This is a genomic window from Yersinia vastinensis (assembly GCF_044905075.1).
GTDB classification, from domain to species: domain Bacteria; phylum Pseudomonadota; class Gammaproteobacteria; order Enterobacterales; family Enterobacteriaceae; genus Yersinia; species Yersinia vastinensis.
On sequence record NZ_CP173260.1, the window covers coordinates 3,107,757 to 3,165,427 of the forward strand.

A 57,671-nucleotide genomic window follows, 5' to 3' on the forward strand; every position below is an offset into this window, starting at 1 on the left:
TAATGTTGTTTTTGGTTCCCAACCAAGCACATCTTTTGCTTTTTGTGGGTTCCCAATCAATAATTCAACCTCAGCAGGGCGGTAGAACTTAGGATTCACTTTAACCAAAGTTTTTCCTGTTACTGTATCGACCCCGATTTCATTTTCATCTTTCCCTTCAAAGCGTAAATTAAAGCCAGCAGCTTTGAATGCCATAGAAACAAAATCACGCACAGTTTCAGTACGGTTGGTTGCTAGAACAAAGGTATCAGGCACATCAGCTTGCAGCATTCGCCACATACCCTCTACATACTCTTTAGCAAAACCCCAATCGCGTTTAGCATCCATATTCCCTAATTCAAGAATATCCAATTTGCCTAATTTAATTTTTGCTACTGAGTCAGTAATTTTACGCGTAACAAATTCACGACCACGCAGTGGTGATTCGTGATTAAAGAGAATACCGCTGCAGCCAAAAATACCGTAACTCTCACGATAGTTAATAGTCATCCAGTGCGCGTACAATTTAGCTACACCATAAGGGCTGCGTGGGTAAAATGGTGTTTCTTCAACCTGTGGTATAGCTTGAACTTTACCGAACATTTCAGAGGTTGAAGCCTGATAAAAACGAATTTTCGTGTTAACAATACGAATAGCTTCTAATAAATTCAGTGGACCGATACCAGTAATTTCTGCGGTTGTTGCAGGTTGGTCAAAAGAAACACCAACAAAACTTTGAGCAGCCAAGTTATACACTTCAGTTGCTTGTGTAGTTTGTAATAAACGAATACTGGCAGAAAGATCGGTAAGATCATATTCGACTAAGTGTAGGTTAGGATGTTTATCAATACCTAACTCTTCAATACGCCAGAAATTAACCGAACTAGTGCGGCGATAAGTGCCATAAACTTTATAGCCTTTCTCAAGTAATAGTTCTGCGAGATATGCGCCATCTTGGCCTGTAATACCAGTTATTACTGCAGTCTTCATATTTTAATTAACCTTTAAGTTACAAAATTTAATCATTACTTTAATAGAAACCTAACTAGATGAGAAGCACTATCAGACCATGTTAGCCAAGATAAATTCTCTGATGTTGGATGAGTGTCATCTTTGTATTGCATAATCCATTCAATAATTGCATCAGAAAGCACGTTGGGGTCTTGAGAGTCAAAATAAAATGCATTTTCACCTACTATTTCTCTAAAAACAGAGATATCTCTGATAATTAAAGGTAGTGACTTCCTTGCTGCCTCTATTAGTGGGAGACCAAAACCTTCTGCTTCTGAAGCGAATATCAAGGCACTAGAAGATGAATATATAGAATTCAGTTCATTATCATCTACATGATCAAACCAAAAAAGATGATGATTTAACTCACTATGTTTTTTCAATTTTGAAACAATATTAGGGATAGTACGTCGGAGTTCATTTGGTAGTTGTAGCCACCCCTCTTTCCCTACAATAATCAAATTAACATCAATACCTTTATTCCATAATATGTCAAATGCTTCTAAAACTTGTAAATGACCTTTTCTAGGTTCTAGAGTACCTACCATTAAGAATGTTATTTTTTTATCTACTAGAGAAGCTGTTTGATTCTTTTTACTATTATCACTTGGTTTTACTGGAACAGCATCTATATCAGCTCCTAGGTGTGACCACCCAAGAATAACTTTATCTATATTAATATTATTTTTATCACACCAATTTTCATATGAATTAAGCACACTTTTTGATATGAAAACGATCTTCTCTGAAATAGATGTAATAACCTTTAACCACTCTTTAAAATTATCACTACTGCCTGGGGGGAAGAATTCAGGATTAGTGACAGGAAGAATATCATTGACCATAAAGCAAATCTTCATGCCTTTTTGTTTTAATTTTAAATAAAATCCATGTATATTTGCATCAACAACATCATCACAATTTAGATCTGAGGAAAATAATATATCACCCTCATAAAAGTCTACAGGCTCATCGTTAAAACAATCTGGCACTTTATTAAACAATTCTCTTACAAAACCATGAGCATGTTTTAATATATAATCATCATTAACTTTTTCCATATAAACAGGAAGGATAATCACATCATCAATGTTACGCTTAATTAATTCAGCTACAAGTGTTCTTGTGACTCGCTCAATTCCCGTCCGTAATGAAGTACGAGCAGTTGCAGTAACATCATAAAAAATTCTTTTTTTAGGTTTCAATATTGGAAACGTTTCAGCTAATGAACCAGCTAATTTATTAAGTTCGCTCTTATGACTAACAGATAGTTTTGCTAAAAGGGGTACTAAACTTTCTGGTGTACTATTATATATTTGGGTAATCTTCTTATAAAACATCTCTGCGCAATAATCTGGGGAATGGTTTTTATTGATATAACCCCTGGCTAAAGTAGATAATAACTCCCGTTGTTGTTGATTAGAGAATAGATTATTTAACGCTATGGTTAAGTCATCAATTTCAAAATCATCATTCAATCTATAGGCTATTTCACTACTAATTTCAGCCATAGAGCCGTTAGCATTGTATATTGTCGGTAACCCATAATTCAAACAATCTAGTAAAGCTGCAGATGTTTCACCACGTGAATGAGATCTTAATTGAATACCTATATCAGCAGAGATTAAATAATCATAATATTTTTCATCATCAACCCAGCCAGTAATTATAACTTTATCGCCAAGCTCAAAATTAGAAATTAATTCATCAATTAATTTTTTATAAGGACCACTGCTCTCACCGACAAATATTATTTTTACATTACTATGTTTAAGGCAAGAGTCATTAAATGATTTAATAATAACATCATTTAATTTTGAACTATCAAGCATTCCAAATGAGCAAATAATAAAATCATTTTCTGCTATATCTAGTCTTTTCCTGGCATCATACTTGGTTCTTTCAATTGGTTTTCTACGTAATAAAGGAATGACTTCCCAATTTTTAGTAACTTTTTTATCATACCAATGGCAAGCCAAACTATAAGAATAAGAAGAGTGCGTTATGATCCCTTTTGCAGCTGCTAATAAACTAAAGTTTGAAGGATATTTGTACATGATATATTCATCATCATCTTTCTCTGCTCGTTCAATAATCGCTGAATATCCATGTGAGAAGAATAACTCTCTTTCCCAAATACCTAAGCCTCCATCTCTAGATTCAATATATCTTAAATAATTACTCATGTAAAAATCATGCAGACAAACTACACCCGGAACGAGGGTAATTAATTTATGCATATATTCATGATATGGTGAATTTCCAAAATGATATAATATATGATCATAATTTTGAGAATTTTTTAGGAAATCATTTGAGTTAATAACCTTGATTCTATCATCTATAAATTTGCTTGTTATAACAGATTGCTCACAAACAACATCAATATCATAAAAACTCGCAAGATATGGTATCAAATCTTCGCTGTATTTAGCTATTCCAGTTCTTTCCGGAGAGAGTGGTGATATATAAGCCAATTTTAAACGACTTACAGATCTCTCGATATTAATAGCCTTGGTACTTTTATTTATTGATTCGAAAACTTGTAGTGCTTTTAAAGCGGTCTGATCCCATGAAAAATATTTTTTTCTTTCATTTTCTACTTTTTTCAATTTTTCATAAAGACTTTTATCAGTCATTACTCTTTCAATTTTACTAGCAATATCCGCAACTGAGAAAGGATCAAATAATGCATCTTCATCACCAATAACTTCAGGTAAACTCGAATTATTAGCACCAATTACTACAGCACCACAAGCCATTGCTTCAAGAGCAGGTAAACCAAATCCTTCATGCCATGAAGGAAAAATAAATAACGAACACAAATTATAGAGTTTAACTAGGTCATCATCAGAAATATAGCCCGTTATACGAATTTGATCTTCTATATCAAACTTCTTGGCTTCTGCAAGAATATTGTATCGCGAAATATCAGATAATTTTCCGGAAATAACAAGTAAATATTTATTTTTTATATGAACAGGAAGTAAACTATAAGCCTCGAGCAGGCGAGGTAAATTTTTTCTCTCATCGGCTCCCCCAGCATACAGGAAGGAATCTTTCGTTAAAAAATATTTAGTGGAGATATCTTCAATTACAATTTGTGAATATTCATTTTTTTTAAAAAGATCATCACAACCTGTTGAAACGTTGAAAATATTACCTTTTCTATCTTCTAAATATTTGTTACCTTCATTTTCTGTGAACTCTGATATTGCTAATAAAGCATCACATCTATTAATATAATTTATTTTTTCTAGATAAAAATTTTTATATTCTGGATTATGGTCGAGATAATTTTCTGGATTCTGTAAGGGGATTAGATCATATAATGTCGCTACTGTCGGTATTCTGGTGCTAAATTCATTCACACTTAAAATACTATTATCTAAGAAACCTTCGAACATAGTAGGAATATAGATAAGGTCAGGTTTAAGACTATAAATAAAAGCTTCTCTAATAAGCTTTGCATTTTCTATTCGCGTATGATCTTGATTGGCTTGATAACTTAGTGGGCCTGGAGAATACCAAAACTTAATATTCTCTCGGGAAATAATCCCATCAAAATTATCAAGCACAGAAGATATCGAATCAGTCATCGTACCATTAGCAACTAGAATAACATCATGATTTCCTTTGTTTTTAATAATTGCCTTGGTTATTAATAGGGTATATCTACCAATTCCACGAAAACGGCTAGCTGATTGAATTCCTTGCAGGTCAATGACTAATCGCATGCTATTTCCTTTTGGATCTAATATGGAAGTCCAATTTTATTCTCATATTTTTCGTATCATTTGATATATTTAATTCTTCATTGAGTCCCTTATATTTATAAATAACCCTCATAAGACTCGCTTTAAATTTAACATATATATTCCTATATAAATATCTTAATAAATCATAGCAGCCTATTTTTTTTGATAGGAGGACAATATAAATTTTCAAAATATATTCACCTAATTAACGCATTCTATTGGCGATGGCTAATATTCAGTAAGCAACTGATGCTTATGATTTAAAGATGTATTTAATAAAAATACCAATTACAAATAATAGCTATTTTCATTATAAAATTATTTTTCGCTTAATAACTCTAAAATTTCTTTAGTTTTACTATCCATTAAAGTGACATTTCCTATTGATTCAACATTTAGACGCACTACAGGCTCAGTATTTGAAGTTCTTAAATTAAACCGCCAATCACTGTACTCAATACTGATACCGTCGGTTAAATCAACATTGACAGCATCGGGTTCATAGATAGCCCTAATTTTGGCAATGCAACTTTTAGCATCTATCAACTTACGATTAATCTCGCCAGAGGCAGGGAATGCCTTCATACGATCACCAACTAATTGGCTTAAGGACATATTCTTAACGCAAAGTAATTCTGCGACTAATAGCCATGGGATCATTCCACTATCGCAATATGCAAAATCGCGAAAATAATGATGAGCACTCATCTCTCCGCCATATATTGCATCTTCTTTGCGCATTCTTTCCTTTATAAAAGCATGGCCCGTCTTAGACATGACTGGAATCCCGCCAGCTTTAGAAATAATATCAACTGTATTCCAAGTTAAACGTGGGTCATGAATTATTTTAGCGCCCTTTTCTTTCTGTAAAAAAGCTTCACCTAACAAACCTACAATATAATAACCCTCAATAAATTGTCCGTTCTCATCAAATAGGAAACAGCGGTCAAAATCACCATCAAATGCAATCCCCATATCCGCACCAGAATCAATAACAGATTTTTCTGTATCCGCTCGGCACTCTGGAAGTAAAGGATTGGGAATTCCATTAGGGAAATGACCATCAGGGTGATGGTGAACTTTGACAAATTCTATTGGGAGGTGTGCAGCAACAAAGCGTTTTTCAATTTCATCAATCACATGCCCGGCAGCACCATTGCCAGAGTTTATTGCAAGTTTCAAAGGTCTGGTGAAGTTTTTAAAGTCGATGTAACCCATCAAATGATCTACATACTCACTGAGTATTGAGATCTTCTTATAACGACCTCTTTTACTTTGGTCCGGTGCTGTGAAATTATTCTCTTCTGCCAGCCTTTGGATATCACGTAGACCAGTATCACCGCTAATAGGTTTAGCGTTTTCCCGGACCAGCTTCATTCCGTTGTAATTCATTGGATTATGGCTAGCAGTCACTTCTATTCCGCCATCCACGCCTAAGTGAAATGTGGCAAAATAGACCTCTTCAGTACCGCTTAATCCAATATCCAAGACATCACTACCAGCATCCATCAATCCGTCTGCCAAAGCCATCTTTAGGGATTCACTGGTTAACCGAACATCACCACCAACAACAATAGTTTTAGGTTTTAAATACTCACCAAAAGCTCGACCAATACGATAAGCAATATCTTCATTCAACTCTAAACCCAATTGACCACGGATATCATAAGCTTTAAAACAAGTTAGGGTATTCATTGTTTCCTCTAAATCAGCAGCGGCCATAATGGTCTTTAATTCTGATAATGTCGTCATCGCCCAAGTAAGAACCTGACTGAACTTCAATAAGCTCAAGTGGAATTTTCCCTGGATTCTCTAACATATGGAGTGAACCAATAGGAATAAAAGTTGACTGGTTTTCAGTAATTAAGAATGTCTTGTCTGCAATCGTCACTTTTGCAGTACCGGATAACACAATCCAATGTTCTGCACGATGATGATGCATCTGCATAGAGAATGCGCCGCCCGGCTTAACCGTAATGCGATTTACATTAAAGCGTTGTTCATTAACAACAATGTCGCAACGTCCCCAAGGGCGATATGTTTCTCTGTGACGACGATATTCACTGCGCTTTGTTAATTTAAGATGTTCAACAATCTTTTTAACATCTTGTACTTTAGATTTATCAACAACTAATACGGCATCTTTAGTGCTAACAATAACTAAATTGTCCACCCCAACAGCTGCGACTAATTTTTCATCTGTGTTGATATAGCAATTCTGTGTGTCATGTAAGTAAGTATCGCCAGTAACAGCATTACCTAATTCATCTTTGCTGCTCACATCCCAGAGTGCAGACCAAGAACCAACATCGCTCCAGCCGGCGTCAAGCGGTACGACCACAGCATTACTGGTTTTTTCCATCACGGCATAATCAATAGACTCATCCGGACAAGTACTAAATTTATCTTTATCAATAGTGATAAAATCTTTGTCTGAGTCTGAATCTTTCATCGCAGCTTTACAGGCGTCAAGAATATCGGGTCTGAATTTTTCTAATTCTTGGATATATCGCTTGGCGCGGAACATAAACATGCCACTATTCCAATAATATTCACCAGAATGAATATATTGCTCTGCCGTTTTTAAATCCGGTTTTTCAACAAAACGCTCAACTTTGAAAGCTTCAGAGATATCATTAACGGTGGTTTCGCCACGCTGTATATAACCGTAGCCAGTTTCTGGGCCCGTTGGAACGATGCCAAAAGTAACTAGGCTGTCTTTCTTAGCAAATGGAATTGCCTTGGTGACGGCTTGTTGGAATGCTTGGCAATCATTGATTATGTGGTCGGCAGCCAACACTAACATTATTGGGTCGTCGCCTTGGGAGACAGCGTTTAGCGCGGCTAATGCAATGGCAGGGGCAGTATTACGCCCAACAGGTTCTAATATTATATTATGTGATAGTTTATTTATTTGCCGCAACTGTTCAGCGACTAAGAACCGATGTTCTTCATTACAAATGACGACTGGCTCTCTAACAGAAATTCCTTCTAAACGATTCACAGTCTCCTGTAACATCGAATTTACCCCATGCAAGCGTAAAAACTGCTTGGGATAAAGCTCTCTTGACATCGGCCACAGACGACTACCCGTTCCACCCGCCATAATCACCGGAAGTAACATCATATATCCTTATCACTATAAAGTTGCATACGACTAGAAGTACCACACCTCAAATGAGAATAATAACTATTCCATAAGAAATAATAATCAGCATAATTAATTGGTTTAACAACGCTACCGCCCTTGGCTTTACAGCTACCAATAGCTACTTGCTCATATTTACAGCATTTCATCGTCACTGTTAAATTATAGACGTATGATTTTATTGAGTGAATTATACTCACATAATTATTTCTACTGATTATCTATTATATAGCATTAAATTTAACTAGGAAATATCTGTTAGTTTCCTTCATTTATCTGACGTGTTTTTTTAAGGATTACACAATAGTTTCAGTGAGTTACAATTTTCCTTTTTATTCTTCACATTCGTATTTTTTGTTAGTAATATCGTCCTTTTCTTATATTTGAATTTGAAAACCTCGTGTTACAGGGCCATTATTCTCATCTACGGCGCAAGCCATAGAAATAAAAGGTGAAGCTAGAAATATGGAATGGATCGCAGATCCTACTATTTGGGCAGGGCTGGCGACGCTAGTTGTGCTTGAAATTGTGTTAGGTATAGACAACCTAATATTTATTGCTATTTTGGCGGAGAAACTGCCCCGGCACTTGCGGGATAAGGCCAGAGTCACAGGGCTACTATGTGCATTATTGATGCGACTGGTGCTGTTGGCCAGTATCTCTTGGTTAGCGACCTTAACTGCCCCCTTGGTCACCCTTTCCGGGCACCCATTCAGTGCCCGCGATTTGATTATGTTGGTTGGGGGGATATTTTTGCTCTTTAAAGCCACCATGGAGCTCAATGAGCGACTTGAAGGCAAAGACCATCAGCAGAGCCAGCAACGTAAAGGTGCTCGTTTCTGGCCGGTAGTGGCGCAGATTGTCGTGTTGGATGCCATTTTCTCCCTCGACTCAGTTATTACCGCTGTTGGTATGGTCGACCACCTTGCAGTCATGATGGCGGCTGTCTGTATCGCCATTGGGTTGATGCTATTGGCCAGTAAATCACTGACTCGCTTTGTGAATGCACATCCAACCATTGTCATTCTTTGCTTGAGTTTCCTGCTGATGATTGGCTTCAGTCTAGTGGCCGAGGGTTTTGGTTACCATATTCCGAAAGGCTATCTGTACGCAGCGATTGGCTTCTCTGTAATTATTGAGTCATTGAACCAGTTTGCACAATTCAACCGCCGTCGCTTTCTGTCTACTGTTCGGCCGTTACGTGAAAGGACAGCAGAAGCTGTGTTGCGTATGCTCAGTGGCAAGCATGAAGAAGCGGAGTTGGATAATCACACGGCCAATCTGATTGCGGATAATACCAGTGAAGGTCAAGAGGTGTTCAACGAGCAAGAACGTAGGATGATTGAGCGGGTATTGGGACTAGCTCAACGGACCGTCAGCAGCATCATGACATCCCGCCATGATGTTGAATATCTGGACCTTAATGACCCTCCTGAGAAGTTGGCTCAATTACTGACGAAAAATCTGCACACTCGAATTGTTGTCACTGAGGATAGCTCGACTGATGAACCCCTGGGGGTTATCCATATCATTGATTTACTGAAACAACAGTTGGCTGGAGAAAAACTTGATTTACGTGCGTTGATTCGCCAACCGCTGATTTTCCCTGAGCAAGTTTCTCTATTGATGGCACTTGAGCAATTTCGCCAAGCACAGACACATTTTGCTTTCGTGGTCGATGAGTTTGGTTCCATCGAAGGTGTTGTTACTCTGACGGATGTGATGGAGACCATTGCGGGTAATCTACCGGTGGCAGGTGAAGAGCTGGATGCACGCCACGATATTCAGCAAACAGAGGATGGTTGTTGGATTGCGAATGGTTATATGCCGTTGGAAGACTTAGTCCTTTATCTGCCTTTACCCATTGATGATAAACGTGAATATCACACATTAGCCGGGTTATTGATGGAGTACACCCAGCGAATACCAAAGGTTGGCGAGCAGCTGAAGATTGGCGACTATCTGTTTGAGCCTCTGGAAGTGAGTAGTCACCGTATATTGAAGGTGAAAATAACGCCACTGGCTGTGCCTGATCCTGATTATGAAGTGTAGTTGACCTATGGGGTATAGTTGACCTGCGATATATTAGGCCGGGTGTCTATTGTCACCCGGCTTTTTTATGGCTTCATGTCGAAATTATAAGTGCACTGGTACCAAAATCTCAGTGGCGACAATCACGACAACCAAACCGACCAATACTGGCACAGAGGTGCGTTTTACCACTTCGAAAGGCGATATTTTTGCCATCCCGGCTACCGCAACAACAACCCCCGAAACTGGGGATAACGTGCGACCTAAATTTGACGCCTGTAGCATGGGAATAACCAGATAAGCCGGGTTTATCCCCATTTGAGCCGCAAGTTTCGGAATCAATTCAACAAAGGCATAAAACGGTGCGTTACCTGAACCTGTTGTCATTGCCGCCAGCATAGTTATCACGACCAAAACCAGCATCATAATAATGCCACCGGTGCCAAAAGATTGAGCCAATCCAATCAAACCGCTGATAAAACCAACTGTGCTCAAACCTTGCGCGAACACCCCAGCAGCAACTAACAACATCACCACAGTCGCAAAAGCATCAGCCATACCGCGATAAGCCACTTCAAGACCGCTGAATACGGTTTTCGCATCGAAACTACGCAAGAATTCAATCACAGCAGCCATCAGCATGCAGATAACCAATACTGTGATGATGTGTAATTCTGGCCCCCATTTACCATCAAATATCAGCACGCCAATAATTGGTGTGAATGGCAAGATGGCATAAAAACCCGGTGCATTTGTTTTGATGTCGTTTACATCCATCATTTCATGCTTTTCCTGGCTTTTATTGTCGAGATAGCGCTGCCAGAAAAAGTGAGCTATGGCCATGCAAACGATAGCGGCAATAGAGATGGGCAATGTTGTTTTAAAGGCAAAATCAACCAGCGGCATTTCAGAGGCTTGTGCAGCCAGCACAACGTCACCGGAGGTGGGAGCCAGAATAATCGCCGCAGGAGATGCGCAAATAGCCGCCGCTGCTCCACGGCTAATACCAACGTTAACCATCACTGGGAATAATGTGGCCATCAACAGCACACCTAACCCGGTTGCCGATGATACCGCCAACGACATCAAGCAGGCCACGATGTATGCCGCGACCATCAGTAAATAGGGGGAATTGATCATTTGCAGCGGTTTAGATGCTATCTTGACTACCACATCATTTGCACCGATATGTGTCATATAAGCCGCAAAGCCACATAACACCATGATCATCATACCCAGATCACCGCCACGGCTCATCAACAGGATTTTGACATATTCGACAATATCCGTTGCTCGCCAACCTGTTGGCGTCGCACTGGCTGGCAACACGCTTTTGCCCATCAGGGCACTGATCGCCAATAGCAGTAGACCACCGACCATCAACACACCTGTGGCCGAATAACCTTTAATAATATAACGGCCTACGCCGACCGCCACGACAATCCCAATCAAAAGATCTAACATATACCCTCTCTCACCGAATATCCCCTTGGTATTTGGGTATACTCATTTGTTGCTGAATGCTGCATTAAGATTCTTCTTGTAAAAATGCAGAAATAGCCCTGCACTCTGCCCAAAGTCCATCGGCGAGTTTATGACATCTATCAATGATTCGCAGGGATTTTAGAAACAAATATTAGTTTGTGAGTAAGCCAAAGTATTTTGTATTTAGAAATACGAGATTGGGGATCAATGCAACAACAGAAAAATAACAAAGAATAGCTATCATCCAATATTGATAAGCCACCCGACATATCAATATTGGCGATGTAGATTAAAGCTTATCAATCAGCTTCTTAAGGTCCTGACGGGCGCGGTTCTCTGGGTTACGTTCAGCCCAGTCACTGAGGGCTCTTTTCGCACGCTGCTGCAACTCATTACGCAGGAGTTGCTCAACATTCAGTTGGTAACTCAATTGAGTCCACGGGCCATAAATACGTAGTGGAATATCCGTGTTTTGTAAAAACTTAACCAACCGATCTTCGCCACTCCAGCCTTGCATCACCCGTACAGACAGATTCATGTCGCACTGCCGTTGAGGTAAATTAAGCTCACCATTGCCTGTAATCGCAATTAATGCAGAATCAGCACTGAGGCTACTTACATTCACTCGCCCTTTGTTTAGAGCCAGATTGGCTTGTAGCTGTTTAACCTCTGTGTAGCGCTCATGGCGCTCTTCGGCTTTAACATCATTGGAACTGCGGGTCACGGCTTGTTGGATAAGCTGCTGGATATTCAGCCCTTGCAACTGCGCACCATTCATGCTGAGTTGCGCATCCCCTTTCCAGCGACGGTTGAATGCCTCGACATTGAGGCCGTCCCCAGACAGTTGCGCTTTCATGGAGAATTTACCGGTCATCATCTGCGGTAAACCTGCCGCCAATAATACAGGCCCCAATTCCATATTATTAATTATAGGGCTAACCGTTGTGAGCACTTTCTTTCCGGTCACATCCAGCGAGCCTGGTAGTGAGAAATCTCCTCCCAGTGCCTTGCCCGTTAAATGACTTATCTGCACATTCCCTCGTTGGTTTGATGCCTGCAGATTCAGTTGATTGACGTTGATAGCGCGATAAACCAAGTTACTCGCTGTGAGTGTTATTTGTGCAGTAAAATCGCGCAATGCTTGTAAGTCTTGACCGACATCATCATCAGCCTGAATCGCAATAACCGGTGCAGTCGCAATCGGCTGTTTAGCCAACGCTTTGCTATCCGCCGTGTTTTTAGCCTCCCAACCAAAAATCGCGTCTAAGTTTAGATTATCAGCAGCTAGATTGATGGCATAATCAGGGATATCACCCAGCGTCGCTTTGGCGCTCCCGGTCAACTGGTTGTTATTTGCTGAGAAACTCAGTTGGTTCAGCAATAACTGCTGGATGTCACTTTGATAGCTGGCTTGTAATGTTCCCTCTCCACTCACGCCCCCGATAGGAATATCTGCGCCTTCCAATTTATAGGTAAATTGGCTGATATTGGCACTGAACTGCTGCGGATAATGGCGCATGTCGGCATCTGCAACCATGGCAAACGTGATATCCCGTTGATTACGGTTAACACGGCTGGAAAGAGTGATATGGACTTGTCGTTGCGCGTCTTGTTGAAGCTCAAGGTTAATGTCGCGGACATTCACTTGATCATTATCTGTCCGTTGCCAAACCAACAGGCTGTCAGCAATCTGGACTTTATTAATATCAAGCTTCCAAGCGCGGTGTTCATCAACAGGTGCAGTTCCGCTTGGGGCAACTGGCGCTCCTGGTTGTTGTTGTGCTTCACTGTCAGGCGTTAAGCGGATAACCGCCCCTTTCAGCATCACCTGTTTAACATCAAGCTGATGTGATAGCAGTGGCCAGAGTTTGACATCCAAGCGCATATTTTCAGCACTGATCACTGGAGTCGTCGCGCCGGGGGCCGTCAGCGCAGTCCGGCCAACAATAATGCTAAGTTGTGGCCAGACATGCCAACGCAAATCACCTTCAAGTTGTAGCTGATAGCCACTTTTCCTTTCAACCTGTTTGACCATATATCCACGGAAGTCATTTGGATTTACTAGCAATACCAATGCGCTCATACCTGCAACTAATACAACGAGCAGGATAATTAACGTCGTTAGTAATCGTCTCATGACATCCTCTTGTCTAAACAAGCGATAAAGCCCAAACCGGCTAAAATCAGCGAGAAAAATGGCTAGTCTTTGTCGATACGACTGGCTACAGCACCTTGTTGGCCCCGGTATTTTGCATCCTGACGACTATTATAAGGACGAGCTGCCGGGCCTGAGAGTGGCTCAAAACTCAGCGCGCCAATGAGCATCCCTGGACGCAGGGCCAATGGCAGCTTACCTGAATTATAGAACTCCAGCACAATCCTGCCTTGCCAACCGGGATCGATTCGGTGTGCTGTCACATGCACCATCAACCCAAGACGGGCCAAAGAAGAGCGGCCATCAAGCCAACCGACCAAATCATCAGGGATAGTAACTGATTCTAGTGTCACTGCGAGCGCTAACTCACCAGGATGCAGGAAGAAGGCCTCCCCTTCAGGTAAGTTGATCTCATCACTCATGACCCGTTCGAGCGCTTCACTGACTTCATCTTTCGGGCCACTTAAATCTATATATGCAGCAGTGTGGCCACGGAACACTCGAAATTGGTTGCCTAAGCGAACATCGACTGTAGCACCATTGATACGTTCGACAGGCGGGCGAGGGTCAATGCCCAATTTTCCGCTGTCCAGCCAAGCCTCTATGTCACGGTCGCACAGTCTCATTGCTTAAATCTCCATTAGAATTCGCATGTTACAGCTCGCATACTCTGAAAGCTGCCATATTAAGAAGCAAAGGTCCAGACGAACATTACTCAAAGAACTGGCTGATTTTTGCTTTTAGAATATCGATCGCAATTCGGTTCTTACCACCGCGCGGAACGATAATGTCAGCATATTGTTTGGAAGGTTCTATAAATTGCAGAAACATTGGGCGTACGGTTTTCTGGTACTGCGCCATAACAGAATCCATTGAGCGGCCACGTTCATTCACATCACGCTTCATTCGGCGCATCAAGCAGATATCCAATGGGGTATCGACAAAGATTGAGAAATTCATCTCCTGGCGCAAGCGGATATCAGTCAACAGCAAGATCCCTTCCAGAATAATGACTTTCTTCGGCTCTAAATGGACAGTCTCTTTTTTACGCGTGTGCTCGGTATAGCTGTAAAGTGGCAATTCAATCGACTTACCTGCTTTCAGTGATTGCAGATGTTCTAGCAATAAGTTGTGATCCATGGCGCTGGGGTGGTCATAGTTGGTTTTGACCCGCTCTTCCATCGACAGATGACTCTGGTCTTTGTAATAACCATCCTCAGGGATGACGCCAATGTGTTGGTCGCCCACCTGTTCGCGCAACTCACGATACAGCGTACTGGCGATAAGACTTTTTCCGGAGGCTGAGGCACCCGCTATCCCGATAATGACGCACTGGTGTGCTTTGTCAGTCATAAAATTAAAGACCTGATTACTAAATGTTGTGAGGGGAGACGAAGCATGCAAGATGCTTCGAGCGCGCCAATTATAAGGAGTTAGCCCGTTCGATGCTAGCGCTATACCCTTCGTACTTGAAGTTGCAGCAGTGTTAGCTGCCCTCAAGCACCCGAGTCACTGACCAGTGTCAGCTCATCGGGATGCTCTCGTTTGCCGCCTACCTGCAACCCCAATTATTTTGGGTATCAATCAAGCGCGCTCACTACAGTGCGCGGAAGGAGATTTCCGTAGGGATAGCCTCACCTTTCCAGTACATTTGTGCCGCAACTCGGGATGCCAGTTCGCGATACATTCCTGTGAATTCACTGTCGGGTTTGCAGGCAACCGTCGGCTCTCCACGGTCCAGATCTTCACGCAATGACATATGCAGAGGAAGTTGCCCCAGTAACTCGCAATTGTACTTTTTCGCTAATTTCTCTGCCCCACCCGTACCAAAAATAGGCTCCAGATGGCCACAGTTGCTACAAATGTGCACACTCATATTCTCAACGATACCCAGTACCGGCACATGAACTTTCTCAAACATCACAATACCTTTCATCGCGTCGATCAATGCAATGTCTTGTGGTGTTGTCACCACCAAGGCACTAGTGACCGGAATGTTCTGCGACAGTGTCAACTGGATATCCCCGGTACCCGGTGGCATATCAATCACCAGATAGTCCAAATCTGGCCATAGAGTGTCTTGCAGCATCTGTAACAATGCCTTACTAGCCATGGGGCCACGCCACACCATGGCATTCTCATCAGTGACCAGATAACCAATAGAGTTAGTGGCTATCCCGTGGGCCATAATTGGCGCCATATGTTTACCATCTGGGGAGGTTGGCCGCTGATTCACAGTTCCCATCATGTTGGGAATGGACGGGCCATAAATATCAGCATCCAAAATACCAACGCTAACCCCTTTCTCAGCCAATGCGAGTGCCAGGTTAACGGCAGTGCTGGATTTCCCCACCCCACCTTTGCCAGAACTGACAGCCAGTATGTTGCGCACGCCTTTAATACCCGGCTGGTCATTAGCACGTTTCAGCGTTGTAATATTATGAGAGAGCTTCCAGTCAATGGCTTTAGCGCCGGTCACCGTCAGCAATTCATCACTGACGGATTCTTTTAATATCTCAAAACCGAACTGCCAGGCAAAAGGCATCACCAGCTCGATATGCAGTACATTGTCCAGTAACGCGCAGTGGTGAATAGCACGTAGAGTGCTCAGATCCTTTTGCAAGGTTGGGTGAGTAAAGGCAGCAAGAACCTTTGAAATTTGTGATTGCAGCAGGTCAGCGGTGGTCTGCTCAGGGGATTTTTGGCTCATCCCGGCTCCTTGAATTTATCGTTATTAACCTCCAATAGTGTACCAGAACTCATCCAGACCTGTGTGCACCGAATAGTGAGAAAACCATGACAGACCGCATAATCCACAGTGTTAATAACTCAATGTGCTGAAAAGTGACTAAAATGAGCTTGTTACCACTTAAGGTAATCTGCGGCTTGCCTTACCCTAGCGACAAGCCCGCTTATCGGTTAACATCAAAGACCCTTTAATCCACATAAAGAAAGCAATTTCCCACTATGGCTCAAGTCGCGAAAAAAATATTGGTGACGTGCGCGCTACCATACGCTAACGGTTCTATTCATCTCGGCCACATGCTCGAGCACATCCAGGCAGATATCTGGGTCCGTTTCCAGCGAATGCGCGGCAACCAGGTTCATTTTATCTGTGCAGATGATGCCCATGGCACCCCAATCATGCTGAAAGCGCAGCAACTGGGTATCGAGCCGGAGCAGATGATTGCCGAAATGAGCCAGGAGCACCAACAGGATTTCGCCGGTTTCGCTATCAGTTATGATAACTATCACTCCACTCATAGTGATGAAAACCGTGAGCTGTCGAGCCTGATTTACAGCCGCCTGAAGGCTAATGGCTATATCAAAAATCGCACTATTTCTCAGCTCTATGATCCTGAGAAAGGCATGTTCCTGCCCGATCGCTTTGTGAAAGGCACTTGTCCGAAGTGTAAAGCGCCAGATCAATATGGCGATAACTGTGAAGTTTGTGGCGCAACCTACAGCCCGACGGAGCTTATCGATCCAAAATCGGCGGTATCAGGTGCAACACCGGTAATGCGTGAGTCTGAGCACTTCTTCTTCGACCTACCTGCGTTCAGCGACATGCTGCAAGCGTGGACACGTTCTGGTGCACTGCAAGAACAAGTTGCCAATAAAATGCAGGAATGGTTTGAATCTGGCCTGCAACAATGGGATATCACCCGTGACGCCCCTTACTTCGGTTTTGAAGTGCCAGATGCCCCCGGCAAATATTTCTACGTTTGGCTGGATGCACCAATTGGCTATATGGGGGCATTTAAAAACCTGTGTGACAAGCGCGGCGATTTAGATTTTGACGAATTCTGGCGTGAAGGTTCGACAACGGATCTTTATCATTTCATTGGTAAAGACATTGTTTACTTCCACAGCCTGTTCTGGCCAGCCATGCTCGAAGGCAGTAACTTCCGCAAGCCGACCAACCTGTTTGTACATGGCTATGTCACCGTAAACGGCGCGAAAATGTCGAAATCCCGCGGTACATTTATCAAAGCGGGCACTTACCTAAAACATCTCGATGCAGATTGCTTGCGTTATTACTATGCCGCCAAGCTCTCTTCACGCATTGATGATATCGACTTGAATCTGGAGGATTTCGTCCAGCGTGTTAATGCTGATATCGTCAACAAAGTGGTGAATCTGGCTTCCCGTAATGCCGGTTTTATTAACAAACGTTTTGCCGGCAAATTAGCCGATCAACTTGCTGATCCTGCGCTGTATAAAACCTTTACCGATGCTGCGACCAGTATTGCTGATGCTTATAACAGCCGTGAATCAGGTAAAGCGATTCGTGAAATTATGGCGCTAGCAGATGTGGCAAACCGCTATGTTGATGAGCAGGCACCTTGGGTTGTGGCGAAAGAAGAAGGCCGCGATGCTGATTTGCAGGCCATTTGCTCCATGGGCATCAACCTGTTCCGAGTTCTGATGACTTACCTCAAGCCAGTATTGCCATCCCTGACAGAACGTACTGAGGCTTTCCTCAATACCGAACTGACATGGGATAGCATTGAACAGCCGTTGCTCGGCCATCAGATTAATACCTTTAAGGCGCTGTTTAACCGTATTGACTTGGACAAGGTGAACGAGATGGTCACCTCTTCTAAAGAAGATATGGCCCCAGCCGTAGTAGCAACGGGCCCATTAGCTGATGATCCAATTCAGGAAACCATCAATTTTGATGATTTTGCTAAAGTGGACATGCGTATCGCACTGATTCAACAAGCCGATTTTGTTGAAGGCTCAGATAAATTGTTGCGGCTGAAACTGGACCTCGGTGGTGAAACTCGCCAAGTCTTCTCGGGTATTCGCTCGGCCTATCCTGATCCGAAAGTATTGGAAGGGCGTTTGACTGTGATGGTTGCGAACCTAGCTCCACGCAAAATGCGCTTTGGTATTTCAGAAGGCATGGTGATGGCAGCAGGCCCCGGTGGGAATGATATCTTCCTACTCAGCCCGGATAATGGTGCTCAACCTGGCATGCAAGTAAAATAATCCTCCTCGTTAACATGCTGGTCAAGGCTAACTTGACCAGCATTCTTAGGGCATCTAGGCGCTAACTCTCACCGTCACTCTATTCTTTAGGTATTTGAGGTTGCCGCTCACGCAGCCAATCTTCCAGCCAAAAAAGCATATTAATAAACAGGCTTAAGGAAAAAATCAAAAATAGAATATTATCTAATAAAGAGATCTTAATTAGTGCGTCGATAATAATATTCTTATGATGTTTTATATCGACGAAACCCGAAGAGAAAAACCAAAAGACACCAACCGCGCCCAATATATTTAATACCACCACAGGCCAATGCCATTTAGCCAGTAGAAAGAAAATCCATGACAGCATCATCAATGAAATAAAGGCGTCATCCGGCTCAAATAGCAGGAAAAAACTGATATATAACAAACTAAAACAGATCAGAGTCAGTCCAAACGGATACTCATCAGGTAAGTTAGAAGCTAATTGTTTTCTACGTTCACATGCGGGTGGTTTTACGTCATAGATATTGATAAAGATGAGATAAAGTAAAAATAACCCGAATAAAAATAGCGTGAGCGTACTATTCTGAAAATAACCACCAAGTGGAAGAAGATGGAAAATTAATAAATAGGGGTTCAGTCTCTGGCTTGCCAAGCGATATGAGCAAGGCAATAACAATACTAATGAATATACGATAGAAAAAGATGATATTGACAGCGATAAGATTTCATCAAAAAAATCAGGAAACATTACCATTGTTAAGAAAATGATAACTATCGACGCAAATAAGTAGCGGATAAAAAGAAAAAGAAACTCGGTACGAGACATATAACGATAGAGGGTATCATCGTTAATAGCATTGCTGATAATGTCATTGACATTCAGTTTTGCCTTATCAGCTTCATCCTGTCTGAATTTATATAGGTTGCTAATTTTACCCATGGTGATTTTAATCCTTTAAATATCATTAAATTTAGAACGTGTAGAACTTACATCAATTATGATGATTAACCTTATTATCTCTCAATGCTATTTAGAATATCAGCACTGAGTTAGTAACGAAATAAAATAATAATCATGACATTTGTCGTATGAACAATAAGGTTATATGTCACTCAGACAAAACCACTGAAATTAAACGGTTATTACATCGACTTACTGCTAATTATAATGACTGACAGCCTTACCCCCTACCTTTTGCTGCTTATTTAAGCTATCCAAACTAAAAGATATAACGCGATCCAAAAATTCATAACAAAGTTAATTCCTTATCAAAATAGTTATGGTTATGATGCTGTACAGAGACGAATGGACGTCTAGACACAAAGATAGCTATAACAACGACAACAACACACATTGCATACCTAATTGACACCATGACGGAGTTCCGGATGAAAAATATTGCCTCCCCTTTACTGGCCCTAGGCCTACTGACGGCCCTACCGGTATTCGCTGCAAGCACCGCCACAGTCGCCCCCATTCCAGAGGCTATTGCCAAGCATCAAGGGCAGATTAAAATTGCCGTCATCCGCAATTTAGGTTCCGATGACAACACCACACAATTTTTATCTGGCGTATTAAAAGAAGGTAAAAAACTCGGTTTCAAAATCGACACTTTCTTAAGTAATGGGGATGATGCACGTTTTCAGGACTTCGTTAACCAAGCCATTAGCCAAAAATATGATGGCATCATTCTTTCTCAGGGCCGTGATCCCTACTCAACTGAGTTGGCTAAGCGTATCGCCGCCAATGGCATTGCGGTATCCGTATTTGATACTGCAATACAGGGTGAGATTCCCGGTCTGACAGTGACTCAGCAAGATGATGCTTCTCTTACCAATGAATCCTTTGGTCAGTTAATCAAAGACTTCGATGGTAAAGCCAATATTATCAAACTCTGGGTAGCCGGTTTCCCGCCGATGGAACGTCGTCAGGCTGCCTATCAGGCACTGTTGAAACAGAACCCTGGCATTAATGAACTTGAATCTATCGGGGCAGTTTCATCAGATGTTCAAGGTGATACCGCAAACAAAGTGGGCGCAGTCTTGGCGAAGTATCCGAAAGGAAAGATTGACGCTATCTGGGGGACTTGGGATGCCTTCACTCAGGGCGCTTATAAAGCTCTACAAGAAAATGGCCGCACAGAGATCAAACTGTACAGCATTGATATTTCTAATCAGGATTTGCAACTGATGCGTGAAGCCAATAGTCCATGGAAAGTCAGTGTTGCCGTTGACCCTAAGCTCATTGGTGCGGTTAACTTACGCCTGATAGCCAAGAAAATTGCCGGTGAAGAGACCCCCGCCACTTATGAATTTCGCGCGGCATCGATTCCACAAGCCTTGTTAGTCAGCCAACCCGGTCCGGTCAACGTTGCAGGTTTAAGTAAAATTATTCCCGGTTGGGGCCAATCAGATGATTTCAACTCGCCTTGGTTTGCGACGCTTGCCGCTAAAAACGGTCAGTAAAATCCGCGGGTTCAATTGATTTGGAGTTATATAGATGGCAACGCAAAGATTCTTGCCGACACCTGAATACAGCCGCAATATGCGGCTGATTGGCCATAGTGATCAAGGCGGTAAACCTGATGGTGTACAAGTTATGGTGCACCGTGGGTATGCCTATGTCGGTCATATGGTGTCGCAAGGTGTCTCAATTATTGATGTGCGGGATGCGAAAAACCCACGACCTGCCGGTTTTATTGCTGCGCCGCCTAATACCTGGAATGTGCATTTACAGGCCCACGATGACCTGCTTTTGGTGATTAATGCCCGTGATCTGTTTGCTGACGCCAGCTTTGCCGAGGAAAAAGTGTATTACACGCGCTCGGTAGCACAAACGGTCAGTACTCGCCAAGAGGGCCGCAGTTGGAGTGCTGGACTGCGTATTTTTGATATTTCGACACCAGATAAACCTCGTGAGATAAGCTTCCTACCACTTGATGGTATTGGTATTCACCGTATTTGGTACGTCGGTGGGCGCTGGGCCTACGTTTCTGCACTTCTGGATGGTTACAGTGATTATATCTTCCTAACCATTGACTTGGCTGACCCACAAAAACCGCAAGTGGCTGGTCGTTATGCTTTACCCGGCATGCATACTGCCGCAGGGGAGCAGGCAAGCTGGCCAGAAGGTAAACGCTATGCACTACATCATGCCATCATCAGTGGTGATACGGCTTATGGCAGTTGGCGCGATGGCGGTCTAACGCTGTTGGACGTCAGTGACCGTTATGAGCCAAAACTGATCAGTCACCGCAACTGGAGCCCACCGTTTGGTGGCGGAACGCACACTGCTCTGCCCCTGCCCGATCGCAATTTATTGGTGGTTCTGGATGAAGCTGTCCTGGATAATCAGGAAGATGGCGAGAAGCATATCTGGGTGTTTGATATCCGAGAGCCAAGCAATCCAGTGAGTATCTCAACATTCCCGGTCCCTGATGAACAAGATTATGTGAAAAAAGGTGCCCATTTTGGCCCACATAATCTGCATGAAAACCGGCCCGGTAGTTTTATCAGCTCATCACTGATTTTCGCTACCTACCAAAATGCCGGTGTGCGCGCTTATGATATCAGCAACCCTTATCAACCCAAGGAAACTGGGGCTTTAGTTCCCGCCGCACCCGCAAAAATGATGGATAAGCGGCCCGGACGCCCTCAAGTTATTCAATCTTGTGATGTGTTTGTTGATGCACAAGGGATTATCTATAGCACCGATTATAATGGCGGTCTGTCGATCATCGAGTATTTAGGTTAATTATCTGTTAATAGCAGGTCGATTCAGGTCGATCTGCTGTTTGAAAAAAAATTTCCGCTTACCCCCCTCTCTTTCTTGTCGTAATAGTCTACTGTAATTGCCTGAGCCACTATGTCGTTAACGGTGAGAATCACACTTTTAAGTGAAAAAATCGCCTAAAAACAACTCATTGCCCAAATAATAAAAAATAAGAAAGAAAATATCATGAAAGGATTTCCATCGCGTATTACCAATCTGCTGATTGCGTCGTTGGTCTTAACTATCGGGCGAGCCGTGACCCTCCCCTTTATCACTATCTATTTGGCAGAACATTTCCAATTAGCGCCTGATAAGGTCGGACTGGTATTGGGGGCAAGTTTAACGCTCGGTATTTTCACCAGTCTCTATGGCGGTTATCTGGTCGATAAATTCAATAAAAAGCAGTTGATCCTGCTGGCCGTGACTCTATTTTCGATCACCTTTTTTACGCTCCCTTGGATTGAACACCCTGCATGGATAATCCTGATTCTGGCACTGCTACACTCGGCATACTCTGTCTACAGTATTGCTATTAAAGCCTGTTTTGCTGACTGGCTACCCGTCGATGAACGCATTAAAGCCTTCTCTGCCAACTACACGTTAGTCAATGTGGGTTGGGCCATCGGCCCGGCGCTTGGGGTATTGGTGGTGGGCATCGGGCCGCAAGCCCCGTTTATTATTTCTGGCATACTGGCGCTATCAGTCGCTCTCATACTGAAATTTAGAATAGACAGCACTGATATGTCGGTTTCTGCACATACGCCAACCGAGTCAGCACCTGATTTTCGTCAGACATTCCGCATTTTGCGCCATGATAAGCGGCTGATCTATTTCACTCTGGGTAGCATGCTCAGTGCCATTGTCTTTGGCCAGTTTTCCGGTTACTTATCGCAATATCTGATTACGGTTTCCGACGCTAAGTTTGCTTATCAAGTGATTGGAGCGGTGATGACCGTTAATGCAACCATTGTGATTACTCTGCAATACCTATTAAGCCGCCGCATGAATCAGCAGAACTTAATGCGCTGGTTGATGCTAGGAACCTTGTTCTTCATTATCGGTCTGTTCGGATTTATGGCGGCTCAAGAGTCAATCCCATTATGGATGTTGGCCATGGCGATATTCTCACTGGGTGAAATTATTGTTATTCCAGTCGAATACATGTTTATCGACTTTATTGCTCCCGCGAATCTTAAAGGCAGCTACTATGGGGTACAGAATCTCGGTCAATTAGGCGGAGCTGTTAACCCGGTATTCTGTGGTTTCTTGCTCGCCTATGCAGCACCCCACATGATGTTCTACATGCTGATTATTGCAGCCATTTTGGGGTTGATGTTTTTCTATCGTGGTTATCAATTGGCGAAAGCACAAGACGCTACAGCCAAATACAGCCGCTCTGATCTGACATAGGCTGCCAGAACTGGTCATGGTAGGCACAACTCCATTAATATTATTCATAATGTGATTGCTAGCACATTACTATCGTTAATTGTATGATGAATGTATTCCGTTACTCAGGACCCTTTTTATGCGCAACGTGACTTCACTTTGCTGGCAGTATCTGCGGGCTTTCGCCATTATCTATTTGTGTCTATGGGCCGGTAAAGCCATCGCTTTGTTGTTGCCTATCACCATTCCTGGCAGCATCATCGGGATGCTGATTCTGTTTGCCCTACTCGCTTCACAGATTTTGCCCTCTACGTGGGTAAAACCGGGTTGCCACTTGCTAATCCGCTATATGGCGCTGTTGTTTGTGCCCATCGGAGTCGGCGTGATGCAATATTATGATCAATTAACCAAGCAATTTGGTCCTATCGTCGTTTCCTGCTTTGTCAGTACCTTGATTGTGATGTTAGTGGTGGCCTATAGCTCCCATTACGTCCATCGTGAACGTAAAGTGATTGGTTCTCCAACCCACACGGAGGAGGACAAATGATCAGCAACTTATGGTGGTCACTGCCACTGACATTAATCGTGTTCTTCAGCGCACGTCGTTTAGCCCGCAGTTTGAAAATGCCATTGCTTAACCCCTTGCTGATATCAATGGTTGTTATCATTCCATTGCTATTGGTTACGCATATGCCTTATGCCAACTATTTTGCGGGCAGTAAAATACTCAATGACCTGCTGCAACCCGCGGTAGTGGCGTTAGCTTTCCCGCTATATGAACAAATACATCAAATTCGCGCGCGCTGGAAATCCATCATCACAATCTGTTTTATCGGCAGTGTCACCGCCATGGTCACCGGCACCGCGATTGCTTTGTGGATGGGGGCAACCCCAGAGATTGCTGCCTCAGTATTACCTAAATCTGTCACCACCCCCATTGCCATGGCAGTTGCGGAATCCCTTCATGGCTTACCTGCTATCAGTGCAGTCTGCGTTATTTTTGTTGGTATTCTAGGGGCCGTTTTTGGTCACAGTCTGCTGAATATATTGCGAATTTCTACCAAAGCGTCGCGCGGTTTAGCAATGGGTACGGCTTCACATGCCCTTGGTACTGCCCGGTGCGCAGAGCTGGATTTTCAGGAAGGGGCGTTCAGTTCGCTGGCACTGGTCATCTGCGGAATTATCACCTCATTGCTCGCGCCATTCCTGTTCCCAGTACTGCTACATTTGTTTGGTTAACATCCTCAACACTGCGACATAAATTTGAGATACATCTCTCATTTGAGATTTTACTTGCATGAATTTCACGTATAACGAGATCTAAATCACACCAAGAAAGCCTCAAGCTGCCTAAAATAGTTTCCCGTTACTATTGGAGAAAACCTTATGCAAGCACGTTTTCAAGCCCCTTGGGCAGATCTTCCCACTTCACTGCAAACCGCACTTGAGCCGATTTTAAGCGCAAACGATTTCCCTGCCATGCTGACAGCAGAACAAGTGAAAACAGTGAAAAGCATCAGTGGGTTAGATGACGATGCGCTGGCATTTGCGTTGCTACCTCTGGCTGCCGCTTGTGCATTGACACCCGTATCCCATTTCATGGTCGGGGCCATCACTCGCGGTATCAGTGGCAACCTCTACTTCGGTGCCAATATGGAATTTGGCGGTGCGCCGCTACAACAGACCATCCACGCCGAACAGTGTGCCGTAACACATGCCTGGCTACGTGGTGAAACTCGTCTGCTCTCTATTACCGTCAATTACACTCCCTGCGGCCATTGCCGCCAGTTTATGAATGAGTTAAATAGCGGAACTGGACTGGATATTCATCTACCCGGCCGCCCAACTTCAACACTGGGGCAATATTTACCCGATGCTTTCGGTCCGAAAGATTTGGCTATCACCACCCTGTTGATGGACCCCGTTCATCACGGCTACAAAGTGGCCCAGGCCGATGCTCTGACACAAGCCGCTCTTGAGGGTGCAAATCACAGTCATGCCCCTTACAGCCTTTCTCACAGCGGCGTTGCCGTTGAAGCGGCTGACGGTACAATTTATGCTGGTCGCTATGCCGAAAATGCCGCATTTAACCCAAGCCTCCCCCCGCTGCAAGCGGCATTAATTCTCGCCAATCTTTCTGGCAAAGATTGCGGTGCGCTGCGCCGCGCAGTACTGGTTGAAAGCAGTAAACCCATGCTCACTCAGTGGGGTGCCACCCAGGCAACCTTGGCCGCATTGGGCTGCACAGATGTCAAACGCGTAACATTTTAATGGAATAACAGCAAAACCGGGGTGACATCACTCACCCCGATTATCACCCTGCCTCACACTTTTGCCGCTAACCGACATATTTAACTAACAAAAGCTGTACATATTTTTCTTATCTTTTAGGATCAGGGCAACGATTTGATAACGTTATAAGAGTAAAATTCATGGAACTTGAATACGAAAGTAAGCGCCCTTTGTACATCCCCTACGCTGGCCCCATCCTATTAGAATTCCCTCTGTTGAACAAAGGTAGCGCCTTTACTAATGAAGAGCGTAGCCACTTCAATTTACATGGTTTATTGCCCGAAGCGGTTGAAACCATTGAAGAACAGGTTAATCGAGCTTACCGACAGTATCAGGATTTCAAAAACGACGACGATAAACATATCTATCTGCGTAATATTCAAGATACCAATGAGACACTGTTTTATCGCCTGCTAGAAGCCCATCTTAGTGAGATGATGCCGATTATTTATACGCCAACAGTGGGTGAAGCCTGCGAACATTTCTCTGATATTTATCGCCGTGCGCGTGGGTTATTTATCTCTTATCCGAACCGTGAACACATTGATGACATGCTACAAAATGCCACTAAGCAGAACGTGAAAGTCATCGTTGTTACTGATGGTGAACGTATTCTCGGCCTTGGCGACCAAGGTATCGGCGGAATGGGCATTCCTATTGGTAAATTGTCACTTTATACCGCATGTGGAGGTATCAGTCCGGCTTATACTTTGCCAGTGGTATTGGATGTCGGCACCAATAACCCGCAACGCCTGAATGACCCACTGTATATGGGCTGGCGCCATCCGCGTATCTCCGGTGATGAATATTATGCATTTGTCGATGAGTTCATTCAGGCTGTAAAACGTCGCTGGCCGAATGTGTTGTTGCAGTTTGAAGACTTTGCCCAGAACAATGCAACCCCACTGCTGAACCGCTACCGCGATGAACTGTGCTGTTTCAATGATGATATTCAAGGAACAGCCGCGGTCACACTCGGTAGCCTAATTGCTGCCAGCCGTGCTGCTGGGAGTCAGTTGCGCGACCAAACTGTCACTTTCCTCGGTGCAGGATCCGCCGGCTGTGGTATTGCTGAACAGATCATCGCCCAAATGATTTCAGAAGGGCTGAGTGAAGAGCAAGCACGTGCACGTGTCTTTATGGTCGACCGCTTCGGCCTGTTAACCGACAAATTACCTAATTTGCTCGACTTCCAAAGCAAGCTAGTACAAAAAAGTGAAGCGTTACAAAGTTGGGACTCGAACAGTGATGCGATTTCCCTGTTGGATGTAGTCCGTAATGCCAAGCCAACCGTCCTAATCGGTGTTTCTGGTCAACCGGGGCTGTTTACCGAAGAACTCATTCGTGAAATGCACAAACACTGTGCTCGCCCGATTGTCATGCCATTGTCTAATCCAACATCACGAGTAGAGGCGCGGCCGGAAGATATTATTAACTGGACCGAGGGAGCTGCACTGGTCGCCACCGGTAGTCCATTCTCACCGGTCAGCTATAAAGACAAGTTGTACCCGATTGCGCAATGTAATAACTCGTATATTTTCCCCGGTATTGGTTTGGGTGTACTGGCATCAGGAGCCAAGCGCGTTACCGATGGCATGTTAATGGCCGCCAGCCGGGCATTGGCCGATTGTTCACCACTAGCACTTCACGGTGAAGGGGCATTGCTGCCAAATATTGATGATATTCGAACCGTCTCCATGAGTATTGCGATGCAAGTAGGGAAAGCAGCACAGTTGCAAGGTGTCGCCATCGTGACTTCTGAAGAAGCATTGAAAAAAGCCATTGACCATAACTACTGGCAACCACAATACCGCAGCTATAAACGCACTTCGTTCTAAATATTAACCGGCCTGTACATAAATACGGGCCGGTTAATCTATTCGTGAATATCTCAAACAGTAATAGAACAATAGAAATGCCTTAAAGTCATTGACGTTACAACAAGGCAGCCAGCGCACTTATCCCGATGAGCTTACATCAGTAAGTGATTCGGGTAAGTGAGCGCAGCGAACACCGTTGTGGCGTCAAGGACGAAGGGTAGAATGGCTTGCGTGGCAACGACAGGTACAGTAGCCTTGCAAATATTACTGTGAATTGAACGCATCGAAGGCCTGAGAATGTGGAAACGCCTGATAATTAGCCTAATTACCATCGCAGGATTGCTGATGGTGACTGCTATTGCGCTCGATCGCTGGATTAGCTGGAAAACGGCTCCTTTTATCTATGATGAACTACAAGATTTACCCCATCGGCAGGTTGGCGTTGTGTTGGGAACCGCCAAATATTACCGTACTGGCGGTATTAATCAGTTTTATCAATACCGCATCCAAGGGGCAATAAACGCCTATAACAGTGGCAAAGTCAGCTACTTATTGCTCAGTGGCGACAATGCGCTACAAAGCTATAATGAGCCGATGACCATGCGCCGTGATTTGATTGCCGCAGGTGTGGCACCGGCTGACATTGTGTTGGATTACGCTGGTTTTCGTACTCTGGACTCCATAGTACGTACCCGAAAAGTTTTTGATACTAATGATTTTATTATCATTACTCAGCGTTTCCATTGCGAACGAGCACTGTTTATTGCCTTGCATATGGGGATTCAGGCACAGTGTTTTGCCGTGCCTTCACCGAAAGATATGCTCAATGTCCGGGTTCGTGAGATTTTTGCCCGCCTCGGTGCACTGTCTGATCTCTATATTCTGAAACGTGAACCTCGCTTTTTGGGGCCATTGATCCCAATTCCAGCTGTTCACGTCATCCCCGATGACGCACAAGGTTACCCGGCCGTCTCACCAGAACAGCTTGTCGAGTTGGAACACCGGCTGACAGAAGAAAAACAAAAAAGTCAGTAACTTTAGTTTTGTCATTAGGGTGCATCGGGAATATTAGTGACTTTCCCGTTGCCCCAAAAACGCCCGCACATCATTCTCAACCTCCCCCATCTCCTGCAAGAGTTGCAATGTTTCCAGCGCCTCATCTTCATCCAAACGGCTCATAGCAAACCCCACATGCACCAAGACCCAATGGCCAATTAATGCCAAGCTGGCCTGCTCATCCGCCGCCACCAGCATAATGTTCACTGAACGGCGCACACCACAAACATCCACCCATGCAGTCCCCAGTTGAGCATCGTCCAATGCGACAATTTGCCCTGGAATGCCTATACACATAGTTCGACTCCCACCCAATCGGTGCTGGGTTTTATCAGCACAAAAAATAAATTCATTCCACCTCCAGCCGCTTGATCATCACGCCGTCATCTGCCGCTCCTATCTGTAAATGACTTCCGGCACACAATGGGCAACGTGTCACTTTACTGCTGAGTAAGTTGACATGCTGTTGGCAGTCATGGCACCACACCTGTGACGGCTGTTGGCTCAAATGCAAAACACAACCTTCCGCCAAAGTGCCTCGGCAAACCAATTCAAAACAGAATGCTAATGCTTGCGGCTCGACACAAGAAAATGCCCCGGTTTCTAGCCAAACCCCAGTTATCTTCTGCGCACCGTGCAGTCTGGCTTGCTGCTCCATCATGGTAATCGCGTTTTGGCACAAGGTAATCTCATGCATGACTGTGCTTCCTGTGTTGATATCCCTCGCAAAAGTAATGCAAAGAAGATGCCAGCAATACAGTGGTTTTTACCTGTCTGAAATTCAATTTAATTAATTGATAAATAACGTTATTAACCAACTTTATTTTACAGTCTACTCACCTGATAAACCGTCACTGTCGAAGTGTCATCACTAAACAGTCGTTTCGTCACTAATGTCGACACATAGCCACAGCAATCACACTGTTTTTACTGCCTTTTAAATTTCAACGCGTTATCTACCACACTCCTAACGCACAGCGGGTGGGGCTTCATGACTCTTTTACCTCCGCGCATGCCGTACTGGCACAGAATATGCTTTGGAGCTGAGAAATGATTTCTATTGGCCTGACTGTCACCAGTTTTTTGTCCCGGAGGGTATGGCTATGAACCGCTTTGTTATTGCGGAGTCGAGGCTTTGTATTGGATGCAATACCTGTATGGCTGCATGCAGCCAAGTGCATAAAGCCAAGGGTTTACAACAACACCCCAGATTGACCGTCATGCGTAATGCCACGGTGACCTCCCCCATTCTCTGTCGCCACTGCGAGGATGCATGGTGCGCGCGGGTTTGTCCGGTCAATGCAATTACCCTTACGAATAATGCCGTCGAATTGAATGAAACTACCTGTATCGGCTGCAAGCTCTGCGGGCTTGCCTGCCCGTTTGGTGCGATTACTCCTGCAGGCAGCAAACCATTGTCTGTGCCAGAAACCTTCCCTGACTCTATTCCCATGACTGAATTGTCCGATGTTCCTTTCAGCCCGGCCAATATGAACCCATTTCTTGTCTGGAATGCCGGCGTGCGAATTGTCGCGGTGAAATGTGATTTATGCAGCTTCCTACCTCAAGGGCCGGAGTGTGTGCGGGTCTGTCCAACCAATGCCTTAATGCTGGTTGATGAGCACAGCATAGAACAAGCGAATCGCGCTAAACGTCTGGCAGCCGCCGGTGGGTTTGCCAATGACCTGCCCTTTATGGCCGTAGACACTTCAGCCCCCCTCTCTCACGAGGAGCAGAAAAGATGATGAACTCTCTGGAGCTATTGTGGCTCTCCTTACTGCTCTATCTGGCTGGCGCACTGTTCTCCCTACTGCTGGCACGCCGCGAAACGTTGGCAATCTATGCCGCCGGATTGGCCTCATTATTAGGTGGCGCTGCCGGTCTGCTCGCCGCCGCCCCAACACTGCTTGGTGGCGACGTTGTCACTTTTGCCACGGCGGGGCCATTCCCGTTCGCGGCATTCAGTTTGCGTCTTGACCCATTGGCGGCATTTATGTTGATGGTCATTTCACTGTTAGTGGTCATAACCTCCCTATATTCACTGGCTTATGTGCAGGAATACAAAGGGCGTGGGGCATGGGGGATGGGCGTATTTATGAACCTATTCATCGCCTCGATGGTGGCACTAGTGGTAGTGGACAACGCGTTCTACTTTATTATTTTCTTCGAAATGATGTCGCTGGCCTCTTACTTCCTGGTGATTTCCGATCAGGACGATGATGCCATCAGTGCTGGCTTGCTTTACTTCCTGATTGCCCATGCCGGTTCAGTGCTGATTATGATTGCTTTCTTCTTGCTGTATCGCCAAAGCGGCAGTTTAGAATTTGATGCCTTCCGGCAGGCTAATCCGCAGCCAATCATGGCCTCAATTATATTTTTATTAGCCTTTTTTGGTTTTGGTGCCAAAGCCGGGATGCTACCACTCCACGGCTGGCTACCCCGCGCTCACCCAGCGGCCCCATCGCATGCTTCTGCCCTGATGTCTGGTGTCATGGTTAAAATCGGTATTTTCGGCATTATCAAAGTAGGCATTGATTTACTCGGCGCCAGCCAATTGTGGTGGGGGGTAATGGTACTGGGCTTTGGTGCGGTGTCCTCTGTACTGGGGGTGTTATATGCGCTGGCCGAACACGATATCAAACGCCTACTGGCTTATCATACTGTTGAAAATATTGGCATTATTCTGATGGGTGTCGGTGTTGGCATGATAGGTATCGCCAGCCACCAGCCGGTGCTAGCTGCTCTTGGCCTGCTTGGCGCGCTCTATCATCTGCTGAACCACGCCGTGTTCAAGGGGCTACTTTTCTTGGGGGCCGGTGCCGTTATTTACCGCATCCATACCAAAGATATGGAGAAGATGGGGGGATTAGCCAGAATGATGCCTTACACCGCGCTGGCTTTTCTGGTGGGATGTATGGCAATTTCAGCCCTGCCGCCATTCAATGGTTTTGTCAGTGAATGGTTTACCTATCAATCACTGTTTACCATGACCCAAGATGGCGGCTTCATTATTCGCCTCGCCGGGCCGATTGCTATTGTGATGCTGGCAATCACCGGTGCGCTGGCCGCGATGTGCTTTGTTAAGGTTTACGGCCTCAGCTTCTGCGGCCTACCGCGCACAGAAAAAACCGCCCTTGCACGGGAAGTTCCTTGGCCAATGACCTCTGCCATGCTGTTGTTGGCGCTGCTCTGTCTAGCATTAGGAATAGGGGCCAGTCATGTCGCTCCCGTCATCGCCCGTATCGCCTCCAGCCTGATAACCACTCAACCGATGCCTCACCTTCAGGTGGCACAAGGCGCGCTCTTGTTCCCGCAACACAGTTCTCAGGCGATGCTGTCCACCCTCTATATTTTCTGCGGTTTACTCATCTTGCCACTGGTGATTTTGCTGGTTGTCAGCCTCTACAGAGGTAGCCGTCTGGCATTTCGTCATGGCGGAGACCCTTGGGCCTGTGGTTACGCATACGAGCAGGCCATGACAGTTTCTGCTGGCGGCTTTACCCAGCCATTGCGGGCGATGTTTGCCCCACTATACCGTATTCGCAAAACACTGGATCCCGCACCAATAATGCAGCGCGTACTGGAGAGTTCAGTGCGCAGCGCAGGCCGGGTGGAACCCGTATGGGACGACAAAATTGTGGCCCCACTTATCCGCCTGATCCAATGGCTCAGTCAACGAATTCAATGGCTGCAACAGGGTGATTTCCGCCTCTACTGTCTGTATGTGGTTGCCGCATTGGTAATCCTGCTGATCGTTGCGGCTCTTTAAGGAGACAAGCAATGCCAACTACTGATATGCCTGCGGTCTCTATGATTGCCTTTGCCATCGGGCAGGCGCTGATCATGCTGGCGCTCGCGCCATTGATGTCGGGCGTCTCGCGCATGGTGAAGGCCAGAATGCACTCCCGTCGTGGGCCGGGCATTTTGCAAGAGTATCGTGACCTAGCCAAACTGCTGAAACGGCAAGATGTGGCCCCAGCTAATGCTGGCGTTATCTTCCGCCTCATGCCCTATGTGTTGCTGGGCAGCATGTTGTTGATTGCCATGGCACTGCCAGTCTTCACGTTGGCCTCCCCCTTTGGCGTGGCCGGTGACCTCATCGCTCTGCTCTATCTCTTCGCACTGTTCCGTTTCTTTTTCTCTCTGGCAGGTTTGGATAGCGGCAGTATTTTCGCCGGTATCGGTGCCAGCCGAGAATTGACTCTTGGCGTACTGGTCGAACCCACATTAATTCTGTCACTGCTGGTCGTCGGGCTGATTGCAGGGTCCACCAATATCGGCACCATCAGCACCGTGCTGTCTCAAGGGCACTGGCAATCACCGACGGCCACGGCTTTGGCGTTGCTCGCCTGCGGTTTCGCCGTTTTTATCGAGATGGGCAAAATCCCGTTTGATGTCGCCGAAGCAGAACAAGAGTTACAAGAAGGACCATTAACTGAGTATTCCGGCGCATCACTGGGGTTGGTCAAATGGGGCATCAGTCTAAAACAGGTGGTGGTGGCGCAACTGTTCCTTGGTGTGTTTATCCCCTTTGGCAAACTGGCCGTGCTCAGTGGGCCGGGTCTGTTATGGGCGCTGGTAGCCGGTGTTATCAAGTTACTGGTGATATTTGTCCTCGCCTCCTTGGTGGAAAACAGTATCGCCCGCGGGCGCTTCCTGTTGACCTCCCGTGTCACTTGGCTGGGGTTTGGCGTCGCTGCCTTATCTCTGGTTTTCTATCTCACTGGCCTTTAAGGAGCTAATAACCCCATCATGGAGAACATGGCTCTTATGAATACTGTCCTTGCAAACACAGCCCTTGCCACTCTATTGCTCCCGTTTGCAGGTGCCATCCTGACGGCCTGTTTACCGCAGAAAATGGCGAAATGGTCTTGCATCTTCTTTGCGCTATTAGCCACTCTCGGAACAATGTTGCTGGCCTACATCTATTTAGCTGGCGGGAAGATAGACATCACTTTTGATCTGATTCATTACGGTGATATGGCGCTGTTCGGTTTGACTGTCGACCGCATCAGTACCTTGATTGCTTTCGCCGTGGTGTTCCTTGGCTTGCTGGTTAGCATTTATTCCACCGGTTATCTCACTCTGGGTAACCGCGAGCATCCACATGAAGGCACGAATCGCTACTATGCATTACTGTTGGTTTTCATCGGCGCAATGGCTGGGCTAGTGTTGTCCTCCACTCTGCTGGGTCAGTTATTCTTCTTCGAAATCACCGGTGGCTGTTCGTGGGGGTTGATAGGCTACTACCAAAGTCAGAAGTCGCTACGTTCGGCACTCAAAGCTTTGCTGGTAACCCATGTAGCAGCCATCGGGCTGTACTTAGCCGCGGCGGTGCTGCTGGTCAATACCGGCACCTTCGCCCTCACCGCACTGGCACAACTGGATCACACCACTAAAATCATCGTCTTTGGTGGCATTTTGTTTGCCGCTTGGGGGAAATCAGCTCAGTTGCCGTTGCATATCTGGTTGCCGGATGCAATGGAAGCACCGACACCGGTCAGCTCTTATCTACATGCCGCGTCGATGGTGAAAGTAGGCGTCTATATCTTTGCTCGCGCCATTTATTCTGCCGGTGACGTGCCACAGATTATCGGTACTGTGGGCATGGTGATGGCCGTTATCACGCTGATTTATGGTTTCTTTATGTATCTGCCACAAAAAGACATGAAGCGGCTATTGGCCTACTCCACCATCACTCAGTTGTCCTACATTTTCTTCGCACTCTCTTTAGCAATCTATGGGTCACAGCTGGCCTTCGATGGCGGCATTGCCTACATCTTCAACCACGCCTTCGCCAAGAGTCTGTTCTTCTTGGTCGCTGGCGCTCTGAGCTACAGCTGCGGTACCCGCATGTTGCCCAAACTCAAAGGGATCATGGGGAAAATGCCGCTCTTAGGTGTGGGATTCTGTGTTGCAGCACTGGCGATTACCGGGGTGCCACCATTCAACGGCTTCTTTAGTAAATTCCCTATTTTTGCCGCTGGCTTTTCACTTTCCCATGAACATTGGCTGCTGATCCCACTGCTGGTGCTGGCACTTATTGAGTCAGTCGCCAGCTTCGGCTGGTTCCTGTACTGGTTTGGACAAACCGTGCCCGGTAAACCATCAGAAGAGGTTGCCAGCGCTAAACCCCTGCCATTGGCTATACAGGGGGTGCTGGTCGTACTGGTGATTATGTCAGTGTGCTCAAGCTTTATTGCCGTCGCTTGGCTCGGATAAGGGAGTAAAAAATGACCGGAACACTTTTTGTCAACACGATGGTCGTCAACAATCTTGCAGGGCTGCTGATAATTACCTCTCTGCTGGTCATCCTCGTAAAGAAACCTGCCACTTCGGCGCTGTTTTATGCCTTGCAGTCGTTGGTACTGGTGCTGATTTTCTTGGTATTGGCAGAAACGCTGCACGCTCATGAACTGTATCTGTGGTCGTTAACCGCCTTTATCACCAAGGTGGTGCTGGTGCCGTGGATTATGTATCGCGCATTTCGTCAGATGGAAGACCCGAAAGCCAACGGCGGTGTCATTGGAACCGCCTCCCTTATTTTTATTGCCGCCATCATTATCTTACTGAGCTACTTCGTGGTCGAGCCAGTGCAGTTGCCGATGGTCAGTGCACTGAAGCCTGCATTAGCCGTCTCGCTTGGGCATTTCCTGATTGGCCTGCTATGTATCGTCACCCAGCGCAATATTCTAAAAAACATTTTCGGCTACTGCCTGATGGAAAATGGTGCGCACTTGATGTTGGCGCTGTTGGCCTTCCGCGCGCCAGAGTTGGTAGAGATTGGCATTGCTACCGATGCCATTTTCGCAGTGGTGGTGATGACGCTAATGGCGCGCAAGATTTACCGCACATTGCACACGCTGGATGTTAAACAACTGACGGCGCTAAAGGGGTAATGAAATGAGTCATACTGACCTGCTGTTGTTACTGTTAATGATACCTCTGATAGCCTCGCTGTTGGCATTTGCTTGCCGGTTCTTGGGGGGCGCGGCACGAATGGCGACCACTTGGGTGCATTTCACCGGTATCACTTTACTGCTGGTAGTGGCGTTGACGGTAGTCTGTCGGGTCGCGCTGGGTGGGGAGATTCTGGCCGCCCACCACTGGCTGCATATCGACAGTCTCAGCGCCCTGTTCCTCGCCATTCTCGGGGTCATTGGCTTTATCACCGGCCTCTATTCCCTCGGCTACATGCGCCATGAAGTGAATAATGGTGAAATAACCGTTAGCACGCTGTGTAACTATTATGGTTTTTTCCATCTATTTTTATTCACCATGTTACTGGTCGTCACCAGTAATAACCTGATTTTGATGTGGGTCGGCATCGAGGCCACCACCCTCAGCTCCGCCTTTTTGGTCGGTTTATATGGTCAACGCTCGTCACTGGAAGCGGCTTGGAAGTACATTATTATTTGTACTGTTGGTGTGGCTTTCGGGCTATATGGCACGGTGTTGGTGTATGCCAATGCCGCCAATGTGCTGGTGGATCCGGGTAGTGCCATTTTCTGGACTGTGGTGGCTGAACACGCCAAAGAACTGGATCCTAGCCTGATGCATCTGGCCTTTGTCTTTATTCTGATTGGTTTTGGCACCAAAACTGGCCTGTTCCCAATGCATTCATGGCTACCGGATGCCCACAGCGAAGCGCCAAGTCCCACTAGCGCGTTATTGTCGGCCGTATTATTGAATTGCGCGCTGTTAGTGATAATCCGCTATTACATCATTATCAGTGCCGCGATCGGGCCGTATTTCCCGCAAATGCTGTTGTTGGTATTTGGCATGATGTCCGTTGCCGTCTCCGCATTCTTTATTCTGGCGCAGCGCGATATGAAGCGCTTACTGGCCTACTCCAGTGTCGAAAACATGGGTTTAATCGCCGTGGCGCTCGGAATTGGTGGGCCGCTGGGAGTATTGGCCGCTCTTTTCCATACCCTTAATCACAGTTTGGCGAAAACTTTACTGTTCTGCGGCTCCGGTAACGTGCTGTTGAAATATGGCACACGGGATATGGGCGCAATTAAAGGCATTATCCGGGTAGCCCCACTCACGGCAGTCATGCTGGCCGGTGGTGCATTGGCGCTGGCGGGAATGCCACCTTTTAACGTGTTTATCAGTGAGTTTATGGTGGTGGCCGCCGCAATTAAAGCCGGGCATATTTGGCTAGTGATCGTGCTGCTATTGCTGCTAACGCTGGTGCTAGCAGGTTTGGTGCGCATGGTTGCCAGCACCGTTCTAGGCACGCCACCCGCTGCCGTCAGTAAAGGTGAGCTGGGCATTCTGACTACCGCCCCGATGGCTATTTTATTGCTGCTTATGTTGCTGCTAGGTGTCCATATTCCCTCGCCAGTGACTCGCTTACTGACTGATGCGGCGCAAATTGTCCTCCATGACGACAGTCGCGCCCCAGTGCGCCAGCCTTTTATTTTGCCGTGGGAATTCTTGTCATCTCCGCAAAATATTTCCCCAACGCAATCTATCCATTCCGACGCAGAAACGCATACCGCTCTGCCATTCACCCCGACCCGTCAGGAGATGTAACGTGACTCACGAAACGCCTATTTCAACTATTCCAAGTCAGCCACACGGCGGTGAAAAACTGGGAGCCGCCTATGTTGCTCGCCTGCGCGAACAGTTTCCGGCGGTAATTCTTGATGAAGAGTGGCAAACCGATAATCAACTGACCATAACCATCAAGCTTAATAGCCTGCCGGAGGTGGTTGAACACCTTTATTATCAGCAAGGTGGCTGGCTGTCAGTTCTATTTGGCAATGACGAACGCAGTTTGAATGGCTATTTTGCTATTTACTATGTGCTATCAATGGAAGGCCGTGAACAATACGGCATTGATACCGGCAAGCAGTATGGCGATAAATGTTGGGTGATAGTCAAAGCACTCATCAGCCCAGAACGGCCTGAATTTCCGTCGGTCACACCACGTGTTCCGGCGGCAGTTTGGGGCGAGCGCGAAGTGCGAGATATGTATGGTCTTCAGCCTGTTGGCTTGCCGGATGAGCGCCGTTTAGTCCTACCCGACGATTGGCCAGATGACCTTTATCCATTGCGCAAAGACACCATGGATTATCGTCAGCGCCCAACCCCAACTGGCGACACTGAAACGTATCAATTTGAAAACGAAGCGGGTAGCAGCAGCCGGGTAGTGCCCATCGGCCCGATGCATATTACCTCCGATGAGCCGGGCCACTTCCGCTTGTTTGTCGATGGTGAAGATATTATCGATGCCGATTACCGCCTGTTTTACGTCCATCGCGGCATGGAAAAATTGGCGGAGACCCGTATGGGCTATAACGACGTCACTTTCCTTTCAGATCGTATCTGCGGCATTTGTGGCTTCACCCACAGTGTGGCCTACACCTCATCGATTGAAAATGCATTAGGTATTATCGTCCCACCACGGGCGCAGATGATTCGCACCATTTTGCTAGAAGTGGAGCGCCTGCATAGCCACCTGCTCAATATTGGTCTGTCCTGCCACTTTGTCGGTTTTGATACCGGTTTTATGCAGTTTTTCCGAGTACGCGAGAAGGCCATGACCATCGCCGAAATGCTCACCGGGGCGCGTAAAACCTACGGTCTAAACCTGATTGGCGGAGTGCGCCGTGACATCCTGAAAGCGGACCGTCTGAAAACACTGCAATTGGTGGCCGAAATGCGCGCGGATATCGGTGAGCTGGTAGACATGCTGATGAGTACCGCCAATATCGAGCAACGTACTGTCGGTGTCGGTATGCTGGACCGCAAGATTGCCCGCGATTTCAGCCCTGTCGGCCCGATGATCCGCGCCAGCGGCTATGCCCGTGATATGCGCCATGACCACCCCTATGCCAATTACGCCAATGTTCCTAAAGAACTATTTAGCCTTGCTGGCTGTGACGTACATTCTCGTCTGCTGGTGCGGGTACGTGAATTCTTCGACTCATTAGTGATGATTGAATATGGGCTGAACCATATGCCTGCAGGGCCTCTGCTGGAAGAAAAAGTCCACTATCAGCCGTATAAGTTTGCTCTCGGATTCTCAGAAGCCCCACGGGGTGAAGATGTGCATTGGAGTATGACTGGCGACAATCAAAAACTGTTCCGCTGGCGCTGCCGGGCGGCCACTTACGCTAACTGGCCGGTACTGCGTTACATGTTGCGCGGTAATACGGTTTCCGATGCGCCATTGATTATCGGCAGCCTCGATCCCTGTTACTCCTGTACCGACCGAGTGACGTTGGTGGATGTGAATAAGCAAAAATCCGTCACCGTACCGTACAAAGAGATCGAGCGTTATGGCATTGAGCGCACCCATTCGCCGCTCAAATAGAGGGATGAAGAATGTTTAAACTGTTTAAAACCATCCTGAAAGTCGGCGATACCACGGTGAAATATCCGTTTAAGCCACTCGACGTTAGCCATGGTTTTCGCGGTAAACCACAATATGATGCTGAACAATGTATTGCCTGCGGTGCCTGTACCATGGCGTGCCCAGCCAATGCACTGACCATGGAAACTGACACTGCCAAAGGCACACGCCAATGGCAGTTATTCCTTGGCCGCTGCATTTTCTGTGGGCGCTGTGAAGAGGTCTGCCCGACCCGCGCCATAGTGTTGTCAGAAGAGTTTGAGTTGGCAGTTTTCAATAAAGCTGATTTATATCAGCGTGCCAGTTTTACCCTCACCCATTGCCAACAGTGCCAAAAACCTTTTGCGCCGAAAAAAGAGGTGGATTACGTCATGGCACTGCTGATTCATTCAGGCATGAGTGCTGAAGATGTTGAGCTACAGCGGCCTCATTTTGAAACCTGCCCTGAGTGTAAACGTAAACAGAATATTGTTGGTCATGAGAATATTGCACTTAAAAATAATATTGCCTTGAATAACAAAGTAATACCAACCCCACGCAGGGATGAAGGGAGCAAGCTATGAGCCAGTCACATTCATCAAAACCGGGCTGGGGGCATCATGTCAGTCAGCCCATTGCCCTTGACCCTGCCGTCGCTCAGTTAAAAGGCAAGTTACTGAAAGATATTAAGCGCTCGGCCTATGTGTATCGGGTGGACTGCGGGGGATGTAATGGTTGCGAAATCGAGATTTTCGCGGCTATTACACCACTGTTCGATACAGAACGCTTTGGTATCAAGGTCGTCGCATCGCCACGCCACGCTGATATTTTGCTGTTCACAGGTGCGGTGACCCGAGCCATGCGTGCACCGGCCCTGCGCGCCTATGAGTCTGCCCCTGATCCCAAAATTTGTGTCTCTTATGGTGCTTGTGGCTGCGGTGGCGGTATCTTCCACGACCTCTATTGTGTCTGGGGCGGCAGCGACACCATTGTGCCTATTGATGTTTATATCCCCGGTTGCCCACCCACCCCTGCAGCCACTATTTATGGCTTTGCTGTGGCATTAGGCTTGTTGGAGCAGAAATTGAAAGGAGAGGATCATCAAGAAGCGGCCGATGAACGCGTGGCACTGATTCACCCTGATGCACCTCTCAGTTTGCGGGTATTGCTTGAACGCGAGGCCCGACGCATGGCCGGTTACCGTCATGGCAGAGAAATCACCGACAGTTTCCTATCGCTACTGGTGAATCAGCCCTTGCAGGAGTTGGATCAGCGCTGCCAGATTTACCTCAATCAGCAGGCTGACCCGCGACTCAGTGAGATATTCGCTCACTTGCAGCAGATAGCACAGGAGCAGTTAGCAGGGGGACATATTCATGTCCGTTAAAGTTATTTTTTATGTCCTGAACCAGAAATTCCTCGACAGTGATGACGATATGCCTGAGCAGGCGCAGCAAGTGATGTATTACTCGCTGGCTATCGGCCATCATGTCGGCGTGATTGACTGCCTAAAAACGATGATGGAATGCCCATTGGACGAGTATGAACAGTGGTTTAGCCAATTACCTGAAGGTGAAGCTCGCCGCAAAATGGCGGGGTTGCTCAAGTTTGGTGAAATCACCATCGACAGCACCCATACCCAATTACTGGCCCACGCTTTTGCACCGCTGGCACAAGATGCCAACACCTTGCATCAGTCATGGAGTCAGCAACTGCTGCAAACCCTATACGATATTGAGCAGGAACCAGCAATTTACTTAATGGTGAAACGCCGCCCATGACTATTCAGGATGCAGCACTCACTCCGAGCGCAATCACAAATCTGGTATTAACCGTCGGCAACAGCATGATGGGTGATGACGGCGCTGGCCCGTTGTTAGCTGAACGCATGACCCAGCAACCATTAGCCCACTGGCAAGTGATTGATGGTGGTTCAGCCCCTGAAAATGTGGTTCACCGTATTCGTGCTTTGCAGCCAACACGGTTGGTGATTGTGGATGCCGCCGATATGGCGCTACCGCCGGGGGAGATTCGAATTATTGACCCTGAGCGGATTGCCGAAATGTTCATCATGAGCACTCATAATTTGCCACTTAATTTTCTCATCGACCAACTAAAAGAAGATATCCCCGAAGTGTTGTTCGTGGGGATCCAACCTACATTGGTAGCGTTTTACTTCCCCATGACCGATATCGTCAAACAGGCCGTGGATACGCTGTATCAGAAATTAGCTCACTGGCAAGGTGATGGTGGCTTTAGTCACCTTTAATGGCGTGACGGTGTGGCGTCGTCAAATTTGCCGACGTCACATTCACCGACAGTTTCTCTCTTCATTGTTCTTTTTACGGCAAGCAATAATTTCCTTACAAAACAATAAGTTTAACTCATTTCCATGTCATTAGTTCAACTTGGCATAAACCATGCAATCTCTAAGTGAATACCTGTATCAGGTCATGGCCTATTTTTGCTCACCCGAGGGCAAATCTGCCAGAACGCTATTTAATGCCCATGCAGCCAACACCGCTGCAACTTGAAAGATGACGACCAATATACCCGATAGATTTCAAGGTGCGGCAAGGCGGCAAATGAGTGAGTCCCGATGAGCTGACACAAGTCAGTGATTCGGGTGAGCGAATGCAGCCAACACCGCTGCAACTTGAAAGATGACGACCAATATACCTGATAGATTTCAAGGTGCGGCAAGGCGGCAAATGAGTGAGTCCCGATGAGCTGACACAAGTCAGTGATTCGGGTGAGCGAATGCAGCCAACACCGCTGCAATTTGAAAGATGAAGGGTAAGGAGATAAAGCAATGAACCGGTTCATAATTGCAGACCCCAAAAAGTGCATTGGTTGCCGCACCTGCGAGGTGGCCTGCGTGCTGGCACATAATGGTGGCAGGCTGGAGGCCTTGAATAAGGCTAATTTTGCCCCACGGTTAAAAGTGGTTAAAGGACTTAATGTCAGTACCGCCATTATGTGTCGTCACTGTGAAGATGCACCTTGCGCCAATGTTTGCCCGAACGGCGCTATTATTCGTGCCTCTGACAGCATCCAAGTGTTGCAGGAAAAATGTATTGGCTGCAAAACCTGCGTCGTTGCCTGCCCGTACGGTGCTATGAGTGTGGTGACTAAAGAAGTTGAAGTTATGTTCAACGGTCTCTCTCAGGGCTTTTGTCTGAAAGCAGAAGCACAGAAATGCGATTTATGTGAGGGCCGCACGGCAGGTCCGGCCTGTATTTCAGTTTGCCCAACTCAGGCATTACACATGATTGGCCGCGACACTATGCAGGCCATGCTTCGCAAGAAACAGATGCGCGCTGCGCTAGATGAAGCCAACGAGATGAGTTTCTAGTCAGCCTCAAAAGCCAAGGGGATTAAAAATGTATAAAGCATTAACTGTTTGCCCATACTGTGGCTCCGGCTGCAAAATAAATTTGCTGGTTGAAAACGGTAAAGTGGTCGGCGCTGAGGGCGCGAATGGTGTGACGAATCAGGGTGAATTGTGTCTGAAAGGCTACTATGGCTGGGATTTTCTCAATGACACCAAATTGCTGACGCCACGCCTAAAACAACCGATGATTCGTCGTCAAAAAGGCGGCAAGCTGGAGGCAGTTTCTTGGGATGAAGCCATTGATTTCGCCAGTAGCAAACTGCGCGCAATTAAAGAAAAATATGGTCCGGAAGCCATTATGCACACGGGTTCTTCACGTGGGCCGGGTAATGAGACCAATTATGTGATGCAAAAATTTGCCCGTGCGGTCACCGGCAGCAACAATATCGATTGTTGCGCACGCGTGTGTCACGGCCCTTCAGTGGCAGGCCTGCAAGTGACGCTGGGCAATGGCGCGATGAGTAATTCCATCTGCGAGATTGAAGATACCAAATGCATTTTAGTGTTTGGCTATAACGCCGCCGACTCCCACCCCATCGTGGCACGCCGTATTCTCAAAGCAAAAGAGAAAGGCGCTAAAGTGATTGTTTGCGATCCGCGACATATCGAAACCGCACGTATTGCTGACCTTTGGTTGCCATTGAAAAATGGTTCGAATATGGCGCTGGTCAATGCATTTGCCAATGTGTTAATCACTGAAGAGCTATATGACAAAGACTATGTTTCGCGCTATACCGAAGGTTTTGACGAGTATCGCAACATTGTCGCCAAATACACGCCGGAATATGTCGAAGGCATTACTGGCCTGCCCGCACAAACGATCCGTGAAGCGATGCGCATCTATGCTGCGGCACCTTCTGCCACCATTTTATGGGGTATGGGGGTCACCCAATGGGGTCAGGGTGTAGACGTTGTCAAAGGATTGTCAGGATTAGCGTTGCTGACGGGCAATCTGGGGCGCCCGAATGTCGGTGTCGGCCCAGTGCGTGGACAAAATAACGTACAAGGTGCCTGCGACATGGGGGCCTTGCCGAATATGTATCCCGGCTATCAGCCCGTAACTGATCCGGCAACACTAGAGAAATTTGCTAAAGCTTGGGGAGTCCCTTCCCTGTCAGACAAAATTGGCTACTCGCTGACGGATGTGCCGCACAAAGTAAAAGAAGGCAAAATCAAAGCCAACTATGTGATGGGTGAAGACCCCCTACAAACGGAACCGGACCTGTCGATGATGCGCGAAGCATTCAGTGAGTTGGAATTGCTGATTGTGCAGGACATCTTTATGACAAAAACTGCCGCCGAAGCCGATGTGATTCTCCCTGCTACATCGTGGGGTGAGCATGAAGGTGTTTACTCTGCCGCGGATCGTGGCTTCCAACGCTTTGAAAAAGCAGTTGATCCACAAGGGGATGTTAAACCGGACTGGGAAATTATCAGTTTAATGGCGACAGCCCTCGGCTATCCGATGAAATATCATAATACTCAAGAAATTTGGGATGAATTGCGCGAACTGTGCCCACTGTATTACGGTGCAACCTATGAAAAAATGGCCGGTTTAGGTTATGTTCCGTGGCCTTGTACCACTGAAGACAGCCCCGGTACGCCGTGGCTATATGCCGGCAATAAATTCGACCGCCCCGGAGGTAAAGGATTGTTATTTGCCAGCGAATGGCGTGCTCCGATGGAGCAGGTAGATGAGGAATACCCGCTGGTGCTGTGCACCGTCCGGGAAGTCGGCCACTACTCATGCCGTTCGATGACCGGTAACTGTTCCGCATTACAAACACTGGCTGATGAACCGGGCTATGTGCAAATCAGTCCGCAGGATGCTGATAAAATGCACTTGCAGGATCAGCAGTTGGTCTGGGTTGCATCACGGCGCGGCAAAGTTATCACTCGAGTGTCAGTCAGTGAGCGCATCAATGTTGGTGCGGTCTATATGACTTATCAGTGGTGGATTGGTGCCTGTAATGAATTGACCCTTGACCATCTGGATCCGATCTCTAAGACCCCAGAGTATAAATATTGCGCAGTGAAACTCGAAGCCATTGCCGATCAGACGTGGGCAGAAAATTACGTGCAGCAGGAATATAGCCAGTTGAAGGCACGGTTACGTAGAGAAGCTGAAGTCTGTTGATGGATTAACGATTATTACGATTTGCCAGTCTGGATTCGCTCAGACTGGCAAAACTGCAATACCTCACAGAGTGAAATACTGGCTTAGCGGGATGCATTTTCACATCAAACTGTCTTCGTCTTCGATACTTCTTACGGATATTCCGAGTCGTTGCATCCGAGATAACAGAGTGGTTCGTTTCAACCCCAATTTAATCGCCGCTCCTTTTGGCCCGGCAACCACACCGTTGGTTTCTCGCAATACCCGAATAATTCGCGTACGTTCAGATTCTGAAAACTCCGGCTCATCACTCTCTGGTAATAATGGTTTATGAATGGTTTTTTCCGATACCGGCTTAACCGCCTCTAAGGGGGATAAATGGTATTCCAGTTCTTGTAACTGCAAATTTAATGTGGTTCCACGACTGAGTATCACTGCCCGTTCAATCACATTTTCCAGTTCACGAATATTCCCAGGCCATGGCAGGCGACTGAGTAATCGTAATGTTTCGCCCGGAATGATATCGATAGTGCGGTTCATTCGTTTGGCTATTTTCTGAGTGAAGAATTTTACTAATAGGGGAATATCTTCAGGGCGTTCACGCAGTGGCGGGATCACAATCGGAAAAACATTGAGCCGATAATAGAGATCACTGCGATATTCTCGATTTACCATCATCAATTTTAAATCACGATTTGTTGCTGCAATTAACCGAACATCAACTGGAATAATTTTACTACCACCCAAGCGTTCTATTTCTCGCTCTTGTAATACCCGTAAAAGTTTTGGTTGCAGTTCTAGGGGAATATCCCCCACCTCATCAAGAAATAGCGTGCCACCATCAGCCATTTCAAATCGACCAATACGTTGTGCCGCAGCTCCGGTGTAAGCCCCCTTCTCATGACCAAAGAGATCGCTTTCCATTAAACCTGAGGGAATAGCTGCACAGTTCATTTTCACCATACGTTTATTCTTTCGGGTGCTTAAATTATGAATTGCGCGGGCTATTAACTCTTTACCGGTGCCGGTTTCCCCCAGAATCAACACAGTACAATCACTGGAGGCCACCATTTCAACCTGTTCCAGCACTGCTTTAATTCCTGCACTGTGGCCAATGATTTCGCCAAACTCTTCATTATGAATAATCTGGTCAGTGAGATAGAGATTTTCATTTACCAATGAATCTTTCAGGCGCGTAATTTCGTTGTAAGCCAGAGCATTATCAACCGCAATAGCAATTCTGGCAGCAATTTGACGTAATAACTTGAGGTTACTGTCAGTGAAGATATCACTCTGACATTGCGCCAGTTTTAATACCCCCAGCATTTTATGACCGAAAAATAGCGGTAATAAACAAACAGCTTGTAACCCCTCATCCAGCATATTAGCCAGTTGTTTATCATCCGGCGCTAAGAGAGAAATATCGGCTAAATTTACCAGCAATAATTCGCGGCTGCGTAAAACTTGCCCTGCTAATGTGCCCGTCATATCTACCCACGCCTGCTGGTACTGTACCGCTTTCCCCACCTGATAGCGGGTAGAAAAAACATTCAGTTTATTTTTATCTTTATGCGTGCCACATATTGCCAGGCTAATGTAATCAATATTGAAAAAGCGGTGTATCTCTTTAGAGACTTCTGCGGCTAATACATCCAGTTCCAGTTTAGAAATAACCGTATTGGTGACATCCACCAATATTCGGAAGTGATCTCGTTCAAAGCGCAGTTGCTCTCGTTCAGAACATGCCCGTTTTATTTCAGTAATATTATCAACTGCGATAGCCACGACCTCGGCCAATAGTGCCAAAAAAGTCACAGCTTGCTCATCAAACTCACTATTATCAGTTTTAATAAACTCAACGCATCCCGACCAATGATTGCCATGGCCTAAGGGAAAGTGACAGCCAGAATGTAATTGCTGATATGGCGCTAAATCACAAACTGTAGAAAACTCCCTTCGCATACGATGTGGGTCAGTTTGCAAAGGTATCTGTTGTTGCCAAGCCATCCCACCAGGCCCTTCAGCAAACAAAATATTGTGTGAGCCCACAACGGTGTCAGTCACTTCATCATGAGTATAAAGTGTCATTTGGTTATACAGCGGGTTCAGCAGTAATAAATTGACACGTTGAAAACGCACGACAGAAAAAGAGAGCTTTCGAAGCTCATTAACTAAATCGGTGATATCCCTCAATAATAATAATCTTTTTGATACCCGGAACAATGTATCTTGCCAGACTTGGGCCAATGTGGGGCGGGGTAGTTTTTTTGTGCTATCCATATATACCCAAAATAATTAAGCCCAGAGAAGTGGAGTTTAAATACTTTAAGATATTGAAATAAAAAAATATATATTAACCCGCTGTAAGCTTGATCTGGATTAACAAACTTTTTGACTAAAACTTATGCCTGCTTACCTATGGGTGAAATCACGTCTCATTTACATCAAAACCAAATAAAACATTAAGTTACACACAGTTACAGCTATTTATTTCAACGCATCACATGCTTATCGAGATATAAATATCTATATAGCGAAATTTATCTCGATGAAGGACATGAATACCAGACTGTGCACACAACAGAGAAATAATCCTTAAAAAATTCCCAATAAAAAATCCAGTTAGGTTAGCCCAAAACTGGATTTTATTTTTATCTCTGCTGTTACTGCTTATTATCTAATTTCAGTCGCTGATTATTTTTTCTTCGCGTATTTCAATGAATCCAGTGCTACTGCAAAGATAATGATCGCACCCTTGATAATGTATTGCCAGTAAGGGTTTACACCGATATAAGTCAGCCCATAGTTAATGACGGTAAAGATGATAACACCGGTTACCACACCGATAACCGTACCCACCCCACCGCTGAAGGAGACACCGCCAACCACGCAAGCCGCAATCGCATCTAACTCATACATAAAACCGAGGTTGTTGGTGGCACTACCGATACGGCCCGCTTCTAACATCCCACCGAAGGCATAGAACACACCGGATAAGGCATAAATCATGATCAGGTTTAACGGCACATTTACACCAGAAACTTTTGCCGCTTCTGGGTTACCGCCGATAGCGAAGATATTTTTACCAAAGCGAGTTTTGTTCCACAATACCCAAACAAAGCCGATAGCAATGAGTGCATAAAAGGTAATATAAGACAGCTTGAAATCACCAAATCGTAAGAATCCTTGGGCAAAGGTCGAGAACGCAGGATCAAAACCGGCAATTGGCGATGCACCAACAAAGTCGTAATACAGGGAGTTAATCCCGTAAACAATAATCATCGTGCCCAATGTGGTAATAAATGGCGTCACATTCAGATAAGCAATGATAATACCGTTAACCAGACCAATAACTGCACCAATTAAACAAACGGTTAAGATAACAACCGGGATGGGTACCGTCTGTAAATCAGGGAAAACTTTATTAACGTTATCCATGGATTGCAACATGGTTGCCGCAACCACCGCCGCTAACCCCACCTGACGACCCGCAGACAAGTCAGTCCCTTGGGTAACAATCAAGCCCGCAACACCGAGTGCGATAATGATACGCACAGAAGATTGGGTCAGAATATTACTTAAGTTCATCAGGCTTAAGAATGTCGGGTCCTTGACAATAATTATTGCCAACAATACGAATAACACTACATAAATCCCGCTCTCTTTTAGGTAAGTGAGCATGCTTTTCTTATTTAACGCATTCATAATAAGAACCTTCGACTAGATTAGAGATGCAAGGATGCAAGACGTAATATTTCATTCTGCGTGGCTTTTTTGGTTTCAACAATGCCCGCAACCTGACCATTACTCATTACCAAAATTCTGTCAGTGATCCCTAATAGCTCAGGCATTTCAGAGGAAATTATAATAATTCCTTTGTCTTTCTTCGCTAATTCAGTCATTAACTGATAGATTTCAAACTTAGCACCGACATCAATACCCCGAGTCGGCTCATCCAACATTAATATTTCTGGCTGAGTCAGTAGCCAACGGCCAATAATAACTTTCTGCTGATTACCACCAGATAATGAACCGATACTGGTACGGTGACCGGGGGTTTTTACCCGCATTGCATCGATAACCCATTGGGTATCGCTTTTCATGCGTGTATTGTCCAGCAGCCCAAATTTATTTTTATAGTTGCGGATATTCGATATCAGGGAGTTAAAACCAACATCAAGATAAGCATAAATCCCAGTGGAACGACGCTCTTCCGTCACCAATGCAAAACCATGATTAATGGCTTCATTGGCACTGTGGTTATTAATATTCTTACCATGTAGCTTAATGGTGCCAGCGACTTTTTCACGAATACCAAATAAAGTTTCAACGATATCGGTCCGTTTGGCTCCCACCAATCCGGCAATCCCTAAAATCTCACCTTTATGCAAATCAAAGGAGACATCACGAATAGAGGGTTGGCGCAGTGAAGTGAGGTTTTTCACTTCCAGAATAACTTCACCAGGTTTATTTAGGCGGTCAGGGAAGCGCTGACTCAATGAACGTCCCACCATCATTGAGATGATTTGATCCATCGTCAGCCCTTCCAGCGGCTGAGTTGCTATCCATTGGCCATCGCGCAAAATAGTGATTTCATCGCACAGTTGAAATATCTCTTCCATCTTGTGGGAGATATAAACAATTCCGCAACCACGCTCTTTTAATTTACGGATAATGGTAAATAGATGATTAACTTCTTTCTCAGTTAATGAAGAAGTCGGCTCATCCATAATAACGATTTTGGCGTTATATGAGAATGCTTTGGCAATCTCGATCATTTGCATTTGCGATACGGATAAAGTGGCAACTTTATCTCGTGGGTCTATATCAATATCTAATTCATCAAAGATAGCCTTGGTGTCTTTGTACATTTTATCTTGATCGACAAAGAAACCTTTCGTGGGATAACGCCCCAACCACATGTTGTCCATGACGGTACGCTGTAACACCAGATTTAATTCCTGATGCACCATAGACACGCCATGTTCTAATGCTTCTTTAGAACTTTTAAATTCTATTTCTTGCCCCTGAAAGAGAATGCTCCCGGAGTCTTTTTTATAGATACCAAACAGACATTTTAATAGCGTTGACTTACCTGCTCCATTTTCTCCCATTAACGCATGAATAGAATTTGGTCGCACTTTAAGATTTACGTTATCTAACGCCTTTACGCCTGGAAATGATTTATTGATATTACTCATTTCCAGCAACCACTCACGGGGTTGTGCTGTATTAATATCGGCCATAGTTGTACCTGGCTAAGAAGCGTGACTTTTCCGCGAGATATATTCTATCCACCGAACAGCGCACACTCTAAAATAAGGATTAATGCAAAAAAACCTTCCGCCCCGCTACTGGTTATCCACTATTGGGCCAGAAGGTTAATAGTTACTTCTTTACGTTTAGCCACCTATTACCGGTGCTGACTGTTACTTGGTAAATTCAGCCAGATTATCTTTATCAACACCTACATACGGGATACGTACAATTTTGTTGTCGATTTTCCAAGTAGTCCCTTCAGCGGCAGGTTTGCCCGCAGCCAGGTTTTTAGCCAGATCAAAGGTTGCTTTCGCCTGATTGTTCGCATCATTCAGAACAGTACCGGCCATTTGACCTGATTTCACCATCGCCAATGCTTCTGGCAGGGCATCAACACCAAAGACTGGAATGCTAGTTTTGTTATGCGCTTTCAATGCTTCTACTGCCCCCATTGCCATCGCATCGTTGTTGGCGATAACCACTTCAATTTTGTTTGCATTAGGGCCAGATAACCAGGCATCCATTTTGTCTTTAGCCTGAGCGGTATCCCACATGGCAGTATCTAATTGCAGTTGCTGTGTTGGCAGACCTTTTTCATTCAGCGTTTTAATGACGTAAGTGGTACGAGCTTCAGCATCTGGATGGCCCGGCTCGCCTTTCAGCAACACAAATTGAATTTTGCCATCTTTGTTCAGATCCCAAGCAGGGTTGGCTTGCCAGTGTTTGGCAATCAGCTCACCCTGAATCACGCCAGATTCTTTAGAGTCAGTCCCTACATAATATGCTTTGTCGTAGCTATCCAGTGCTTTGCGTGAAGGCTCTTTGTTATAGAAAACAATTGGCACATCATTGGCACGCGCTTTATCAATAACCACTGGCGCTGCGGCTGGGTCAACCAAGTTGATCGCCAGTGCTTTTACGCCTTTCGCCAGCAACACGTCGATTTGGTCGTTTTGCTTGGATTGGTCATTCTGCGAGTCGTTCATCAGTAAGGTAACGTCAGGAGATGCTTTAGCATCTTTCTCGATAGCTTTACGGACCACGGACATAAAGTTGTCATCATACTTATAAATAGTGACACCAATACGGGTATCAGCTTGAGCCGCCGCGCCGAACATCATGCTGGCAACCAGAGTCGCTAATGTGAAAACCTTCTTATTCATTTGTATCTCCGGGTTTATGTAGGGTAGTACAGGGTGATAACACCATCGCCTTAACGTGAGAAAACCCCATCGTTCAAAGCAGCTGACACTGAATATCTATCGTCCTTGAGCACACTCCACTCCGAAAAGCAGCCTGAGTCGTCAAAAACCATGTCATTTACAAACTCCTCGTCTGCGGAACTCGTGTTTGTAAATCGCTATTCTAAAAACCCGCTACCGTGTATTTTTTTATCCGGTAACTGATGACATATTGATACATTCAGGTAGAAAACCACTAGAGCATAGACGTCCCGTTGTTAAGAATCTGTGAATTTTCTCACAGATTGAAAACGGTTACACAAGAATAAATCCCCAACTAGTGAGCAACACCACAAATTGCGACAGAATGTCGTGGGACCAAGGTGGGAGTAAAACAATAAGTGGCGTGAGGGTCCGTTGCACGGCTGGCCCCTTCAAGCGCTAACTCGGTAGCTAAAGTTGCCATAGAAACAATAGGATAACGGACTGTCGTCAATTTTGGGCTGGTATAACGTGCTATCGGGATATCGTCAAAGCCCACCAGCGAAAACTGCTCAGGAACGCTGATACCGTTTTCTTTCAATACGGCTAATGCACCTGCAGCCATTGAATCATTGTAAGCAAACACAGCACTGAGTTGTAAATTACGCCCTAGCAAGTCAATCATCGCCCGTTCGCCTCCGGCCAAGTCTGGAGAACCGTAGGCTCGCCAACTCTCCGGGGCAGTGATACCGGCACCTTCAAGCGCATTTAAGTAGCCAGTTTGGCGCTGAAGAACATCATCAATGGGGTGGTTAGAACCGAGGAAACCAATGCGTTGATGATCCTGTTTCAGTAACAAGCGACACGCCATTTGCGCACCGCTAACATTGTCTAATCCTACGCAGCGATGCTCAAAACCGGGAATAATCCGATTAATCAGGACCATACCAGGAACTTGCTCTAAAAAAGTGATTAACTCGCCGTTACTCAATGCCTTAGCATGAACAACCAAGGCGTTACAGCGTTGACGGAGCAACACTTCAATGGCATGACGTTCTTTATCAGCCTGATGGTAACTATTGCCAATCAACACATATTTCTGATGCTGCTGGGCAACGGTGTCCACCGCTTTCACTAATGCACCAAAAAAGGGATCTGAGACATCCATGACGACGACACCGACAGTATCACTGCTTTGCGTGGCGAGTGCTTGCGCATTGGCATTGGGCCGGTAGCCCAGTTCTGACACAGCTTTCAAGACAGCTGCACGGGTTTCTGGCCGGATAGCGGCACTGTTATTAAGGACTCTGGATACGGTAGCCAGCGAAACGCCCGCCCGTGAAGCCACATCGCGAATGGTGATATTGTTTCTAGCTGAATGCAGAGCGGCCATGGCTTATCCTGTGAAAAATAAGTCGCCATGCTACGGAGCGAACAACCGAGCATGGCAGGTGGCCTATCCTACCCAGTTTGTTGAAATTGCCACGTGAAATACGTCACAAGAAAGAAAACGTTTACATACAAATTTGCAACCGCCCACTCATTTTGACTTTGCTGGCATATTCACGGCTTAGTGTTGCGTGGTTGTAACGATTGACCGCAGGCATAAGCTGTCAATTTGCGCCATAGCCACTCAACTGGCCCTTGGGCAAAATAGTGCAGCCATAACAAGGAGAAAAGAATATTGCACAGCCAGACCAATGGAACGACAGCGAGCAATTGCACGCGATCAAGTTGTTGGTATAAACCGAAGTGATAGAACAGCAATGTACAGAGTAATGTCTGTAGTAAATAATTGCTTAATGCCATGCGGCCAACCTGTGCCAACCAGTGGCTGATTCGCCAGCCCGAGAGTGTCGGCCAAAAACCATACAATAGAGCGAGATATCCCACGGCCTGCAACGGGGCACCTAACTCACGGGGAACTTGTAACAAGAAACCTGTCCAGCGGAAATCCCATCCCACCAGCCATTGCATCACCACACCGGGTATTTGGATAACTAATGAAAGCGGTATCAGACATGCAGCGAGAAGCCGGTAATGGCGTAAGCTAAACTCGCCCCGTAACCAACCGCAACGCATTAACCCTGCGCCAAAAAGCATCGATCCCGCCAGTTCCCAGCCATATTGCGCACCGATAGCAATCAAATTGGAGGACAACAGATCAAGCCGGTTTTTCCAGGCTTCCACTCCGCCCTGCAACTTCCAAAATTGTTCATATTGCAAATCCGCAGGCCCCGGTTGCCAAAAACGCCCCGGTTCCCCACTGGTAATAAACCCCAGCAGTAATAATACCGCGACGCCTAGCAAATACATCACAACCCCTGTGCGCAATAAACTGGCAGCATCTTTAGCATCACGAATCATTCGCCAGCACACCAGTCCAATCAAACCATAGGCTAGTAGAATATCCCCATCCCAAAAGAAGATGCCGTGAATTAATCCCAGTAATAGCAGCAGAGAAAGCCGCGCCCGTATCCAGCTTTTACCCCGTTTAAGTAACAGTTCAAGGCCCGCCCCAAATAAAATAGCAAAAATAGACAGGAACTTTGCTTGCGCGACGATATCAAGGATGGCCCATGTCCAAGTATCAGACACGGAGGGGAGACCAAGGTAGGCAGGATTAAGGTAAGCTGCTTTTGGTAGGCCGAAAGCACTGATATTGAGCAGAAGAATGCCAAGAATGGCCAGACCTCGCGCACTGTCTAGCGTTGCGATGCGTTGACGCATACCCGACATCCTGTTTTGGAGCACCCAATGGTGCCCATTCTGACAAAAGATTAATTAGCCGTTGTGGCGTACTGCACGCAGGAATTCCTGGCGAGTATTTTGGCTGGATTTGAATAATCCACCCAGTGATGTTGTGGTGGTGGCGCTGGTAGCATCACGGATACCACGCGCCTTTACGCAATAATGCACAGCATCAATAGAAACTGCGACATTATTAGTCCCCAACAAAGTCTGCAACGCCAGCAAGATTTGCTGTGTCAGTCGCTCTTGTACTTGTGGACGCTGGGCGAAAAACTGCACAATACGGTTAATTTTGGACAAACCAATCACGCTATCTTTCGGAATATATGCCACCGTTGCTTTACCATCGATGGTCACAAAATGATGTTCGCAGGTGCTGGTCAAGGTGATATCCCGCACAGTGACCATCTCATCGACCTTCATTTTATTTTCGATCAAGGTGATTTTAGGGAAATTTTCGTAATCCAGTCCGGAGAAAATCTCATCAACATACATCTTGGCGATACGTCTTGGCGTATCCGCCAGACTATCGTCAGATAAATCAAGATTCAGCAATTGCATGACTTGCGTCATATGTTCCTGAATCCGGGTCTTGCGCGTTTCGGCGTCTAGTTCTTGTTTGCGCAATGGGGTTTCGAGTCCACGGGCCAGCAATGCTTCATGAACCAGCTCAGCTTCTTTACTCAGCGATGACATTTTTCTCTCCAACAGGCGTACGTATCTGAGCGGGATAAACATGATGCAGATCACGTTCAGATTTTGCTCCCCACTTTAGTGGAGAGCAAAATGATTATCCAGTGATTGTTATTCATCTGTGATTGTTCTTTATATCATGATGAAAGAGCTGCATCTCTGCCAGCACCTGACAAACATTCAATTCGTGACAGTTTCCCGAGCGCGGGCTGGGGTTTTAATCACTAATCCGCCCGCAATAATCAGCGCGATGACAGCCACATAGAGTGCAGGCTCTAGCCGGTGGGTTAATGCTGTTGATATTGCAGACAATATTGGACCAACCAGTTGCCCGATAGCATAGCCGGTGGTCAGCAAACCGGCCATATAGCGAGTGTGTTCCGGTGCCAGTTCGCGGCCATGTTGCAGTGAAAGTTGAACAACACTGAGGAATCCGCCGCCGGTAAGTAATGCACCTAATGCTAACCCACTCACGCCCGGTACCCATTCGGCACACAGCACTCCTAAAGCCTGAATCCAAAGTGTCAATGCCAGCCGCGTTTGGGAAGTCAGGCAATGGCGCGTCAGAATACCGATGATGATACCAATCACGGCTGCACCGCCAAAAACAGGCCAGACAAATTGGGCGAAAAGGCTATCTGGAAACCGAGAGGTAGCCATTTGCGATAAAAACGTCGCCGGTAAAATATAGCCAAACCCCGCCAAACTGTAGCTCCATACCAAGCGTTTCAATGCCGGAGTTAAGGTCAGTGGAACAGCGGCAATATGTGGACGGTGAAGCTCCCCACTCCGCGGCAGATTAATACTGATCGTCGCAATAATAATCAGTGCCAATCCGCCATACACTAGCCAGGCTTCAGCGGCAGATAATTCATAGCTATGGATTAGGACGGCCAGCATACCGCTGATGAATATCCCCGCCCCTGGCCCGGCAAATACCGCCGCACTCAATGCCGGGCGACCAAAATGCGCCAGTCGTTCATTCGTCCAAGCAGCAATTAGCACCATTGACCAACCGCTGGCCCAACCAATCACAAAACGCACCAGACCATGCCACCACGGGCCATCGACGATAGCTGATAGCAGCGTTAGAGTCACCGCCCCCCATAATCCCAGCCATAAACGGCGCTCAACATGGCGACTGGCACGCATAGCATCAAAGGCACCGAACAGATAACCCAAGTAGTTAAACGCCGCCACCAGCCCCGCACCTGTTAGTGTAAATTGGTGTTCCGCAATCATAAGAGGCACTTGTGGGGTAAAAGCAAAGCGACCAATTCCCATCGCAACCACTAATGCCAAGAAACCACTTAATGCAATTCTTAGTGCCATCCGCCCTACCCTATATTGCTCTGCCAGTGAATTGATCTGCCAGTCTGTTAAAAGAAAGTTGCCAATATCATGCCTGAGCATTAGAATCACAAAAAATGAATAATACTCACTAAGTTCATCACAAAAAGAGAACACTCATGGATCTGACCCAGCTACGCATGTTTTGCTGCGTGGCAGAAACCGGTTCCGTTGCCCGAGCAGCGGAGCAAATGCACCGCGTCCCTTCAAACTTGACGACACGCTTACGCCAGCTTGAAATTGAGCTAGGGGCTGATCTGTTTATCCGTGAAAAACAGCGCCTGCGTCTGTCGCCTATGGGCCATAATTTTCTCTGCTACGCCAACCGAATTCTGGCACTGAGTGAAGAGGCAATGCGCATTACCCATGCTGGTGAACCCGCGGGCCATTTCCCACTCGGTTCAATGGAGAGTACTGCGGCCACTCGCTTACCCAGCTTGCTGGCGTCTTATCACCAGCGCTACCCTAAAGTTGCCTTGTCACTGACCACCGGCACTTCCGGCGAGATCATTGAACAAGTGCGGGCGGGTACACTCGCAACCGCGCTGGTCGATGGCCCGGTACAGCATGATGAGCTGCACGGCTGCCGCTCCTTCGACGAAAAATTAGTGATCATTTCCTGTGTTGATCACCACCCTATTGAACAAGCCCAAGACGCCGTGGACGAAACACTGTTTGCTTTTCGCCCCAGTTGCTCATACCGGCTGCAACTGGAGAGTTGGTTCCGTCAAGCTGGCGTACTACCTGGGCAAATCATGGAAATTCAGTCCTACCATGCCATGCTGGCCTGCGTGGCCAGCGGTGCTGGGTTAGCGCTAATTCCACACTCGGTATTGGCTTTGCTACCAGGGCATGAGCGGGTACAAGTTCATTTGCTGCCACCTGATATCGCCAACACTTCGACTTGGTTGATTTGGCGCAAAGATGCCTTTAGCCCTAATGTCCGCGCACTCAAAGAACTGATCATTGAACAGACGGAAATGCCGTAATTGAGCAAGCACAACCCCAGTTTACGGTCATAATTCATACAATGATCATGGGCTATCATCACGAACAGCCACATGCAACATATATGATACATAAAGAATATATTTATATAACACTCATTACACAGAAGCTATAGGAGCAACACCATGGAGATGATTAAAACCCGCGCCGCAGTCGCATGGGGGCCAAACCAGCCACTATCCGTTGAAGAAGTGGATTTGATGCCACCACAAAAAGGCGAAGTGCTCGTACGGATTGTCGCCAGTGGGGTATGCCACACTGATGCCTATACTCTGTCAGGCAAAGATCCTGAAGGGGTATTCCCGGCCATCCTTGGTCATGAAGGCGGCGGGATTGTGGAAGCTATTGGTGAAGGTGTTACCAGCGTTGCTGTGGGTGACCATGTCATTCCGCTGTACACCCCAGAATGTGGCGAGTGTAAATTCTGCCGCTCAGGCAAAACCAATTTATGTCAGGCAATCCGCAGTACCCAAGGCAAAGGCTTGATGCCAGATGGCACCACCCGTTTTTCAAAAAATGGTCAACCTATCTTCCATTATATGGGGACTTCAACATTCTCTGAATTGACTGTTGTGCCAGAAATATCACTGGCAAAAATCAATAAAGAAGCACCATTAGAGGAAGTTTGTCTGCTGGGCTGCGGTGTCACCACTGGTATGGGTGCGGTTATCAATACTGCCAAAGTCAAACCCGGCGATACTGTAGCCATTTTCGGT

Annotated in this window: 45 protein-coding genes (2 of these 45 cut by a window edge); 25 read left to right on the forward strand and 20 right to left on the reverse strand. The window is 46.1% G+C overall.

Annotated elements, in window-relative coordinates:
• The 4 genes from gmd to ACIOG0_RS14545 all read right to left on the reverse strand — a co-directional run.
• Positions 1-969: the 5' portion of a GDP-mannose 4,6-dehydratase gene (gmd, locus tag ACIOG0_RS14530; protein ID WP_050098574.1), read on the reverse strand. The gene continues 66 nt to the left of window position 1, outside the view; the window shows 969 of its 1,035 coding nt (coding positions 1-969); it begins with the start codon at positions 967-969; its stop codon lies beyond the left edge, outside the window.
• A 35-nt stretch (positions 970-1,004) separates the two neighbouring features.
• Positions 1,005-4,727: a glycosyltransferase gene (locus tag ACIOG0_RS14535; protein ID WP_404704870.1), complete on the reverse strand. Its 3,723-nt coding sequence runs from the start codon at positions 4,725-4,727 to the stop codon at positions 1,005-1,007.
• A 339-nt stretch (positions 4,728-5,066) separates the two neighbouring features.
• Positions 5,067-6,443, reverse strand: coding sequence for a phosphomannomutase CpsG (gene cpsG / locus ACIOG0_RS14540; RefSeq protein ID WP_050098652.1), 1,377 nt, complete (start codon positions 6,441-6,443; stop codon positions 5,067-5,069).
• A 13-nt stretch (positions 6,444-6,456) separates the two neighbouring features.
• Positions 6,457-7,872, reverse strand: coding sequence for a mannose-1-phosphate guanylyltransferase/mannose-6-phosphate isomerase (locus ACIOG0_RS14545; protein ID WP_050098580.1), 1,416 nt, complete (start codon positions 7,870-7,872; stop codon positions 6,457-6,459).
• A 489-nt stretch (positions 7,873-8,361) separates the two neighbouring features.
• On the opposite strand from ACIOG0_RS14545, the gene ACIOG0_RS14550 reads away from it, so the two are divergent.
• Positions 8,362-9,948, forward strand: a complete 1,587-nt coding sequence (locus ACIOG0_RS14550; protein ID WP_050098581.1) for a TerC family protein — start codon at positions 8,362-8,364, stop codon at positions 9,946-9,948.
• Positions 9,949-10,032: 84 nt separating this feature from the next.
• On the opposite strand, the gene dcuC is transcribed toward ACIOG0_RS14550, so the two are convergent.
• The 5 genes from dcuC to apbC all read right to left on the reverse strand — a co-directional run bounded on the left by dcuC (position 10,033) and on the right by apbC (position 16,277).
• Positions 10,033-11,391 carry an anaerobic C4-dicarboxylate transporter DcuC gene (gene dcuC / locus ACIOG0_RS14555; RefSeq protein WP_050098584.1) on the reverse strand — a complete coding sequence of 453 codons (1,359 nt, stop codon included), beginning with the start codon at positions 11,389-11,391 and terminating at the stop codon, positions 10,033-10,035.
• Between the two features lie 310 nt (positions 11,392-11,701).
• Positions 11,702-13,549 (reverse strand): outer membrane assembly protein AsmA, encoded by a 1,848-nt coding sequence (gene asmA / locus ACIOG0_RS14560; protein ID WP_050098586.1) that lies wholly within the window; start codon positions 13,547-13,549, stop codon positions 11,702-11,704.
• Positions 13,550-13,611: 62 nt separating this feature from the next.
• On the reverse strand, positions 13,612-14,193 hold the full coding sequence (gene dcd / locus ACIOG0_RS14565) for a dCTP deaminase (RefSeq protein WP_050098588.1): 582 nt from the start codon (positions 14,191-14,193) through the stop codon (positions 13,612-13,614).
• Between the two features lie 85 nt (positions 14,194-14,278).
• Positions 14,279-14,920 (reverse strand): uridine kinase, encoded by a 642-nt coding sequence (gene udk, locus ACIOG0_RS14570; protein WP_004388770.1) that lies wholly within the window; start codon positions 14,918-14,920, stop codon positions 14,279-14,281.
• A 244-nt stretch (positions 14,921-15,164) separates the two neighbouring features.
• Positions 15,165-16,277 carry an iron-sulfur cluster carrier protein ApbC gene (gene apbC / locus ACIOG0_RS14575; protein WP_050098589.1) on the reverse strand — a complete coding sequence of 371 codons (1,113 nt, stop codon included), beginning with the start codon at positions 16,275-16,277 and terminating at the stop codon, positions 15,165-15,167.
• Positions 16,278-16,534: 257 nt separating this feature from the next.
• On the opposite strand from apbC, the gene metG reads away from it, so the two are divergent.
• A complete protein-coding gene (gene metG, locus ACIOG0_RS14580; RefSeq protein WP_050140718.1) occupies positions 16,535-18,562 on the forward strand; it encodes a methionine--tRNA ligase in 2,028 nt (675 codons plus the stop codon).
• A gap of 79 nt (positions 18,563-18,641) precedes the next feature.
• Here metG and ACIOG0_RS14585 read toward each other — a convergent pair whose 3' ends face one another.
• The gene (locus tag ACIOG0_RS14585) at positions 18,642-19,487 is read right to left on the reverse strand and encodes a hypothetical protein (RefSeq protein ID WP_128451093.1); all 846 of its coding nucleotides are present in this window, start codon (positions 19,485-19,487) and stop codon (positions 18,642-18,644) included.
• Between the two features lie 449 nt (positions 19,488-19,936).
• Between ACIOG0_RS14585 and ACIOG0_RS14590 the strand changes: the two genes are divergently transcribed.
• The 8 genes from ACIOG0_RS14590 to sanA all read left to right on the forward strand — a co-directional run bounded on the left by ACIOG0_RS14590 (position 19,937) and on the right by sanA (position 28,855).
• Positions 19,937-21,013, forward strand: a complete 1,077-nt coding sequence (locus ACIOG0_RS14590) for a sugar ABC transporter substrate-binding protein (protein WP_050098593.1) — start codon at positions 19,937-19,939, stop codon at positions 21,011-21,013.
• A 34-nt stretch (positions 21,014-21,047) separates the two neighbouring features.
• The gene (locus ACIOG0_RS14595) at positions 21,048-22,301 is read left to right on the forward strand and encodes an LVIVD repeat-containing protein (RefSeq protein WP_128451094.1); all 1,254 of its coding nucleotides are present in this window, start codon (positions 21,048-21,050) and stop codon (positions 22,299-22,301) included.
• A 204-nt stretch (positions 22,302-22,505) separates the two neighbouring features.
• Entirely contained in the window at positions 22,506-23,729 is a 1,224-nt protein-coding gene (locus ACIOG0_RS14600; protein WP_128451095.1) for an MFS transporter, read from the forward strand.
• 118 nt (positions 23,730-23,847) lie between these two features.
• A complete protein-coding gene (locus tag ACIOG0_RS14605) occupies positions 23,848-24,255 on the forward strand; it encodes a CidA/LrgA family protein (protein ID WP_050098601.1) in 408 nt (135 codons plus the stop codon).
• Entirely contained in the window at positions 24,252-24,947 is a 696-nt protein-coding gene (locus ACIOG0_RS14610) for a CidB/LrgB family autolysis modulator (protein WP_050098603.1), read from the forward strand. The genes ACIOG0_RS14605 and ACIOG0_RS14610 overlap by 4 nt, the downstream gene beginning before the upstream one ends.
• Before the next feature lie 147 nt (positions 24,948-25,094).
• The gene (gene cdd / locus ACIOG0_RS14615; RefSeq protein ID WP_050098606.1) at positions 25,095-25,979 is read left to right on the forward strand and encodes a cytidine deaminase; all 885 of its coding nucleotides are present in this window, start codon (positions 25,095-25,097) and stop codon (positions 25,977-25,979) included.
• Positions 25,980-26,140: 161 nt separating this feature from the next.
• The gene (locus ACIOG0_RS14620; RefSeq protein ID WP_050098610.1) at positions 26,141-27,838 is read left to right on the forward strand and encodes an NAD-dependent malic enzyme; all 1,698 of its coding nucleotides are present in this window, start codon (positions 26,141-26,143) and stop codon (positions 27,836-27,838) included.
• A 279-nt stretch (positions 27,839-28,117) separates the two neighbouring features.
• Positions 28,118-28,855, forward strand: coding sequence for an outer membrane permeability protein SanA (gene sanA, locus ACIOG0_RS14625; protein ID WP_050098659.1), 738 nt, complete (start codon positions 28,118-28,120; stop codon positions 28,853-28,855).
• Positions 28,856-28,888: 33 nt separating this feature from the next.
• On the opposite strand, the gene ACIOG0_RS14630 is transcribed toward sanA, so the two are convergent.
• On the reverse strand, positions 28,889-29,173 hold the full coding sequence (locus ACIOG0_RS14630) for a HypC/HybG/HupF family hydrogenase formation chaperone (RefSeq protein WP_050098663.1): 285 nt from the start codon (positions 29,171-29,173) through the stop codon (positions 28,889-28,891).
• A gap of 52 nt (positions 29,174-29,225) precedes the next feature.
• Positions 29,226-29,573 (reverse strand): hydrogenase maturation nickel metallochaperone HypA, encoded by a 348-nt coding sequence (hypA, locus tag ACIOG0_RS14635; protein ID WP_050098667.1) that lies wholly within the window; start codon positions 29,571-29,573, stop codon positions 29,226-29,228.
• Positions 29,574-29,979: 406 nt separating this feature from the next.
• Here hypA and ACIOG0_RS14640 point away from each other — a divergent pair, with 406 nt between their 5' ends.
• The 13 genes from ACIOG0_RS14640 to fdhF all read left to right on the forward strand — a co-directional run bounded on the left by ACIOG0_RS14640 (position 29,980) and on the right by fdhF (position 44,752).
• On the forward strand, positions 29,980-30,621 hold the full coding sequence (locus ACIOG0_RS14640) for a 4Fe-4S dicluster domain-containing protein (RefSeq protein WP_128451096.1): 642 nt from the start codon (positions 29,980-29,982) through the stop codon (positions 30,619-30,621).
• Positions 30,618-32,645, forward strand: coding sequence for a hydrogenase 4 subunit B (gene hyfB / locus ACIOG0_RS14645; protein WP_074007019.1), 2,028 nt, complete (start codon positions 30,618-30,620; stop codon positions 32,643-32,645). Before ACIOG0_RS14640 ends, hyfB begins: the two co-directional genes overlap by 4 nt.
• An 11-nt stretch (positions 32,646-32,656) precedes the next feature.
• Complete coding sequence (locus ACIOG0_RS14650) at positions 32,657-33,610, forward strand: respiratory chain complex I subunit 1 family protein (RefSeq protein WP_050140980.1); 954 nt, start codon at positions 32,657-32,659, stop codon at positions 33,608-33,610.
• Between the two features lie 18 nt (positions 33,611-33,628).
• Entirely contained in the window at positions 33,629-35,098 is a 1,470-nt protein-coding gene (locus tag ACIOG0_RS14655; RefSeq protein WP_128451097.1) for a hydrogenase 4 subunit D, read from the forward strand.
• Between the two features lie 11 nt (positions 35,099-35,109).
• Complete coding sequence (hyfE, locus tag ACIOG0_RS14660; protein ID WP_050098679.1) at positions 35,110-35,775, forward strand: hydrogenase 4 membrane subunit; 666 nt, start codon at positions 35,110-35,112, stop codon at positions 35,773-35,775.
• Positions 35,776-35,779: 4 nt separating this feature from the next.
• Complete coding sequence (locus ACIOG0_RS14665; protein ID WP_050098681.1) at positions 35,780-37,417, forward strand: hydrogenase 4 subunit F; 1,638 nt, start codon at positions 35,780-35,782, stop codon at positions 37,415-37,417.
• Position 37,418: 1 nt separating this feature from the next.
• On the forward strand, positions 37,419-39,203 hold the full coding sequence (locus ACIOG0_RS14670) for an NADH-quinone oxidoreductase subunit C (RefSeq protein ID WP_128451098.1): 1,785 nt from the start codon (positions 37,419-37,421) through the stop codon (positions 39,201-39,203).
• Between the two features lie 11 nt (positions 39,204-39,214).
• Complete coding sequence (gene hyfH / locus ACIOG0_RS14675) at positions 39,215-39,805, forward strand: hydrogenase 4 subunit H (RefSeq protein WP_050098683.1); 591 nt, start codon at positions 39,215-39,217, stop codon at positions 39,803-39,805.
• Positions 39,802-40,608 carry an NADH-quinone oxidoreductase subunit B family protein gene (locus ACIOG0_RS14680; RefSeq protein ID WP_050098684.1) on the forward strand — a complete coding sequence of 269 codons (807 nt, stop codon included), beginning with the start codon at positions 39,802-39,804 and terminating at the stop codon, positions 40,606-40,608. The genes hyfH and ACIOG0_RS14680 overlap by 4 nt, the downstream gene beginning before the upstream one ends.
• Positions 40,598-41,002 carry a formate hydrogenlyase maturation HycH family protein gene (locus tag ACIOG0_RS14685; protein ID WP_050098685.1) on the forward strand — a complete coding sequence of 135 codons (405 nt, stop codon included), beginning with the start codon at positions 40,598-40,600 and terminating at the stop codon, positions 41,000-41,002. Before ACIOG0_RS14680 ends, ACIOG0_RS14685 begins: the two co-directional genes overlap by 11 nt.
• 65 nt (positions 41,003-41,067) lie before the next feature.
• Positions 41,068-41,490, forward strand: coding sequence for a hydrogenase maturation peptidase HycI (gene hycI / locus ACIOG0_RS14690; RefSeq protein ID WP_174846862.1), 423 nt, complete (start codon positions 41,068-41,070; stop codon positions 41,488-41,490).
• Between the two features lie 543 nt (positions 41,491-42,033).
• Complete coding sequence (locus ACIOG0_RS14695) at positions 42,034-42,576, forward strand: 4Fe-4S binding protein (protein ID WP_050098687.1); 543 nt, start codon at positions 42,034-42,036, stop codon at positions 42,574-42,576.
• 28 nt (positions 42,577-42,604) lie between these two features.
• Entirely contained in the window at positions 42,605-44,752 is a 2,148-nt protein-coding gene (gene fdhF / locus ACIOG0_RS14700; protein ID WP_050098688.1) for a formate dehydrogenase subunit alpha, read from the forward strand.
• A 99-nt stretch (positions 44,753-44,851) separates the two neighbouring features.
• On the opposite strand, the gene flhA is transcribed toward fdhF, so the two are convergent.
• From flhA to ACIOG0_RS14740, 8 genes are all read right to left on the reverse strand, one after another.
• Positions 44,852-47,011, reverse strand: coding sequence for a formate hydrogenlyase transcriptional activator FlhA (flhA, locus tag ACIOG0_RS14705; protein ID WP_050098689.1), 2,160 nt, complete (start codon positions 47,009-47,011; stop codon positions 44,852-44,854).
• 414 nt (positions 47,012-47,425) lie between these two features.
• The gene (mglC, locus tag ACIOG0_RS14710) at positions 47,426-48,436 is read right to left on the reverse strand and encodes a galactose/methyl galactoside ABC transporter permease MglC (RefSeq protein WP_050098690.1); all 1,011 of its coding nucleotides are present in this window, start codon (positions 48,434-48,436) and stop codon (positions 47,426-47,428) included.
• Positions 48,437-48,456: 20 nt separating this feature from the next.
• A complete protein-coding gene (gene mglA / locus ACIOG0_RS14715; RefSeq protein ID WP_050140985.1) occupies positions 48,457-49,977 on the reverse strand; it encodes a galactose/methyl galactoside ABC transporter ATP-binding protein MglA in 1,521 nt (506 codons plus the stop codon).
• A gap of 183 nt (positions 49,978-50,160) precedes the next feature.
• Positions 50,161-51,153 carry a galactose/glucose ABC transporter substrate-binding protein MglB gene (mglB, locus tag ACIOG0_RS14720; protein ID WP_050098694.1) on the reverse strand — a complete coding sequence of 331 codons (993 nt, stop codon included), beginning with the start codon at positions 51,151-51,153 and terminating at the stop codon, positions 50,161-50,163.
• Positions 51,154-51,508: 355 nt separating this feature from the next.
• On the reverse strand, positions 51,509-52,546 hold the full coding sequence (gene galS / locus ACIOG0_RS14725; protein WP_050098696.1) for an HTH-type transcriptional regulator GalS: 1,038 nt from the start codon (positions 52,544-52,546) through the stop codon (positions 51,509-51,511).
• Positions 52,547-52,716: 170 nt separating this feature from the next.
• The gene (gene yeiB / locus ACIOG0_RS14730) at positions 52,717-53,883 is read right to left on the reverse strand and encodes a DUF418 domain-containing protein YeiB (RefSeq protein ID WP_050098698.1); all 1,167 of its coding nucleotides are present in this window, start codon (positions 53,881-53,883) and stop codon (positions 52,717-52,719) included.
• Positions 53,884-53,937: 54 nt separating this feature from the next.
• Positions 53,938-54,600, reverse strand: coding sequence for a GTP cyclohydrolase I FolE (gene folE, locus ACIOG0_RS14735; protein WP_004709152.1), 663 nt, complete (start codon positions 54,598-54,600; stop codon positions 53,938-53,940).
• 177 nt (positions 54,601-54,777) lie between these two features.
• Entirely contained in the window at positions 54,778-55,929 is a 1,152-nt protein-coding gene (locus ACIOG0_RS14740) for a YbfB/YjiJ family MFS transporter (protein WP_128451752.1), read from the reverse strand.
• 137 nt (positions 55,930-56,066) lie between these two features.
• Here ACIOG0_RS14740 and ACIOG0_RS14745 point away from each other — a divergent pair, with 137 nt between their 5' ends.
• Both ACIOG0_RS14745 and ACIOG0_RS14750 read left to right on the forward strand, forming a co-directional pair.
• Positions 56,067-56,936 carry a putrescine utilization regulator PtrR gene (locus ACIOG0_RS14745; protein ID WP_050098704.1) on the forward strand — a complete coding sequence of 290 codons (870 nt, stop codon included), beginning with the start codon at positions 56,067-56,069 and terminating at the stop codon, positions 56,934-56,936.
• A gap of 144 nt (positions 56,937-57,080) precedes the next feature.
• Positions 57,081-57,671, forward strand: the 5' portion of a protein-coding gene (locus ACIOG0_RS14750; RefSeq protein WP_050098706.1) for an S-(hydroxymethyl)glutathione dehydrogenase/class III alcohol dehydrogenase. Its footprint extends 549 nt past the window's final position; only the first 591 of its 1,140 coding nucleotides appear in the window; its start codon is at positions 57,081-57,083; its stop codon lies beyond the right edge, outside the window.

What these genes read in the sequence shown, in the direction of transcription:
- cpsG (WP_050098652.1), bottom strand. Translation starts at nt 6,443, where the DNA reads ATGAATACCCTAACTTGTTTTAAAGCTTATGATATCCGTGGTCAATTG.
- ACIOG0_RS14655 (WP_128451097.1), top strand. Translation starts at nt 33,629, where the DNA reads ATGGAGAACATGGCTCTTATGAATACTGTCCTTGCAAACACAGCCCTT.
- sanA (WP_050098659.1), top strand. Translation starts at nt 28,118, where the DNA reads ATGTGGAAACGCCTGATAATTAGCCTAATTACCATCGCAGGATTGCTG.
- apbC (WP_050098589.1), bottom strand. Translation starts at nt 16,277, where the DNA reads ATGAGCCAAAAATCCCCTGAGCAGACCACCGCTGACCTGCTGCAATCA.
- hycI (WP_174846862.1), top strand. Translation starts at nt 41,068, where the DNA reads ATGATGGGTGATGACGGCGCTGGCCCGTTGTTAGCTGAACGCATGACC.
- ACIOG0_RS14745 (WP_050098704.1), top strand. Translation starts at nt 56,067, where the DNA reads ATGGATCTGACCCAGCTACGCATGTTTTGCTGCGTGGCAGAAACCGGT.
- ACIOG0_RS14610 (WP_050098603.1), top strand. Translation starts at nt 24,252, where the DNA reads ATGATCAGCAACTTATGGTGGTCACTGCCACTGACATTAATCGTGTTC.
- ACIOG0_RS14535 (WP_404704870.1), bottom strand. Translation starts at nt 4,727, where the DNA reads ATGCGATTAGTCATTGACCTGCAAGGAATTCAATCAGCTAGCCGTTTT.
- cdd (WP_050098606.1), top strand. Translation starts at nt 25,095, where the DNA reads ATGCAAGCACGTTTTCAAGCCCCTTGGGCAGATCTTCCCACTTCACTG.
- hyfB (WP_074007019.1), top strand. Translation starts at nt 30,618, where the DNA reads ATGATGAACTCTCTGGAGCTATTGTGGCTCTCCTTACTGCTCTATCTG.
- ACIOG0_RS14640 (WP_128451096.1), top strand. Translation starts at nt 29,980, where the DNA reads ATGAACCGCTTTGTTATTGCGGAGTCGAGGCTTTGTATTGGATGCAAT.
- fdhF (WP_050098688.1), top strand. Translation starts at nt 42,605, where the DNA reads ATGTATAAAGCATTAACTGTTTGCCCATACTGTGGCTCCGGCTGCAAA.
- ACIOG0_RS14600 (WP_128451095.1), top strand. Translation starts at nt 22,506, where the DNA reads ATGAAAGGATTTCCATCGCGTATTACCAATCTGCTGATTGCGTCGTTG.
- dcd (WP_050098588.1), bottom strand. Translation starts at nt 14,193, where the DNA reads ATGAGACTGTGCGACCGTGACATAGAGGCTTGGCTGGACAGCGGAAAA.
- ACIOG0_RS14740 (WP_128451752.1), bottom strand. Translation starts at nt 55,929, where the DNA reads ATGGCACTAAGAATTGCATTAAGTGGTTTCTTGGCATTAGTGGTTGCG.
- ACIOG0_RS14595 (WP_128451094.1), top strand. Translation starts at nt 21,048, where the DNA reads ATGGCAACGCAAAGATTCTTGCCGACACCTGAATACAGCCGCAATATG.
- ACIOG0_RS14545 (WP_050098580.1), bottom strand. Translation starts at nt 7,872, where the DNA reads ATGTTACTTCCGGTGATTATGGCGGGTGGAACGGGTAGTCGTCTGTGG.
- ACIOG0_RS14605 (WP_050098601.1), top strand. Translation starts at nt 23,848, where the DNA reads ATGCGCAACGTGACTTCACTTTGCTGGCAGTATCTGCGGGCTTTCGCC.
- galS (WP_050098696.1), bottom strand. Translation starts at nt 52,546, where the DNA reads ATGGCCGCTCTGCATTCAGCTAGAAACAATATCACCATTCGCGATGTG.
- ACIOG0_RS14650 (WP_050140980.1), top strand. Translation starts at nt 32,657, where the DNA reads ATGCCAACTACTGATATGCCTGCGGTCTCTATGATTGCCTTTGCCATC.
- yeiB (WP_050098698.1), bottom strand. Translation starts at nt 53,883, where the DNA reads ATGCGTCAACGCATCGCAACGCTAGACAGTGCGCGAGGTCTGGCCATT.
- folE (WP_004709152.1), bottom strand. Translation starts at nt 54,600, where the DNA reads ATGTCATCGCTGAGTAAAGAAGCTGAGCTGGTTCATGAAGCATTGCTG.
- flhA (WP_050098689.1), bottom strand. Translation starts at nt 47,011, where the DNA reads ATGGATAGCACAAAAAAACTACCCCGCCCCACATTGGCCCAAGTCTGG.
- udk (WP_004388770.1), bottom strand. Translation starts at nt 14,920, where the DNA reads ATGACTGACAAAGCACACCAGTGCGTCATTATCGGGATAGCGGGTGCC.
- hyfE (WP_050098679.1), top strand. Translation starts at nt 35,110, where the DNA reads ATGACCGGAACACTTTTTGTCAACACGATGGTCGTCAACAATCTTGCA.
- metG (WP_050140718.1), top strand. Translation starts at nt 16,535, where the DNA reads ATGGCTCAAGTCGCGAAAAAAATATTGGTGACGTGCGCGCTACCATAC.
- ACIOG0_RS14550 (WP_050098581.1), top strand. Translation starts at nt 8,362, where the DNA reads ATGGAATGGATCGCAGATCCTACTATTTGGGCAGGGCTGGCGACGCTA.
- ACIOG0_RS14585 (WP_128451093.1), bottom strand. Translation starts at nt 19,487, where the DNA reads ATGGGTAAAATTAGCAACCTATATAAATTCAGACAGGATGAAGCTGAT.
- ACIOG0_RS14620 (WP_050098610.1), top strand. Translation starts at nt 26,141, where the DNA reads ATGGAACTTGAATACGAAAGTAAGCGCCCTTTGTACATCCCCTACGCT.
- dcuC (WP_050098584.1), bottom strand. Translation starts at nt 11,391, where the DNA reads ATGTTAGATCTTTTGATTGGGATTGTCGTGGCGGTCGGCGTAGGCCGT.
- mglB (WP_050098694.1), bottom strand. Translation starts at nt 51,153, where the DNA reads ATGAATAAGAAGGTTTTCACATTAGCGACTCTGGTTGCCAGCATGATG.
- ACIOG0_RS14680 (WP_050098684.1), top strand. Translation starts at nt 39,802, where the DNA reads ATGAGCCAGTCACATTCATCAAAACCGGGCTGGGGGCATCATGTCAGT.
- ACIOG0_RS14695 (WP_050098687.1), top strand. Translation starts at nt 42,034, where the DNA reads ATGAACCGGTTCATAATTGCAGACCCCAAAAAGTGCATTGGTTGCCGC.
- mglC (WP_050098690.1), bottom strand. Translation starts at nt 48,436, where the DNA reads ATGAATGCGTTAAATAAGAAAAGCATGCTCACTTACCTAAAAGAGAGC.
- ACIOG0_RS14630 (WP_050098663.1), bottom strand. Translation starts at nt 29,173, where the DNA reads ATGTGTATAGGCATTCCAGGGCAAATTGTCGCATTGGACGATGCTCAA.
- hyfH (WP_050098683.1), top strand. Translation starts at nt 39,215, where the DNA reads ATGTTTAAACTGTTTAAAACCATCCTGAAAGTCGGCGATACCACGGTG.
- ACIOG0_RS14590 (WP_050098593.1), top strand. Translation starts at nt 19,937, where the DNA reads ATGAAAAATATTGCCTCCCCTTTACTGGCCCTAGGCCTACTGACGGCC.
- mglA (WP_050140985.1), bottom strand. Translation starts at nt 49,977, where the DNA reads ATGGCCGATATTAATACAGCACAACCCCGTGAGTGGTTGCTGGAAATG.
- ACIOG0_RS14665 (WP_050098681.1), top strand. Translation starts at nt 35,780, where the DNA reads ATGAGTCATACTGACCTGCTGTTGTTACTGTTAATGATACCTCTGATA.
- ACIOG0_RS14685 (WP_050098685.1), top strand. Translation starts at nt 40,598, where the DNA reads ATGTCCGTTAAAGTTATTTTTTATGTCCTGAACCAGAAATTCCTCGAC.
- asmA (WP_050098586.1), bottom strand. Translation starts at nt 13,549, where the DNA reads ATGAGACGATTACTAACGACGTTAATTATCCTGCTCGTTGTATTAGTT.
- hypA (WP_050098667.1), bottom strand. Translation starts at nt 29,573, where the DNA reads ATGCATGAGATTACCTTGTGCCAAAACGCGATTACCATGATGGAGCAG.